The following is a 57,671-nucleotide window of genomic DNA, read 5'->3' on the forward strand; positions in this document are numbered from 1 at the left end:
CGCCCGTGGCGATGGCGAATTGCCCGGCATGGCCGAAACGACCCCACAGGTTGAAGCCATAGGGCGCGAACAGGATGTGCAGGCCGATGATCTGTTCGAGGAAATAGACCGAGAACGCCATGCGCCCGACCGTCTTGAACGGTGCCAGCACCCGCGCACCCGTGGCGGACTTCATCGCCAGGTTGACCAGCGCGACATGGCCAATGCTGACCGCGATCCGCGCCGCTTCCTCGGTGATCCAGATCGTCTTGGCCGTCGGCAGGAAGGGCAGCACCTCCGCCACCCCGACGGCGCGGGCGGTGATGCCGAACCCATAGGCGGCAAGGGTCAGCCCCAGATAGAAGCGCGCCGTGCGGCCGCCCTGAATGACCCGCCATTTCCACAGCGCGATGCCGATCAGCATCATGCAGAACGCCTCGACGACCGCGATCGCGATAAAGCCCTTGCCGACCATGAACGTCATCCAGCCATTCCAGCCGAAGCTGGCATAGGGCAGCCAGCCGCCGGCATGCGCCTTGCGCTCCTTGACCAGATCCTTCGCCATCTTCGCGTTCGGCTGGCGCTTGGCGAGTTTCTGGTTCCATTCGGCCAGCGCCTTGGCGTCGTCCTTCGCGACCGGACGGCCGGCGGCCTGCGCCGCCTCGGCACGCTCGACCTTTGCCTGCATCGCCAGCCGGGGAATATATTCTATGGTGCCGCCGACCGCCGTGAACATCGCGAACAGGCTGCCAATGGCGACCAGCGCCTTCGGTCCCAGCAGGCGGAACGGGAACAGGAACAGCGACGCCAGCGCATAGATGGTCAGGATGTCGCCGACCCACAGCACGACGAACACGTTGACCAGTCCGAAGAACAACAACCACAAGGTCCGGCGATAGAAGAGATCGGCGACCGCGACCGGCCCGTCGGGACGCATCGCCCGCGCGGTCAGCACCATGGAGCCCGCACCGAACAACAATTCGAGCGTGCCGCGCTGCGTCCCTTCGAGGAAGATGAAGACGAAACTCCACGCGAACTTGTCGATCGGCGTCCAGCCGATCCAGCGCAGATCGGCAAACAGCTTGGTGATCGGCGACGCCTGCGACGCGATGTTCATGTAATAGATGGCGAGGATGGCCAGTCCGCGCAGCACGTCCAGCACGTCGATCCGCGCCCGCCCGGTGACCGGCGCGATCCCGATGACAGCTTCCCCCATCGTCCGACTCCCCCAAGTCCTCGGCCGTCAGGCTAGGCTTGGGGAAAGTCGGGCGTCAATACTTCGTTCAGAGGTTACTTCTCGACGACTTGCCGGTCGAGGAAATCGAGGATCGTCTTCCACAGATGTTCGCTGATGCCGGGACCGCCGACCCGGTGCGTCTGCCCCGGATACAGCATCAGTTCGAACGGCGTCGCCGATTTCTGCATCGCCGCCATCATCGCGGTCGAATGTTCGAGCACGACGTTATCGTCGGCCATGCCGTGGATCAGCAGCAGCGGATCCCTGATCTTCGCTGCATCGGGCACCGCCGCCGACGCGGTATAGGCATCGCCCACGACGCGCGGATCGCCCATATAGCGCTCGGTATAATGGGTATCGTACAGCTCCCAGCGCGATACCGGCGCGCCCGACACGCCCGCGGCGAACACCCCCGGCGCCTTTTCGAGCATCTTCAGCGTCATATAGCCGCCATAGGACCAGCCATAGGTCGCGATCTTGTCCGGCGCGACGAACGGCAGCGTCTTCAGATAGTTCGCCCCGGCGATCTGGTCGTCGACCTCGACCGTCCCCATCGCCTGATGAATCTGATCCTCGAACACCTTGCCGCGCTCGGGCGATCCGCGATTGTCGATCTCGAACCATATCCAGCCGCGGTCGACCAGATATTGCCGCAGCGCCCCGCCCCAGGCGCGCTTCACCACCTGGCTTCCCGGGCCACCGTAATGCGAGAAGAACACGGGGTAGCGCTTGCCCGGCTCCAGCTTCGGCGTGATCATGTTCCAGTAGAGCGTCGAACCGTCCGCCGCGTTGATCGTGCCGAACTCGGTCGGGCGGTGGCTGGCGACATAGGGCGCATACGGATGATCGCCGGTCAGCGCATTCTCATTGATCCACGCGATCCGCTTGGCGGCGGTATCGGCCAGATAGGTCTGCGCCGGCTGGTCGGGGTTGGAACGCGACACGATCAGCCGCGACGCCTTCCCATCCATCGATGCGCTGTACGACCAGCCGCGTTCGGTCAGCCGGGTGATGGCATTGGGCCGGTTCAGATCGACGCGGTACAGCTGCCGCTCCAGCACATCGTCCTTGTTGGCGAGGAAATAAATGCGCCCCTTCGCCTCATCGACCCCGGCCAGATCGGACACCATCCATTTGCCGCTGGTCAGCTGCGTCCATTTGCCGCCCTTCCAGCGGTAGAGATGCGCATAGCCGTCACGCTCCGACGACCAGATCAGGCTACCGTCCTTCATCGCGTGATAGGCGTTGGACAGGTTGACCCAGCTTTTCGGCCCGCTCTCCTCGCTGAACAACAGTGTCGCCGCGCCCGTCGCCGGATCGACGCGCAGCATGTCGAGCTTCGTCTGCGACCGGTTCTGCCGCTGGACCAGCAGCGCCTTGCCATCGGGCGTCCAGTCGACCCGCGCCAGATAGATATCGGGATCTGGGCCGAGATCGACCTTCACTTTGCCCGACCCATCGGGCTTCATGACATATAGTTCGACCAGCACGTTGGCCGTCCCAGCTTTCGGGTAGCGCTGCTGATAGATGCTGGTTCCCTCGGCCCCGATCGCCGATCGGGTGACGATGCCGACCGGAGCCTCGTCGAAGCGTTCGACCGCGATCAGTCGGTCGTCGGGCGACCACCAATAGCCGGTGCGCCGGTCCATTTCCTCCTGCGCGACGAACTCCGCCTCGCCGAAATGGACCGTGTCCTTGCCCTCGGTCGTGACCGGCGTCTCCTGGTCCGTCTTGAGGTCGAGCGTCACCAGATTCTGGTCGCGCACGAAGCTGACATAGCGCCCCTCGGGGCTGACCACCGGGTTCAGCTCACCGCTCTCGCTGTTGGTCAGCCGCCGGACATTGCCGTCGATCGACGCCAGATACAGGTCGCCGTCCAACGGCACGAGGATCGACTTGCCATCGGGCGCCCAGTCATAGGCGAGGATGCCGCGTTTGCCGGTCAGCGACCGGTCGCGCTCGCGCTGCATCTTCTCCGCCTCGGACAGCGCGGCGCCGGTGCCGACCTTCTTCGAATCGACCAGCATCCGCCATTCGCGGCTGGTCGTGTCCATCGCCCACAGGTCGAACCGCTCGCGTTCGTCGGCACGGTTGCGCAGCAGCGTCACATATTTGCCGTCGGGCGACAGCCGCAGATTCTGCGGCGCGGCACCGTTCAGATCGGGGCTGGCAAAGACGCGTTCGAGCGTCAGATCCCCTGCCTTCGCCGCCTCGCTCACCGCCGCCGGCGCTGCCGGTTCACTCGCCATGCCAGCCTGCCCCAATGCCAGCAACGCCGCACCCATCAACCATTTGACCATATTGCCCCATATGTCCTGCGGTGAAACCGCGCCGATCGTAACAACGGTTATCGCTTCACAGGGGGCGTAGGTAAATGGCCCAATTGGGACCTCGGTCTTCGTGCCGGGCACCGAAGACGTCGCCCCAGCGAAGGCTGGGGCCTCAGGCGGCTCTTGTAGCCCGCTATCAGCGGGATATCCCAGCCTACGCTGGAATGACGTATTTCTCGGCGGGGCGAAAACCTACATGGTCTCGCCCGGATCGACGCCCCACAGCCGCGCCTGTTCGACATAGCCACCGCGCCCGCGCACGTCGAAGAAGCACCACGCGCCGTTGCACCGCGACAGCCGCCCGACCACGCCCGGCGCCGCGCGCCACACCACCGCCGCGCCCGATTGCGGCGACGCGCGCAGTTCGATCACCTCGCGCCCGACGAACGCGGTGCGCCGGTCGCTCAGCAACCCGACCTGCAACCATCCGCGCGTGCCGTCGGGGTCCTCGACCCGGCGCCAGTCCTGATAGATGTCGACGACCTTGATCGGCAGGTCGGCGCGGCGATACACCCATTGCGTCGGATAATTCTTGCCGGGGCCACTGCGCATCCGCGCCTCGCCCGCCGCGATCGACGCATAATAAGGCGGCTTGCGGCGCTGCGCCTCCGCCGATCCGGTCGCCAGCACCACCAGCATCGACGCGACCGCGATCGATTGCCTTGCGAAGCGCATGTTATCGTCCCCTTTTGTCCGAACCCCGCCTGTATCGGCAACGACACCATGCCCGCAAGCCGTTGACGCAGGTTCGCCCAAGCGCCAATCCGGTAACCATGAACGGTACCGCGCCCCCGCCCCGCCATCCGCGAGTCCAGGTGACGCGACGCCTGCCGGCTGCGACCGAGGGGCGGATGGCGACGCTGTTCGACACGGTGTTCAGCCCCGACGACCATGCCTTTACCCGCGACGAACTCGCCGCCGCCATGGCCGATTGCGACGTGCTGGTCCCCGCCGTCACCGACGTCATCGACGCCGCGCTGATCGACGCCGCGCCCGACCGCCTGCGCCTGATCGCCAATTACGGCGCGGGGGTGAACCATATCGACCTGAAGGCCGCCCGCGCCCGCCGGATCATCGTCACCAACACCCCCGGCGTGCTCACCGAAGATACCGCCGACATGGTCATGGCGCTGATCCTCACCGTGCCGCGCCGGCTGGCTGAGGGCGAAAAGCTGGTCCGATCGGGCGAGTGGAAGGGGTGGAGCCCCGGCGGGATGCTAGGCCACCGCATCGGCGGCAAGGCGCTGGGCATCATCGGCATGGGCCGTATCGGTCAAGCCGTCGCCCGCCGCGCCCGCGCCTTCGGCCTGTCGATCCATTACCATAACCGCCACCGCCTGCCCGAGGTGGTCGAGGCCGAACTCGGCGCGACGTGGCATGCCGATCTCGACGCAATGCTGGGGCAGATCGACCTGCTGACCATCCACACGCCGCGCAATGCCGACAGCGAGAACCTGCTCGACGCCCGCCGCATCGCCCGCCTGCGCCGCCACGTCTATCTCATCAACGCCTCGCGCGGCGGCATCGTCGACGAAGAGGCGCTGGTCGACGCGCTGGAGGGCGGGCGGCTGGCCGGTGCCGGCTTGGACGTCTGGGCACACGAACCGGCGATCGACCCCCGCCTGCTGGCGCTGCCCAATGTCGTGATGACCCCGCATATGGGATCGGCAACGCTGGAGGGCCGCGTGGCGATGGGGGAGAAGGTGATCACCAACATCCGCGTCTGGGCGGACGGGCATCGGCCGCCGGATCAGGTGTTGGAGGGGTTGCGGTAGGGCAAAGGGTTAAAGGATTGCGTTCGGCCGCGCGCAGAAATTTGCGGTTACACCGACTATTAGACTGGCCCCATAAAGGTTTCGTCGTTACTCATTCCCATATGAATCAGTCTCAGGTGGCCCAACGATTCCAACCGTACCTATTTAACGGCGAACGGGTCGTCTGGACCGGCCAGCCAAAACAAGGGGTTACTTTAAGCGGGAAAGATACCTTCCTCATTCCCTTTAGCCTCATGTGGTGCGGTTTTGTAATATTCTGGAATATAGGTGTATGGGGAGGCTTCGGAGGCGAATCGGCGGCACCGTTATTCTTTCGCTTATGGGGCATACCGTTTCTGCTTATAGGACTATACTTCGTTGTTGGCCGCTTCCTCCACGATGCTTACATCCGTAAAAATACATGCTATGCAGTGACTGATAAGCGTATTTTCGTGCTACGTGGAAGTAAGATTACCTCGCTCGATATTAGTCGGCTGCCACGACTTGAGTTGGCAGAGTACCGCGATCAGACTGGCACCTTGACCTTCGAAGCTGCTTCCATTGGGCCATGGGGCGGAATGAACGCACTGAATTGGTGGCTTCCGTCGCTTCAAAGCACAGCCCAGTTTTTCCGCATTGACGGCGCGCGGCGCGTTTACGAGCTGATCCAGAACCAAGTGCGAGTGTAGATTTGACGCCGCCCGGCGTCGGCTGGGTCACGAGAACGAGTTATTCCAAACTTTCCTACACCCCCCATGCCTGCCAACATCACCGCCATTCCCTGCCAGCCCCCCCGTTCTTCGACACCACCGCCCCACACAACGCGCGAACACGCCGCAAGTGTGAACTTAGTGAACTTTGGCCAAAAACCTCAATTCTTCAAACCACTTAGCCACTCGCCAATCATCGCCTGCCCCGCGCGCACCGCCGCCGGTCCCAGCGTCCGGTACTCCTCGGTCAGTTCGCCGCGATGGTTCGGGCAATCGAGATAATCGAGCCAAGCCTCGAACCGCGCATCCTCGCCCATCTCGGCATGGAATTGCAGCGCCAGCAGGTTGCTCCCCCGCCGAAACCCCTGCCGATAGCGCGCGGTGGTCGCCAGCAACTCGGTCCCTTCGGGCAGGTCGAACGTGTCGCCATGCCAATGCAGCACCGGCACCCCCGCGACATGGCGCAGCGGCGACTGTTCATCGGCAAGATCGATCGGCGCAAACCCGATCTCGCACCCGCCGCCGCCCTTGTAGACCTCAGCCCCCAGCGCCGCCGCCATCATCTGCGCGCCCAGACAGATGCCCAGCGTCGGCCGGTCCGCTGCCAGCCGTCGCGACAGCGCCGCGATCTCGCCCGGGATCCACGGGTGGTCGGCGACGTCATACACTCCCATCGGCCCGCCCATCACGATCAACAGGTCGGGCGCGGTCAGGTCGGCGGTGGCGAAGGCGGGATCGGTCACGTCGATCCGGTCGATGACGTAGCCCGCCGCCTCCACCGGCGCACGATATCCGGCACAGCCTTCATAGGGAACGTGGCGAACGATCAACGCGGACTTCATGGGCGCAGTCTATCGCGACGCAGGTTAATGGCACCTGTAATGTTTCTTTGTGTTGCAATGGGACGGGTTTGGAACCCCGGCGGGGCAAAACCATTGGCGGCCCTGTGTGTACAACAGGAGTAACCCCATGAAAAAGATCGCGACTATCGTCCTCGCCCTCGCCGCCGGCAGCACGCTGGCCGCCTGTTCGACGCTGCGCGGCGGCGCGATCGGCGCGGCGGGCGGTGCCGGTATTGCCGCCGCGACCGGCGGCAATGTCGAAAAGGGCGCGGCCGTGGGTGGCGTCGGCGGTGCGGTGGTCGGCACCGTCGCCGACGACTGATCGGGATCGACCCGGGCGGCACGCGCTGTCCCGGTCAGTTCTCCAGCAACCGGACCCGTTGCAGGTCTTTGGGCCGCCCGAACGCCGTCAGCATCGTCATCAGTTCAGCGCGGTCCGGGGTCGGCACGGCAAGACCGCCGACCTCGACGAATACCTGCGATCGCGGCCAGACCGGCTGCCAGCCCGCCGCACCGCATAGTTCGAAACCGGCCATGAACTCGACATCGATCCCGCCGACCGGCAGCGAGGCGTAGAAGGCCGAGCGGAACAGCGCATTGCCCGCCCCGCCCTTGCGCACTAGACCGGGCACGTCCGCGACCAACGGCACGTCACACATCGCCAGCAGCACGTCGACATCGTCGACTGCGACCGGCTCGGCCGCATGCAGCGCTACTGCGGCGCCCGCAATCACCCACCACGGTTCCTGCGCCCGACGCAACAGGCGATCGACCACGGCCAGCGCCGCGACGTGATCGCCCGACAGCCGCATCAATCGCCGGTCAGGATCCGATCGACCAGCTGTTTCACGCTCGGCACGAACCCGTTGGAATAGAAGGGATCGCGCTTGAAGTTGTACGCGGCATGCCCTGCGAACATCAGATTCTGGTCGGTCGGCCCGCCATGCGCGATGTCCTGCAACGTCTTCTGGATGCAGAAGCTGCGCGGATCGGCCAGCCGTCCGGTCGAATTGGTCTCGCTATCGGCCCAGCTCGAAAAGCTGCACTGCGACAGGCAGCCCATGCAGTCGGCCTGATCCTTGCGGATGATGCCCTTCTCTTCGGGCGTCACGAACACCAGCGTATTGTCGGGCGTCTTCAACGCATCGGTAAAGCCCAGCCCGAACCATTCGCGGGCGCGCAGCAGGTCGCCCTGCGTCACCCAGAAATTCTTGCCCTTCACCCCGACGTCGAGCTGGAACACATGATCGCCCGCTTCCTGCGTCGAGAAGGCGATCTGCCGCTCCGACCGCGCTTCGAGCTGGCGGAGGAACGGGTTGCGGACGGCGGACGAATAGAAGCCGGTCGGGCTGAACCGGTGCAGCAGCACCTCGCCCTCCTCGATCTCCATCAGCTTCGCCTTCCACTCCTCGGGGATCGGGCTTTCCTGCGTCAGCAGCGGGCGGGTGCCGAACTGGAACGCGATCTTGCCGAGCTCGGGATTGTCGATCCAGTCGTTCCAGTCGCGCAGATACCAGACGCCACCGGCCATCACGATCGGCACGTCGTCGGAAATGCCGCCCTCGCGCATCGTCGCGCGCAGGTCGCGGACACGCGGATAGGGGTCCTGCGGCTCCAGCGGATTCTCGGCATTCGACAGGCCGTTATGCCCGCCCGCCAGCCACGGGTCCTCATAGACCACCGCCGCCAGCCATTCCGCCGCCTTCGAATAGGCACGCTTCCACAATGCACGGAACGCCCGGCCCGACGACACAATCGGCAGATAGCTGACGCCATAGGAGGCAGTAATCTCGGACAGCTTGTACGGCATGCCCGCGCCGCAGGTCACGCCGGAGACGAGTCCCCGCGTCCGCTCGAGCACGCCGTGCAGGATGCGCTGCGCCCCGCCCATTTCCCACAGGACGTTGATGTTGATCGCGCCCTTGCCGCCGGCGATCTCCCACGCGCGCCGCACCTGCTGCACCGCGCCCTCGATCGCATATTCGATCAGTTCCTCATGGCGCTCGCGGCGGGTCAGCGCCTTGTACACCTGCGGGATGATCTTGCCCTCGGCATCATAGCTGTCGGCATTGACCGCCGAGACGGTGCCGATCCCGCCCGCCGCCGCCCAGGCACCGGCCGAGGCGTGGTTCGTCGCGGCAACGCCCTTGCCCCCTTCGATCAGCGGCCAGACTTCACGGCCGTTATAGACGATGGGCGACAGACCTTTGAACAACATGACCTCCAGCGGGAACTTCGGTGCGGGGCGGACTGAACCGACGATCGCATCGAAGCGTCATTAATCGCAGCCGACGCCGAACGCGAGCAAATTGCGAGGCCTGCGCGGTGCCGGACCCGCGGGTCGGCATGGAGCGCGGCGATCCTGCCGTTACCCCAGCGCCCCTGGCCGCCCGATCGCGCGTTCGTACAGCGCCTTGTAACTGGCGATCATCGTCGCTTCGTCGAACTCGGCATAGGCCTTGGCACGGTTGCTTTCGCCGACATAATGGCGCGCCGCCGGATCGACCGCCAGCATCTGCAGCCGGTCGCGCAGATGCACTTCCATCCGGTCGATGCCCATATAGGGCCGGTTCGGCTCGGACACCATCCTGCCGATATCGCCGAGCGGCGGGGCGACGACCGGCAGCCCTGCCGCCATCGCCTCCATCACCGAAATCGGCTGCTGCTCGCTCTTCGACGACAGCGCGAAGATGTCGAACAGCCCCATGTACCGCCACGCTTCGGGCAGGAAGCCGGGCAGGTGGACGCGGTCGTCGATGCCCATCGCCTCGGCGGCGTCGAGGATATTCTGCCGCTCCGGCCCCTCGCCGACGATCACCAGCCGCACCTTGACCGAAATGCCGCCGACCGAACGCACCAGCAGCGGCAGGTCCTTCACCTCGCGCAGCCCGGCGACGCAGCCGATCACGACCTCGCCCGGCTTGCGGCGGAAACCGGGGATCGCCTCGGGGGCGCACCCTTGCGCGAAGCGCGCGACCGGTACGCCGTTGCCGATCAGGTGCAGCCGGCTATCGGGCTGCTTCCACACCGACCGCGCCACGTCCAGCAGCCGCTCCGACGGCACGACCAGCGCCTCGGCCGCGCCCAGCGCGAAGCGGCGATACAGGTTGCGTACCGGGTTCAGCCGGGTGGCCTCGTCCTCGTTGAAGCCGTCCTCGTGATGGACAATCGGCGGCGCGCCCTTGGCGAACACCCGCCGCGCCATCACCCCGTCGATCGCGCCCCAATTATAGGTCAGCACCAGATCGAAGCGGCGCATATATTTCGCGATCGCCTCGAACCGCGCGACCGATGGCTTGCCGGTCAGCGGCGGCGGGTTCTGGGCGATCTCGTAGCGGATATGCTTGCCGATCGCCGCCTGCGCCTCGGTCCGTTCGGGCACGCCCGACACGATCGTGTGGACGGCGTTCGATCCCCATGCGTGCATCAGCCGGATCGCCCGCGCCTCCTTGCCGCCATAGGCGAAGGAGGAATGGAGGTGCAGGATGCGGACCGGCGCGCTCACGCCCCCGCCACCCGCGCCAGCAACCGGTCGATCCCCCCCGCCGCCTGCGGTTCGGTCAGGGTCGGGGCATGGCCGACCTGATCGACCGTCGTCAACTCGGCCGTATCGATACGCGCCGCCATCGCCGCCGCGACCTGCGCGGGCAGGATATCGGACAGTTCGCCGCGAACGATCGCCACCGGCTTGCCGGCCAGTGCTTCATAGGCGCGCCACATGTCCGGTCCCGCCTCGTTCCCCGGCACGCGGAACGGCTCGGCGATCTTCATGTCATAGTCGAGGATGATCCGCCCCGCCGAATTCAGCCGGTGCAGCCGCTTGGCCATGTGCAGCCAGTCCTGCACCTCGTACCCCGGATAGACGTCGCCATTCGCTTCGGCGACAGCACGCGCCGCGTGCATCCAGGTTGGGTGGCTGACCTGCTTGCCGACATAGCCCCGAATGCGCCCCAACCCGACCGGATCGAGTTCCGGCCCGACATCGTTGAGCATCGCCGCCGCGATCCGGTCGCGATCGGTCGCTGCCAGCAACATGGTCAGGATGCCGCCCAGCGACGTGCCGAACGCGACGACCTGCGGCAATTCCAGCTGGTTCAGCAGCGCCTCGACATCCTGCAGATAGACCAGCGGGACATAGGTCATCGGATCGCGGGCATAGCCGCTTTCCCCGCGCCCGCGCATCTCGGGAACGATCAGCCGCCATTGTCCGGCAAGCCGGTCGGCGACATCCTCCCAATCGCGCGCATTGCGGGTCAGCCCGTGCAGGCACAGGATCGCCGGCCGGTCGTCCCGCCCCGCATAGTCGCGATAATGCAACCGGAGGCCGTCGTTCGACCACCAATAGCCATCGGTGAAGCGTTGCTTGTCGGATAGCGCCATCGCCCCCCATATCGCCGCATGGCCGAAAACCCGCAACCCGCTCGCTATCGCCCCCGCACCGATATTCTGGCGCTGGGCGAACCATTCTACGATGCCGTGACGCCGGCGGCCTTTCCCGAACACATCCTGCGGTTCAGGAACGATCGGGCGGCGGCGGAGATCGGGATCGTTCATAGTGAGACGTTACTGGCCGCCCAGACGTCAGCCGCTCCCCAAACGTCAGCCGCTGCCCAAACGTCATCCGGTCCACAAACGTCACCCCAGCGCAGGCTGGGGTCTCTTTCGGTTGAAGCGGTGCGGCCTCCGCGGGGAGAACCCAGCCTGCGCTGGGGCGACGCAAGTGGCGAGGACGCCGCGTATCGAGCGGCCGCTTGTGACACCCTGTCGCTTACCGATCCGCAATGGATCGACCATTTCGGCCGCTTCACGCCCCTGCCCGGCAGCATCCCACAACCGCTCGCGCTGCGCTATCACGGCCATCAGTTCCAGTCCTACAACCCCGATATCGGCGACGGCCGCGGCTTCCTGTTCGCGCAGGCGACCGACCAGCGCGACCGCCTGCTCGATCTCGGAACCAAGGGGTCGGGACAGACCCCGTACAGCCGTTTCGGCGACGGTCGCCTGACGCTGAAGGGCGGCGTGCGCGAAGTGTTGGCGACCGAGATGCTCGAAGCGCTGAACGTCCCCACCTCGCGCAGCTTCTCGCTGATCGAGACCGGTGAGGAACTGGTGCGCGGCGACGAACCCTCGCCGACCCGCTCGGCGGTGCTGGTCCGGCTGAACCACAGCCATGTCCGCATCGGCACCTTCCAGCGGCTCGCCTATGAACGTGACGCGGATGCCATGCACCGGCTGGTCGACTATGTGCTGACCCGCCTGCACGGCCGCACGCCGGGCAGCACCGCCGCGATCGAACTGTTCGACGAGGTTGTCGGCCGCGTCGCGACGCTCGCCGCACGCTTCATGGCGGCGGGCTTCGTCCATGGCGTGCTCAACACCGACAACATCAATGTAACCGGCGAAAGTTTCGATTACGGCCCGTGGCGGTTCGCCCCGACCTGGGACGCGGGCTTCACCGCCGCCTATTTCGACCATCAGGGCCTCTACGCCTTCGGCCGCCAGCCCGACGCGATGCACTGGAACGTCATGCAACTGGCGGTCGCGCTGCGCACCATTGTCGAGGCACCGCCGCTGATCGAGGTGCTGGAGACCTTCCCCGAACGCTATGCGGCGGCGGCGGCGGAAGCGATGCTGTGGCGGCTCGGCGTTGCCCCGCGCGATCCGGCCACCGATCGCGCGCTGGCAGACGCCGTCACCGCCGCGCTTGCGGCGTCGCAAATGCCGATCGACATTTTCTTCTTCGAAGCATTTGGCGGCTGGCTGCCCGAGGGCGACGACTGGACCGCATTCGAATCCGTCCGCGCGCTGCTGTCCGAGTATCGCCCGCGCAGCGACCGCAGCCATGCTTACTGGTCCGATGCGGCACCCTGTTCGATGCTGATCGGCGAAGTCGAGCAAATCTGGGCCGCCATCGCCGAACGCGACGATTGGACGCCGTTCCATGACAAGGTCGCCGCCATCCGCCGCATGGGACAGGCCCTTGCCTGACCTCGACCGATCGTAGCAGACAACTGGCATCGTCGCGCGATCTGGTCCAAGGATGCGCGCACATCAGGAGGCGGATACGACTACGCATGGCCGAACTTGTCTCGACCGAACCCGCAACCGGCGCGACCCTCTGGCGTGCCCCTGTCGGCGATGCTGATACCGAAGTCGCCGCCGCCCGCGCCGGCTGGGCCGGCTGGGCCTCCCGCTCGCTCGCCTACCGGATCGAGGCGATGCGCCGCTTCGCCAATGTCGTGCGCAGCCGTGCCGAAGCCTTTGCCGACGTCATCGCCCGCGAAACCGGCAAGCCGTTGTGGGAAGCGCGGACCGAGGTCGAAACCGTCATCGCCAAGGTCGAAATCTCGATCACTTCCTATGGCGAACGGACCAGCCAGCGCCGGCTGGAATCACAGGCAAGCTCGCGCATGGCGCTCCGCCACAAACCGCATGGCGTGCTCGCGGTGCTCGGCCCCTATAATTTTCCGGCGCATCTGCCCAACGGCCACATCGTCCCGGCGCTGATCGCGGGCAATGCGGTGGTATTCAAACCCTCCGAAAAGACACCGGCCAGCGGCGCGTTCCTGGTCGATTGCTACCGCGCCGGCGGCGTGCCCGACGATTGCGTAAGGCTGTTGATCGGTGGGCCCGAACAGGGCCGGGCGCTCGCCGGCCATCCCGATATCGACGGCCTGCTCTTCACCGGATCCGCGCGCACCGGCATCGCGCTCAACCGCCAGTTCGCCGAGACGCCCGAAAAGATCCTCGCGCTGGAAATGGGTGGCAACAACCCGATCATCGTCTGGAGCGCGCCCGACCTCTATGCCGCCGCCGTGCTGGTGGTACAGTCGGCCTTCACCTCGGCCGGGCAGCGCTGCACCGCCGCGCGCCGGCTGATCGTCGAACGACGGCTGGCCGAACCCCTGCTCGCCGAAATCAACCGGCTATGCGAACGGCTGATTATTGCCGAACCCCACGCCGATCCCGCACCCTTCATGGGCCCGGTCATCGACAACGAGGCCGCCGACCAGCTGACCGAAAGCTTCCTGTCGCTGACCTCGCGCGGCGGGCGTCCGCTGCGCTTCCTGCAGCGGCTGGTCGAAGGGCGTCCGTTCCTGACCCCCGGCATCATCGACATGTCGGACACCGCCGAGCGCAGCGACATCGAACTGTTCGGACCCGTGCTGCAAATATTCCGCGTCGACAGTTTCGAAGACGCCATCGCCGAGGCGAACAACACCCGCTACGGCCTGTCTGCGTCGCTGATCTCGTCCGATCCACAACTGTACGACGGCTTCTGGGCGAATATTCGCGCGGGTATCGTTAACTGGAACCGCCCGACCAACGGCGCATCCTCGGCCGCGCCGTTCGGCGGCATCGGCTGGTCGGGCAATCATCGCCCCTCCGCCTATTACGCCGCCGACTATTGCGCCTATCCGGTCGTGTCGGCCGAAGCGGAGCAGGCGCGCGCGTCGATCGGCATCGGGTTGCGCAACCAATAGCCTGCTAAACAATCCCTTCCCGTCCCCCAAGCAAGCGTCGGTTGCCTGGGGGCGGCCGCGGTCGCATCTACGGCTGCATGGCAACGCTACTCGATCCGACCGCGCGCGGGCGCGTCATCCTTGTCGGGGCAGGCCCGGGTGATCCCGGCCTGCTGACCGTGCGCGCGGTGGAAGCGCTCAGGACCGCCGATGTCGTCGTGCATGACGGGCTGATCGACCCGCGCGTCCTCGACCTCGCGCCCGCGACCGCGCAACGCATTTCGGTCGCCAAGCAGCGCGCGCGTCACACCCTGCCGCAGGAATCGATCAACGCGCTGATCGTCGCGCACGTGAAGACCGGCGCGATCGTCATCCGGCTGAAGGGCGGCGACCCGTTCATCTTCGGTCGCGGCGGCGAAGAGGTCGAGGCGGTGCGCGCCGCCGGTCTGCCGGTCGAGGTCATTCCCGGTGTTTCGGCCGCGCTCGGCTGTGCGGCAGGCGCCATGTTGCCACTGACGCACCGCGACTGGTCGTCGGCGGTCAGCTTCGTGGCAGGTCAATGCAAGGGCCTGTCCGAACAGGACTGGTCGGGCCTTGCCGGACAGGGCCGCACGCTGGTGATCTATATGGGCGTCGCGACGGCGGAGGCGATCGCCGACAAGCTGATGGCCGATGGCGTCGCCCCCGACATGCCGGTCGCGGTGCTGGAGCGCGGCACCTATGCCGACGCCCGCGCGCTGCGCACCCTGCTCGCCGATCTCGGCCCGATGGTCGCGCGCGAGGATGTGAAGAGCCCGGCGGTGATCGTCGTCGGCGAAGTCGTGCAACTGGCCGATGCCGAGGACAAGCTCGGCGCATGGGCGAAAGCTGCGGAGACGCTGGCATGAAGCTGCTGACCGGAAACGATCTCGCCAGCGGCGACGTGACGTGGTGGACCGGCAACGACTGGTCGCGCCATGTCGAGGATGCCGCCGACGTCGGCGAGGATGGCGAACGCATCGCCCAGGTCGAGGAAGCGGCGCGGCGGGTCAACGTGCCGTACGTGATCGACGCGGTGGCGACCCCCGAAGGTCCCCGTCCCGCCCATATCAAGGACCGCATCCGCGCACTCGGTCCCACGGTGCGCACCGACCTGACGCTCAAGCCCGCCGATCCGCAAGCCGGGGCGTGGGTCATATAATCAAGCTCCTCCCCGCTCCGCGGGGAGGGGGACCAGCCGCAGGCTGGTGGAGGGGGATGTCCCCAAGCGGAGCATCGGTGGAGAACCCCCTCCACCATGCTGCGCATGGTCCCCCTCCCCATGCTGGGGAGGAATTTGCAAGTGTACCAATACGACACCTACGACCAGTCGATCGTCGATGCCCGCGTCGCGGAGTTCCGCGACCAGGTCGAACGCCGCCTGTCGGGCCATTTGACCGAGGATCAGTTCAAGCCGCTGCGGCTGATGAACGGCCTGTATCTCCAGCTCCATGCCTATATGCTGCGTGTCGCCATCCCTTATGGCACGCTGTCGTCGACGCAGATGCGGGTGCTGGGCGACATCGCCCGCGCCTATGACCGGGGGTACGGCCATTTCACCACGCGCCAGAACCTCCAGTTCAACTGGATCAAGCTGGCCGACACGCCCGACATTCTGGAGAAGCTGGCCAAGGTCGAGATGCACGCCATCCAGACCAGCGGCAACTGCATCCGCAACATCAGTTCCGACCAGTTCGCCGGCGCCGCCGCCGACGAGCGGACCGACCCGCGCCCTTGGGCGGAGCTGCTGCGTCAGTGGAGCACCTTCCACCCCGAATTCAGCTACCTGCCGCGCAAGTTCAAGATCGCGGTGATCGCCGCCGATGAAGATCGCGCGGCGATGCGCCTCCACGATATCGGCCTGCGCATCACCCAGCAGGACGGCGTCGCCGGCGCGCAGGTCTATGTCGGGGGCGGCATGGGCCGCACGCCGATGATCGCGCCGCTCGTCAACGACTTCGTGCCGCTGTCGGACCTGATGAGCTATCTGGAGGCCTGCCTGCGCGTCTACAATCGCTACGGTCGCCGCGACAATATGTACAAGGCGCGGATCAAGATCCTGATCCACGAGATCGGCGTCGACAAATATCGCGCCGAAGTCGCCGAGGAATTCGCCCATATCAAGACGCTGGGCATCGATCCGCCCCAGGCCGAATTCGACCGCATCGCCGCCTTCTTCGCTGATCCCGCCTTCGCCGACACCACCGCCGATGCCCCGGTCGATCGCAGTGACGCGGGCTTCGCCGCGTGGCTCGACCAGAACACGCACGCCCATAAGCGCGCCGGCTATACCATCGTCACCATCAGCCTGAAGCCGACCGGCGGCATCCCCGGCGACGCGTCGGCCGATCAGATCGACGCGATGGCCGATCTGGCGGAGGCGTACAGCTTTGCCGAACTGCGCGTCACCCATGCGCAGAACATCGTCCTGCCGCATGTCCGTTCGGCCGACCTTCGCGCAGTCTATGACCGGCTGGTGGCGATCGGGCTGGCCGAGGCCAATCTCGACCTGATCACCGATATCATCGCCTGCCCCGGCCTCGATTATTGCAGCCTCGCCAATGCGCGTTCGATCCCGCTCGCGCAGAAGATCGCCGATCGCTTCGCCGATCCGGTGCGGCAGCGCGATCTGGGCGAACTGAAGCTCAAGATCAGCGGCTGCATCAACGCCTGCGGCCACCATCATGCCGGGCACATCGGCATTCTCGGGGTCGACCGGAAGGGCACCGAGAATTACCAGCTCCTCCTCGGCGGATCGGGTGCGGAAGATGTGTCGCTCGGCAAGATCACCGGCCCCGGCTTTTCCGAAGACGGCGTGGTCGACGCGATCGAGCGCGTCACCGACCGCTATCTCGCCGAACGCACCGACGGGGAGCGCTTCGTCGACACCTATCGCCGGATCGGCATGGAACCGTTCAAGGAGGCTATCTATGGTTGAGGCCCTGCGCCTGCGCGACGATGCCGCGCATGACGAACCCGCCGTCACCCTCGACGCGTTCCTCGGCCAGTCGAACGCGACCGCCGTGCGGATAGAGGCCGGCGACGATGCCCGCCTGCTGCTGCCGCATCTCGACCGGCTGGCATTGATCGAGGTCAGCTTCCCCAAATTCCGCGACGGGCGGGGCTATTCGGCCGGGCGGATCCTGCGCGAGGCGGGCTATACCGGCGAACTGCGCGCCGAGGGCGACGTGCTGGTCGATCAAATTCCGCTGATGCGCCGCTGCGGCTTCGATAGTTTCGCGCCCGCCGCGCCGGTCGATCCCGCCGCGCTCGAACGCGCGCTGGAACGCTACGACCATGTCTATCAGGCGGCGGCCGACGGGCAGGTGCCGGTGTGGAAATTGCGTCATGGCTGATGCCGACCCCGATATTCGCGTGCGCGACCGGTTGGACCTTGCCCCGCGTTTCACCGCCGCCGATGCGCAGGCGCTGAACGACCGCTTTCGCGATGCCTCGACGCACGAGATGCTGACCGTCGCCCTGCGCGAGCGGCTGCTCGGCAAGGTCGCGGCAGTGTCGTCGTTCGGCGCGGAATCGGCGGTGCTGCTCCACCTGATCGCGTCGGTCGACCGCTCGGTCCCGGTACTGTTCCTTGAAACCGGAAAGCATTTTCCCGAAACGCTCGCCTATCGCGACCTGCTGGTCGATCGGCTGGGCCTGACCGATTTCCGCAACCTCCGCCCCGATCCGGCGCTGCTGGCGGCGAAGGACGCCACCGAGTTGCGCTGGTCCTACGACCCCGATGGCTGCTGCGAAATCCGCAAGGTCGAACCGCTCGCGCGGGGCCTTGCCGGCTTCGATGCCAGCTTCACCGGCCGCAAGGCGTTCCAGTCGGCGACCCGCACCGCCCTGCCCCGCTTCGAACTCGACACGTCGGACAGCGTCGGCCGGTTGAAGATCAATCCGCTCATCACCTGGACCCCGGCGGATATCGACGCCTATTTCGCGCAGCACGACCTGCCGCGTCACCCGCTCGTCGAACAGGGTTTTCCCTCGATCGGCTGCCAACCCTGCACCAACCGGGTAAAACCCGGCGAAGACCCACGCTCGGGTCGCTGGGCCGGCTGGGAAAAGGTCGAATGCGGCATCCACAAGCCGCTGCTCGACGGCGATCCGAACCTGCCGAGCTTCTGAGCCGCGCTTGCCCCGCCTCGGTTTCGGGCGCAAAGGGCGGCGATGCAGCAATCGGCAGTCGCCTATTTCACCAACGGCCGGATCATTATCGCACCCGTGTCGCGCACCCTGTCCGCCGACACGATCGCGACCGATCCCCAATGGTTCGGCAAGTCGGTGAAGAAGGCGGTCGTTGCGCAGGCGATCGCCGATGCCCTGTCGGCCTCGCAAACCGGCCTGACCGATCCGACCCCCGAACAATGGAAGCGCCAGTTCATCCCCTTCCAGGACGCGGCGGCGGTCAAGAACTTCAAGACCTTCATGCGCGAAGCCAAGCGCGTCGACATCGACCGGACGGGCGACACGATCGTGCTTACGCCGTCCGACAATCTCGGTGTGAACAACGGCTTCGAACCGCGCCCGGACGATGCGAAAACCGTCACGGCTGGTGATGGCGAGGCGGCGGCAAGCGCGCTGCTGATCCTCCTCGGGTTGCGGCCGGACCCGGCCTTCACTTCCACCAAAGCCTGACCCAAACGTCACCCCAGCGAAGGCTGGGGTGACGATCTCAGCCTTCGACCGGCCTATAGCGTGATGACAAGCGGTAGAACCGTTCGTGCTGCGTAGGGGCTGAGCAAAGTCGAAGACCCGTATCGAAGCACCCGCCGCAGCCGGTACTTCGATACGCCATTTCGACAAGCTCAATGGCTACTCAGGACGAACGGGTCAGGTTCATGCCATCCGACTCTACGCCCAAGGCTTGGTCCGCATCGCATGGTCGGCCGCGCGGGCGGTCAGCGCCATGAAGGTCAGCGACGGGTTGACGCACGATACCGACGCCATCTGCGCGCCATCGGTGACGTAGAGGTTCGACGCATCATGCGCCTGGCTCCACCCGTTCAGCACCGACTTGCGCGGATCGGCGCCCATGCGTGCGCCACCCATTTCATGGATCGCGTCGCCCGGGATATGCGCGCCTTCATAGCTGCGGACGTTGGTCAGGCCCGCCGCCTTCAGCATCTTCTCGCCTTCGATCCGGGCGTCGGCCATCATCTTCAGTTCGTTGTCGCGGAACTTCACGTCGAACTTCATCAGCGGCACGCCGAACCGGTCGACCTTGTTCGCATGCAGCGACACGCGGTTGTCGGCATAGGGCAGGCATTCGCCGAACGCACCCATGCCGAACTTCCACGGGCCATATTGCCGCATGCCGTGCTTCATGTCCTTGCCGAAGCCGACCGGCGCCATCGGTTCGCGCCGTGCGCTGCCCTGATAGCCATAGCCGCGACGGAAGCCGACGCCTTCCTCGCCCTTCAGGTTGCGGAAGCGCGGGACATAGACCCCGCCCGGCCGCCGGCCATATTCGATCAGGTCGGTCATGCCGGGGATCTCGCCCTCGGCGCCGACGCGGAAGATATGGTCCATGACATAGCGGCCCAGCGTGCCGCTGGTATCGAAATGGCTGCGACCGCCGCCGCCCATCCGCGAATTCATCAGGATCTGCGTCGATGCCATCGCCGACGCGCACAGGAAGACGAGGTTCGCCTGCACCGTCTCCGCCTGCCCCGTCTTGGCATCGACGAAGCGCACGCCGGTCACCTTCTTGCGCGCGGCATCATATTCGAGGTTGGTGACGACCGCGTCCGAGCGCAGCGTCAGCCGCCCGGTCGCCCGCGCCGCCGGCAACGTCACCGCCTGGGTCGAGAAATAGGCGCCGAACGAACAGCCATTGCCGCACTGGTTGCGGAACTGGCACTTGCTGCGGTTCTGGTCCGGCTTGTCCTCGGTCATGTTCGACAGGCGGGTGTGGATCAGCTTGCGGCCCGGAAACTGGGTCTCCAACCGTTCCTTCAGCCACTTCTCCGCGACGTTCATCGGCATCGGCGGCTGGAATTCGCTGTCGGGCAGGTACGGCAGGTTCTCGCGCGAACCCGATACGCCGATATATTTCTCGACATAGCTGTACCATGGCGCGACGTCGTCATAGCCGATCGGCCATGCGCCATCGATGCCCTCGCGCTTGTTCGCCTCGAAATCGTCGGCGCTCCACCGGAACGTCCAGCGACCCCAGATCAGCGACTTGCCGCCAACCGCACCCGGGCGGATCCAGTAGAATTTCTCCCCTTCGTCATAGGCATAGGGGTTCAGCCGGTCGTCATTGTAGAAGGACCGGTTGCTGGGCGAGACATAGCCATATTTCGCGATGAAATAGTCGCTGTCCATCAACGGCTTGGGCATCTGGTTGCGCGCCGGGACCTCATATGCGGGCTTGCCGTCATACGGATAGCCCTCGACGTGCTCGACCATGCGGCCACGGTCGAGCATCAGGACGCGCAGGCCCTTTTCGGTCAATTCCTTCGCGGCGAACCCGCCGCTGACGCCCGATCCGATGACGATCGCGTCGAACCTGTTGGTGACTGCCATAATTCCCCTCCAAGGGTATCTGTTTTAGTAACGCAGCGCCTTGAGCGTCCGGAAACTGGTGGTGATATCGGGTAGATAGGGCGCGGGCGCCTGATCGTTCTCGACGTAGAAATGGCGGACGCCGGCACTGCCGCGGCGAGCGAACAGTGCGGCGAAATCGGTCTTGCCGGCACCGACCGCGGTCATGCTGCCATCGGCGCGCGCGTCCTTGACGTGATAGGCGTAGAGGCGCGGCCCCAGCCGATCGATCCACCCGCCGACATCCTCGCCGGCATGGCCGACCCAGTAGAGGTCGAGCTCGATCTTCACCAATGCCGGATCGGTCGCCTTCAGCAACCGCTCGTACAGGCTGACCCCGCCCGGCTTCACCGTGAATTCGAAATCATGGTTGTGATAGGCGAAGCCCAGCCCCGCCTTGCGCAGATCGGTTGCGAAGCGGTTGAAGTTCGGCAGCGCCGCGTTCCAGCCCGCCTCGTTGCGATGCTGGTCGACCATGTACGGCAGGACCACCGTGTCGGCGCCCAGCGTCTTGGCCATCTCGACCTGCTTGTCGAACGCCCCCAGCAGCGCTTCATACGGCACATGGATCGACGGCGCCTTCAGCCCCAGCCGATCCATCGTCCGGCGGAGGAGCTTATGGTCCATGGCGTCGTAGCCGCCACCGCCATATTCGACTTCCTTGTACCCGATGCGGGCGATGTCGCCGAGCGTCTTGACCGGGTCCTTCTGGAACAGGTCGCGCACGGTGTAGAGCTGGATGCCGACGGCCTTGATCTGCGCCGCCTGCGCGATGCCCGTTACGCCGAGCGCGGCGATGCCGCCCGCACCGGCAAGGACGTGCCTGCGATTGACGATCATGCGCTATACACCTTGTTGACCTGCGAATAGGGAAAGGCGCCGTTATATTCGCCGGGCACCGGCAGATATTCGCGCTCCTGCGTCATGCCGATCTCCGACGTGTAATAGCCGGCGATGACCAGCTGGCGGAACGCTTCGAAGAAGGTCTTGCCGCCCGGAATCTGGTCGTTCATCGCCAGCGTGAGCAGCGCGTCCTGCTGCGCGGGCGTCGCCTTGGCACCCGCAACCTTGTAATCGGTCATGCTGCGCTTCTCGATCGCGTCGAGGCCGGCGACGATCGGCACCCGCTCGGCCGGATAGGACCAATCGGCCAACAGCTTCTCGATATAGGCCGGAACGCCCGCGGCGATCGCGCCCGGCGTATCGGTGGTCGGGATCACCCGTTCGCTCAGCGCCGTCATCAGCGCGCGTTGCGGCGCGGTGAATACCGCGGCGCTCGGCGGGCCGTCGCTGATCGCCGGCACCCCGACCGGACCCTCTGCACCCACGGCGCGGGCGAGCGGGGCATAGAGCGCGGTGCCGAACATCGCCGCGACACCGGCAAGCGCCGTCCTGCGATCGATCATTTGCTGTTCTCCTTCAGGTCCTGCGCGATCGCGCTCTCGGGCAGCGGCCGTACCCAGATGTTGCGGAACGACACCGGCGAATCATGATCCTGCAACTGGATCGGCGCGGCATCGCCATGTGCCTCGTACTTCGCGACCTGCCGCCAGATGGTCGTGCCCAGCATCGCCTGATGGTTCTGCACCACCACCCCGTTGAGGAGCGCGGTGACATAGGCCGGGCGCACCAGCGAACCGTCGGCGGCGAAGCGCGGCCGTTCGAATATGATGTCGTAGGTCTGCCATTCGCCGGGCTTGCGCGACGCGTTCACCAGCGGCGGCTTCCAGCCATAGACCGCACCGACCGTGCCGTCGGCATAGGTCGGGTTCTGATCGCCGTCGAGGATCTGCACCTCATAGCGCTGCATGAACCAGATGCCGCTATTGCCGCGGTCCTGCGAGGTCTTGGTCGGCGGGTTAGGGCTGCGGAATTCGAGGTGCAGTTGCACGTCGCCGAAGCTCTGCTTCGACACCAGATCGCCGCCGCCCTTGCCGTCCGGCCCACGCGACGGGACGGTCAGCACGCCGTCCTTGACCGGCCATGGCGTGCCCTTGGGAGACCAAGCGTCGACCGATCGCCCGTCGAACAACACGACCGCATCAGACGGCACCCCACCGGGCTGTGCAGCAGGCGTCACTACCGTCGGCGTCGGCCGGTCGGCATCGTGCACCCGCCACTGACCACCGGGCAGCACCGGCGTATCCTTGAACCCCGGCCTGTCCTGCGCGCCGGCGGAACCCGCCAACGCTGTCAGAACGGAACCGAGCGCCGCTATGTCACGCAGCCTCATCATCCCCTCCTTCTTATACCTGATCGATCCCGCGATAAGCGGCGACCAGCGCCTCTTCTCCCGGCCGACCCTTTATCGAATTGCCATGTTCCATGCCGATCACCCCGGCATAGCGCTTGCCCCTCAGCCATTTGACGATGGAGGCATAGTTGATCTCGCCGGTTCCGGGCTCGTTGCGGCCCGGATTGTCGCCGAACTGGATATAGCCGATCTCGTCCCAGCAGGTGTCGAGCGTCGGGATCAGATTTCCCGACTGAATCTGCTCATGATACAGGTCGGCAAGGATCTTGACCCCCGGACTGTTCGCACCCCGCGCGACCGCATAGCCCTGGGCGATCGACTGCATATAGACGCCCGGATGGTTGGTCCGCGTGTTCAGCGGCTCCATGACCATCGCGATGTTGTGGGGCGCGACGATATCGCCCGCACGCCGCATGATATCGATCACCCGCGCGGTCTGGATATCCTGCGGCACCTTCGGATCCATGAAGCCGGTCACGACCGTCATCCGGGTCGCCGACAGCCGCTTGGCGACGTCGATCGAGGCGCGGATGTCGTTCAGGAAGCCTTCGCGCTCCGCCCCGTCATTCGCGCCCAGCAGCGGCCGCGACTGCGACCATTTCGGCATGCTGGCGACGAACACGCCCATCGTCATGCCGCGCTGTTGCAACGCCTTCGCCATCGCCGTCTGTTCGGCAATGCTGCGCCCGGCCGCTTCGTTATCCTCCCACGCCGTAAATCCGTGATCGGCGGCATAGGCGATCTGTTCGATCCGGTCGCCGCGGCTGGCGAAGCTGCCCTCGTGCGGCGCGAATTTCAGCGAGAAGCGCGCGGCATTGCTGCCGCCGCCCTCGCGCCGTTGCGACGCCCCGACACCGGCGGCCAGGGTCGCGGCTGCGGCCCCCGCCATGACCGTACGCCGCGACACGGAGCTCACTTGGCCGACGTCAGGTAAGCGATGATCGCCGCGCGCTTGGCCGGATCGGGCGTAGCGATCGGCATGCGCGTACCCGGCACCTTCTTGGCCGGTCCCGCCAGATATTCGTCGAGCGTCTTCGCATCCCAGCGCAGCTTCGACGCCTTCATCGCCGGCGAATAGTTGAAGCCCGGCACCGATGCCGCCGGCCGTCCGACCACCCCGAACAGATTGGGGCCAATACCGTTGCGGCCACCCTTGTTCACCGTGTGACACGCCTTGCACGCATTGAACGCGGGCGGTGCCGCAGTCTGGGCGGTGCTCGGCGTCGCGGTCGCCAGCAGCGCGGTCGCACCCGCCGCTCCGACAATCGCCATACCCGTCAGCAGTTTCATCTTCACTCTCCCGCTTCCACTGGGGTCCATTTCCGGTCGGAGGCCGCATTCGCGATCACCGCCTCGATAAAGTTCATCGTGCGCAGCCCGTCGGTCAGCCCGGGGACGAAGCGTTCGTCCTGCCCGCGAATCGCTGCTGCAAACCCTTGATACAGATTGGCGAATGCCTCGATATAGCCTTCGGGATGCCCCGACGGCGTGCGCAGCAGCGCCTGCGTCGACGCGGCAAGCCCCGGTCCGCCTGCGCGCACCACCTCCGCCGGCCGGTCGAGCCAGCGCAGCGTCAGCGTGTTCGGCTCCATCTGCGCCCATTCGAGCGTGCCGTGTTCGCCCGACACGCGAAGCTTCAGGCCGTTCTCCTCGCCCGCTGCGACCTGCGTCGCCTTGAGCGTACCGCGTGCACCGCCCTCGAAGCGCAGCAGCGCGCTGACATCGTCGTCGAGCCGCCGCCCGGCGACATGCACCGTCAGGTCCGCCGACACCTCGCTCACCGCCACACCCGAGACATGTTCGGCCAGATGGAAGGCATGGGTGCCGATATCGCCCAGACAGCCGCCAAGGCCAGCCTTGGCTGGATCGGTGCGCCATTCCGCCTGTTTGTTGCCTTCGCCATCGATCGGCAAGCTTAGCCAACCCTGCAAATACTCAACCTGAACGAGCCGGATCTTGCCCAGATCGCCGCGCGCGACGCGGGTGCGCGCCTCTTCGACAAGGGGATAACCGCTATAGGTGAAGGCCAGCGCGAACTTCGCGCCGCTCTGGCGCGCCGCTGCGGCGATCGCGCGGGCCTCGTCGCTGCTCATCGCCATCGGCTTTTCGCAGAAGACGTGGATGCCCGCCTCCAGCGCCGCGATCGCCATCGGGGCATGGAGGTGGTTGGGGGTGACGATCGCCAGCGCGTCGATCCGCTCACCCAAGGGTAAGGCAGTTTCGGCGGCGATCAGCGCGTTCAGGTCGCCATAGACACGCTGCGGATCGAGCCCGAGCGCGGCACCGCTGCGCTCGTTGCGCGCGGCATCGCTGCTGAACGCGCCGGCTACCAGTTGCCAGTCGCCGTCCAGTGCCGCCGCCTTGCGGTGGATCGCGCCGATGAACGCGCCCTCGCCACCGCCGGCCATGCCCAGTTTCAACGCCTTCGCACTCATTCCGCAGACAATCCCATCAGCTTGCGGATCGCGGCTCGATCGACGCCGCTCTTGGCGAAATCGTCGAAGGCGTGATCGGTCAGGCGGATCATATGCGCGTCGATGAACGGAGCGCCTTCGCGTGCGCCATCCGCCGAGTTCTTGAGCGCGCATTCCCATTCGAGCACCGCCCAGCCGTCATAGCCATATTGCGCCATGCGGCTGAACACGCCCGAGAAATCGACCTGCCCGTCGCCCAGCGAGCGGAACCGCCCGGGACGATCGACCCAGTCCTGATAGCCGCCATACACGCCCGAGCGCCCGGTCGGATTATATTCGGCATCCTTGACGTGGAAGCACGAAATACGGTCGTGATAGCGGTCGATGAAGTCGAGATAGTCGAGCTGTTGCAGCACGTAATGCGACGGATCGAACAGCAGTCGCGCGGCATTGTGCCCCTTCACCGCGTCGAGAAAACGCTCCCACGTCGCGCCGTCGTGCAGGTCCTCCCCGGCATGAACCTCGAACGCGCAGTGGACGCCATTTTCCTCGAACACGTCGAGGATCGGGGTCCAGCGCCGCGCCAGTTCGGCAAACGCTTCCTCGACCAGTCCGGCCGGGCGCTGCGGCCACGGATAGACATAGGGCCATGCCAGCGCACCGGAGAAGGTCGCATGCGCCTTCAGCCCCAGATTGGCGCTGGCCTTCGCCGCCATCTTGACCTGCTCGACCGCCCAGACCTGCCGTTCGGCGGGCTTGCCATGGACTTCCGGGGGCGCGAAGCCGTCGAACAGCGTGTCGTACGCCGGATGGACCGCGACCAGCTGCCCCTGCAGATGCGTCGACAGCTCGGTCGGCTCGATGCCATGCTTGGCCAGCTTGCCGCGCAGGTCGTCGCAGTAATCCTTGCTCTCCGACGCGGTCTTCAGGTCGATCAGCCGCGTGTCGCAGGGAATCTGCACGCCGACATAGCCGAGCCCGGCGGCCCATTCGGCCATGTTCTCCAACGTGTCGAACGGCGCCTGATCGCCCATGAACTGCGCCAGGAAAATGCCAGGCCCCTTCATCCCCGTCATGCCAGCGTCTCCTTGCGACGATCGTCGCGGAAGGTGAATTGGAACAGCAGCGCGATCGCCGCGGCGGCAACCGCCGGATAGACCCACATGCCCTGCCAGTCGGCGATGGTCGGCGCGGCCGGCAACTGCGCATAGATCAGCGCGCCGATCTGCGACCCCAGCAACATGCCGACGCCATAGGTGAACAGCGTCAACATGCCTTGCGCCTGCGCATTGACGCCCTTCGGCGTGGCGATGGTGCCGACATAGATTGCGCCTGCCACGAAGAAGAAGTCGTAGCACACGCCGTGCAGCGCGACGCCGAGGTAGATCGCCCACAGCCCCGATCCGCCGTCACCGATCGCGAACAGCGCATAGCGCAGCGCCCATGCCGCCATGCCGACCAGCAACAGCGGCTTCACCCCGAAGCGGCGATAGAGCCACGGCATCGAGAACATGAAGACCAGTTCGGACATCTGCCCGATCGCCAGCGTCCCGCTGACATTCTCGATCCCCGCCGCGCCGACATAGGGCGAGGCATAGGCGTAATACATGGCCAGCGGCACCGAGATCAGCGTAGCGCAGACGATGAAGGTCAGGAACGACTTCTGCCGCATCAGGCCGAACGCCTCGACGCAGAACACCTGCGCGAGCACGCTGCCGCCCTGCGGCTTGTCGGCCTCGACCGCCGGCAGGGTGAAGCTGTACAGCCCCAGCGCGACCGAAACGACCGCCGCCACCCAGAATATCTTCGGGCTGGCCGACAGCCCCGCCCAGCCGATGATGAGACCCGCCGCGATCCAGCCGATGGTGCCAAAGGCGCGGACGAACGGGAAATTATCGGTCCGCTCGCCGAAGCTCTTGAGCGCGATCGTGTTCGCAAGGCCGACGGTCGGCATGTACAGGATCATGTAGCCGAGCAGCAGCCATACGAACGTGCCGCCATTTTCGGGCGTCAGCAACGTCGGCAGCAGGTACAGCAGCACGCCACCGACGAGATGCAGGATCACCATCAGCATCCGCGGCGCGACATAGCGCACCGCGACCATGCCGAGCAGCAGCGACCCGACGATCGACGCGATCGGTCCCATCGAAAACGCATTGCCGATCAGGTTCCCGATCCCGACCGTCTGCATCACCAGGCCGAGCGTGACCTGCCACGCCCCCCAGATGAAGAACTGCATGAACATCAACGCGCTCATCCGCGCGGTCAGGCTTCCGCCGACCGAACGCTCGGTCACGGGCCCGACACCCTCCGCTATGGCCATCAGCCACCCCTCCGCAGTTTTGTCTGCTAATTTGTGGGCAACGCTAGGTAGGTCGACGCGCGGTGTAAAGACGCGATATCATCGACTTCCGCAAACCGGCCATTTACAGGCTGTTACATCCGGCGCGTGGGTGCCGGACGGTAAGGCAGGCTTTTCGATATGACGCGCAGTTTTCAGCCGATCCGCGAATGGCACGATGTCGATCGCCAACGGTTCGAGGCGGACATCGTCCCGCTGCGCCAGCCAGCGGTACTGCGCGGCATCGCCGCGTCGTGGCCGGCGGTGGAGGCAGCGCGGCAGTCGGACGCGGCGCTCAGCGACTATATCGAGGCGACCGACCTCGGCAAACCGGTGCCCGCCTTTCTGGGGCCGCCGCAGATCAACGGGCGATTCTGGTACAGCAACGACCTGCGCGGATTGAACTATCAACAGCGCATCGCGCCGATCGCCGAATTGCTCCACGTGCTGATGCGCGCGCGAGACGAGGAACAGCCGCCGGCCTTCTACGCCGGCGCAGTGCCGATCGCCGAAAACTGTCCCGATTTCGCACGCGACAATGTGCTCGGCATCACCGGCCCGGGCGCGGTCGCGCGGCTGTGGATCGGCAACCGGGTGACGGTGTCGACCCATTTCGACATGTCGGAAAATATCGCGGTGGTCGTCGGCGGGCGGCGGCGCTTCACCCTGTTTCCGCCCGAACAGGTCCGCAACCTCTATGTCGGGCCGTTCGACTTCACCTTTGCCGGGCCGCCGGTCAGCATGGTCGATCTTCGCAACCCCGATCTCGACCGCTATCCGCGCTATGCCGATGCGCTGGAAACCGCGCTCGAGGCCGAACTGGAACCCGGTGACGCGATCTACATCCCCTATATGTGGTGGCACCAGGTGGAGGGACTGTCGCCGGTCAACGTGCTCACCAACTATTGGTGGGACCTGTCGCCGCGCCATTGGCAGGGCTCCCCGTTCCGCACATTGATGCATGCGGTGATGAGCATCCGCGACCTGCCCGAGCGCGAGCGCGACGTATGGCGGACGTGGTTCGACCATTATGTCTTCGGCGCCGGCCATGACGCCGTCACCCACCTGCCCCCCGCCGGTCGCGGGGCACTGGGCGAGATGACGCCCGACATGGCGCAGCGGGTGAAGCATTATCTGATCGACGACTTGCGTCGGTAAATGCCGGCACGCCCGGACTGCAACGCGCGTCATCCCAGCGCGGGCTGGGATCTTCCGGTGATGGCGCGGGGCAAGAGCCGCACGAGGCCCCAGCCTTCGCTGGGGCGACGTTTCCGCTTGGCTGGATCAGACGCTAGGACGGACTGCGACAAAACCGGTCGATGAACGCCATATGGTCGGGCATCGCCCGCACCCCGGCATCCATCGCCCCGGCAATATGGGTCATGCGCCGGTCGAGCTCCTCCTCGGACAATATGTCTGCGATCGGGTGATGCCGCTTCGGGTGGATATTCTGCCCGTGCAGCACCGCCAGCCAGCTCGTCTCGCTGAACAATTCATTGTCGTGGCGATAGAGCCGCGCATTCTCCCGGAAGATCGCGATGCGTTCCTCCAGCGACGCCGGGATCGCCATGTCGCGACAGCGGCGCCAGAACGGGCTGTCGTCGCGCGCCGTCGCCTTGTAATGCAGGATCAGAAAGTCGCGGACCTGTTCATATTCCAGCCGCGTCCGCCGGTTGTAATAATCGATATCGGGCTGGTTGAACGAACGGTCGGGGAAGTTGGTCAGCAGCCGGGCGATGCCGGTCTGGATCAGGTGTATCGAGGTCGATTCGAGCGGTTCGAGAAACCCCGCCGCCAGTCCCAGCGCCACGACATTCCGGTCCCACGCCTTGCGCCGCACCCCCGCCGTGAAGCGCAGGAAGTTCGGCCCGGCCAGCGGCGCACCGTCCAGTCCTTCGTCGAGCATGGCGAGCGCGGTGTGGTCATCGACATAGTCCGAACAATAGACATGCCCGTTGCCGGTGCGCGACTGGAGCGGAATGCGCCAGCGCCACCCGACGCTGGTCGCGGTCGCGCGCGTGTACGGTGTCGGATCGCCCACCCGCGCGCACGGCCGCGCCACCGCGCGGTCACACGACAACCATTCGCGCCAGTCGTCGTAACCGGCGTTCAGCGCCCCCTCGATCAACAGTCCGCGAAAGCCCGAGCAGTCGATGAACAGGTCGCCCGCGACGTTGCTACCATCGTCGAGTACGACATGATCGACATGGCCGTTCGCGCCGTTCAGCGCGACGTCGACGATTCGCCCTTCGGTCCGCACCACGCCCGCCGCTTCGGCACGTTCGCGGAGATATTTGGCGTAGAGCGCGGCGTCGAACTGGAACGCATAGCTGATGCCGGCCAGCGGCGATCCGCGCCGCGACGGGTCGGGCCGCATGAACTTGCCCGCCCGCGCCGCGCCCACGCCGATGCTGTATCGATCCAGCGGCAACGCGCGCCCGGCCTGGGCATGGCGGTACCAGAAATGGTGGAAATGGATGCCCTCCATCTCCTGCCCATAGGTGCCGAAGGGATGGATATAGCGCTCGCCGATCCGGCCCCAGTCGACGAATTCGATGCCCAGCTTGAACGTCGCGCAGGTCCGGCGGACAAAGTCGTCCTCGTCGATCCCTAGCAGCCGGTTGAAATACTGGATATGCGGGATCGTCGCCTCGCCGACGCCGACCGTGCCGATCGCTTCGGATTTGACGACGCGGATCGTCATGCCGCTGCCCGCCAGCATGTGCGAAAGCGCCGCCGCCGCCATCCACCCCGCCGTGCCGCCGCCGACGATGACGATGCTGCGAATGTTCGCCTCGCTCATGCCGCCATCGCCTGTGCCGGGCAGTAGCGGGCAAGGAAGTCGCTATGGGTCGGCATCCGCGCCACCGCCGCCGCCATCGCCTCGCGCATCGACGTCAGGCTTCGCGCGACATCCGCTTCGGGCAGCGTCGCGACGATCGGATCGGACGATTTCGGCACGACCCCCTGCCCCAGCATCACCGCGACCCAGCTCGGCCGGGTGAACAGTTCGTCATTGTAGCGGAACACCCGCCCGGTTTCGCGGAACAGTTCGATCTTGTGGAGCAGCGTATCGGGCAGGGTCATGGTCCGGCAATGGTTCCAGAATGGCGTGTCGTCGCGCGCGGTCGCTGCGTAATGCAGGATGATGAAGTCGCGCACCTGTTCGAATTCGGTGCGCATGTGGCGATTATATTCGGTGCGCAGAATGTCGGGCATGTCGCCGCGCGGGAAGAGCGAGATGAACCGGCTGATCCCTTCCTGGATCAGATAGATCGACGTCGATTCTAGCGGCTCCAGAAACCCGGCCGCCAGCCCGATCGCGATGCAGTTGCCCGACCAGAAACGCTCCCGACACCCCGCCCTGAACCGGATACGGCGCGGTTCGGCGAGCGCGGGCGCATCGAGATTGGCAAGCAGCGTCGCGCTTGCCGCTTCCTCGGTCGTGAACGCGCTCGAAAAAATATGACCGTTGCCGACCCGGCGCTGCGTCGGAATGCGCCATTGCCAGCCGGCATCGCGCGCGGTCGCGCGGGTATAGGGTGTCGGCGGCCCGGCATGTTCGCTCGGCACCGCCAGCGCGGTGTCGCACGGCAGCCAGTGGTTCCAGTCGACGAAGCCACTGCCCAGCGTTTCCCCGGCAAGCAGCGACCGGAAGCCGGTGCAGTCGAAGAAGAAATCCCCCTCGACCACCCGCCCGTCGCCCAATGTCAGCCCGGTGATCGCGCCATCGCCACCCTGCCCGACCACACCGACAATGCCCTCGACCCGGACCACGCCGCGCTTCTCGGCATAGCGCCGCAGGAACCGCGCATAGAGCGTCGCGTCGAAATGATAGGCATAGCGGATATGCGACAGCACCGAGCGCGGATCGGGATCGGGCAGGACGAACTTGCCCGCCCGCGCCGCCACCGCGCACAGGCTATAGTCCTCGATCGGTTGCGGCGCGCCATGTTCGCGGGCGCGCAGCCAATATTGATGGAAATCGATGCCCTGCATGTCGACGCCATGCTGGCCGAACGGATGGACGTAACGTTCGCCCTTCGCGCCCCAATCGACGAACTCGATGCCCAGCTTGAACGTCGCCTGCGTCGCGGCCATGAACTCGGCCTCGTCCACGCCGAGCATCCGGTTGAAGTTCAGTATGTCGGGGATCGTCGCCTCGCCCACCCCGACCGTGCCGATCGCATCCGATTCGACCAGGGTGATCGCGACGTCCTTCGGATCAAGCAGGCTCGACAGCGCGGCGGCGGTCATCCACCCCGCCGACCCGCCGCCGACGATCACGATCCGGCGCAACAGCGGCGCGCTCATACCATTCCCCGCTTGAGATATTGTTCGAGTTGCGCACGATAGATCCGCGCCGGCGGCAGCTTCGCGACCGCCGCTTCGATATCGCCTGCCATCTTCATCAGGAACTGCCGCACCCGCGCCGGATCGGCACGATCGGCCAGCCGGTCGTGGCGCGCCGGTCGCAGCCCCATTCCCATGTGCAGGATCGTCCAGTCCTCCGGATGGAAGGGTTCGAGGTCATAGGCGACCAGCACCCCGCGTTCGGCGAACATGCCCAGCTTGCGCGCCAGCTTTTCGGGAACCGCCCGTGCCTTCGCCGCCTGCCAATAGGGGCCGTCGGGCAGGCCGTCGGCAGTGAAGAAGGCGCGCTGGAACAGATCGACATGGTCATGATCGTCGGCAAAGCGCCGGTCATATTCGCACGCCTCTACGCCCATGTCGTGCCGCACAGGGATCAGCGTCAGCAGCCGTTCGATATCGCGTTCCAGCAGCATCATCGGTGCCGGCGTCAACGGCTCGACCATCGCCACCGCCTGTCCGATACCGACGCAATTGCCGACCCAGCCCCGCGACCGGCGACCGGTCGTGGCTTCCACCGCCCCTGCCGTCGAAACCCGGATATGCCGCACGCGCCCTTTCAACGGCGTCTCGCTCTGCCACCCCTCGGGCGAGACACGCACGGTGCGTAAAGGAGCTTCGTCGGCGCTGGCCCGATCCTCGACGGTGATGCCGATCCGGCGATCGCCCTGCCAGTCGGATGCCAATGCCGACAGCAGCAATGCCGCCGGACCGCTGCAATCGACATAGAGGTCCGCGCGCACCAGACCGCCATCGTCCAGCCGCACGCCCGCGATCACGCCCTCCGCGACGTCGACACCGACAACCGACCCCGCAACCCGCTCGACCCGCCCCGCCGGAACCGCCGCCGCGAACAGCGCCGCATAGTCGGCGGGATCGAACTGATAGCCATATTCGGCGCGCGCCAGCGGATGCTGGCCATCGCCCTCGCGCGGCGGATGGACGAACACGCCGCGCCGCGCCGCCTGCACGCCGGCGACATAGGGCGCGATCCCGTCCGCCGCGACGAGCGTCAGATACTGGTGCAACTGTACGCCGTCGATCACCGGAAACGGCAGCGCAAACCCCTGCATCCACCCGCGCCCGCCCCAATCGGCATAGCGCGTCCCCCACGAAAAGCTCGTATCGCTGTCTAGGATCAGCCGGCGTTCATCGACCCCGACCGACAGGTTGAAGGCATAGGCCGACGGCGCGGTGACGCTGCCATAGAACAGGTCGCTGCCCCGCTGATCGCCGGCATCGACGCGCAGGATCGCGACGTGGGGCGGCAAATGCGCCGCCAGCGCCGCGACCGTCATCTCGGCCGCCAGACCGCTGCCGCCCACCAATATGCGTCCGACCGGTGCGGACGTTTCGAACCCCTGCATCATCGTCCTTCAAGCCGCCAGACCGGCCGCGGCCGGCGATCGGCGGATATAGTCGGCATGGTCGGGGGTCGCCTGCACCGCCTGCGCCACCGCCCCGCGCAGCGCCGCCGCGCGCGCCGCGATCGTCGCATCGTCCTGCGCGAGCACGCGCGGATCATATCCCTTCGGCATCAGCCTCTGCCCGAGCATCACCGCAACCCAGCTGGGCGGCAGGAACAACCCGAACTGATAGGGTACGACATAGCCGCGCGTCAGCCACGCATCGATCTTCGCCTGCAAACTGTCGGGCAGGGTCAGCGCGCGGAAATGGCGCCACATCTCGCTATCCTCCCGCTCGGTCGCGACATAGTGCAGCAGCAGGAAGTCGCGCACCCGTTCGAAGTGCAGCGCCATCCGCCGATTATACTCGTCGATATCGCCCGGATCGAAGTGACGCGTCGGGAACAGCGCCAGCAACTCGGTGATGCCGTCCTGAATCAGGTGGATCGACGTCGATTCGAGCGGCTCCAGAAACCCGCTGGCCAGCCCGATCGCGACGACGTTGCGTTTCCAGAAATCGCGGCGGCGTCCGGTCGTGAAGCGCAGCCGCCGCGGCTCGGCCTGCATCGGCGCGTCGAGATTGGCGACCAGTTGCGCCTGCGCATCGTCGTCGGAGATGAAGCTGCTGCAATAGACATGCCCGTTGCCGACCCGGTGCTGCAACGGAATCCGCCATTGCCACCCCGCCGTCCGCGCCGTCGCGCGCGTATAGGGGCCGAGTGGTCCGCGACTGTCGGTCGGCACGGCGACCGCGCGGTTGCACGGCAGCCAGTTGCTCCAGTCGTCATAGCCCGACTGCAACGCCCCTTCGATCAACAGCCCGCGAAAGCCCGAACAGTCGACGAACAGGTCGGCCTGTACCACCCGTCCGTCGGCCAGCGTCACGTCGCGGACATGTCCACGCTCCCCGTCGAGCGCGACGTCGACCACCTTGCCCTCGACCCGCTCAACGCCACGCGCTTCGGCATAACGCCGCAGGAAGCGGGCATAGAGCGAGGCGTCGAACTGATAGGCATAGCCGAAGCTCGATTCGACGTTACGCACATCGCTGCCGGGATGGCGGAAGCGGTTGTTCTCAGCGGCGATGACCGGAAAGGAATATTCGTCGAGCCGGGTCGTATCCCCCTGTTCGCGCAGCCGCAGCCATTGATGATAAAAGGGGATGCCGTCGTCGGTCGGCCCGTAATTGCCGAACGGGTGAATATAGCGGTCGCCGATTCGACCCCAGTCGCAAAATTCGATGCCCAGTTTGTACGTGGCTTCGGTCGCGCGCATTAGATCCGATTCGGCGATACCCAGCGTCGTATTGAACGCGCGGATATGCGGCAGCGTCGCTTCACCGACCCCAACCGTCCCAATTTCGTCCGATTCGATCAGCTGCACCCGGACGCCCAGACCGTGCAGCCTGTTCGCAAGCGCAGCAGCGGTCATCCAGCCGGCGGTACCGCCGCCGACGATGCAGACCCGTTCGATCTCGGCGATGGCAGTCATGCCGTTTTCAGCCCGTCATCGGCGTGTTTAGTCATGGAAACGCCCTTCTCCGACAACATCGTTCGCACTGCACAAGCATTTCCGCAACCACATCGTTAACGCGTTGCAATGCAGCAATAATTACGTACGTAATGTTACTTGATCTACCATCAAAACGCCCGGCCCGGACAATTGTCAACGATGTCGGCTAAATATGTTACCGCTATCTTGTAGGGGTAAATCAGATCAGTTATGCACCCGATTGTTGCCGCACCATTGCCAGCCGTATCGTATCGAAAAACGAGAAACGAGCAGCAAGGATCGCGCACACATAACGCCGGGCGGCGCGAACAGACGTCGCTACAGGGAGGGGATAGATTGATGAAGATGCACGTACTCGCGTATCCGTCGCGCTCGGCCAAGCGGTTGCTGATGGCGACGTCGGCGTTGACCTTGGCATTGTCGCCGGCAGCCGCCTTTGCCCAGACCGCCATCACGCCGCCGGATGAAAAGGTGCCGACGCCGCTGGCCGATGCGCAGGACGCGACGCCCGAAGGTGAAATCGTCGTTACCGGCATCCGCGCCGCGCTTGAATCGGCAAAGGAGATCAAGCGCCGGTCGTCGACCTTCGTCGATTCGATCACCGCGTCGGACATTGCGACGCTGCCCGATCTGTCGGTCGCCGAAGCGATCGGTCGTATTCCGGGCGTCACCATCTCGCGCTTCCCGACCAACGGCGGCAGCCCCGACTTCCCCTCGCCTGAAGGTCGCGGCAACCTTGTGCGCGGTCTCGGTTTCGTCCGCTCCGAATTCAACGGCCGCGACGCCTTCTCGGCGAATGGCGGTCGTGCGCTCGACTTCTCCAGCATTCCGCCCGAACTGGTCGGCGGCGTTGACGTCTACAAGAACCAGAGCGCCGACCTGATCGAAGGCGGTATCGGCGGCACGATCAACCTGCGCACGCTCGAACCGTTCGACAGCAAGAAGGACCTGTTCGTCATCTCGGTCGACGGTACCTATTCCGACTTGCGCGAGAAGTGGTCGCCGCAGGCGAGCATCACCGCCGGCAAGCGCTGGAACACGGGCATCGGCGAATTCGGCATTCTCGGCTCCTATTCGCGGTCGCGGCTCGACTCGCGGATCAACGGCTGGCAGCAGAGCCCGCCGATCCCGCGTGTGCTCGATGCCAACGGCAACGTGCCAGAAACCGGCAACTTCAACGACGATAACCGGTTGAACGAGTTCAACGGTGCCGATCCGTCGCGCATCGTCGGCATCACGCCCGGCTTCCAGTTCCGCAACACCGAATTCGATCGCGACCGTATCAGCTATTACGGCGCGTTGCAGTGGCGTAACGACGGTCTGCAGGCGACGTTCAAGTACATTCGCGTCGAAAGCAAGATCAACAGCATCGAAGACACGCTGGAATGGTTCCCCGATCATAATGGCGGCGTGCAGATCGGCGTGCAGAACATGCAGTTGGATAAGAACTGGGGTTCGAACGGACTGCCATTGTGCAGTGGTCCGGGCGGGCGTCCGGTCGCCCCCGGCGATTGCGAAAACCTGTATCCGGTCCGCGGCGGCTTGATGGAATCAGGCTTGGTCACCAGCAACAATGATTCGTGGACCGGTGCGCGCGGTCGTGACATCGGCATGCTCGGCGTGGGCAAGCAGGAAGAGGCGACCACCGAAGACTTCAGCCTTAACCTGAAATGGAACGCCTCCGAACGGCTGTTCATCACGGTCGACGGACAGTATACTAAGGCTGACGCGCGGCAGCGCCAGATTTGGGGTGGCATGAACAGCTACTTCAATTATTCAGTGAAGCCGGACCTTGACCATCCACGGGTCGAATTCTTCATTGACCCCGCGCACCGCTTCAATCCTAGCAACACTCGGTTTACTGGTGATCGTGACCCAATCACCAATTCCAACGGGTTCATCAACGCGCCCGGCGTCTACATCCCGTCGCCGACGAACTCGGCCGACTTCAATGGCGCCAATTTCCAGTATGCCGCCGATCAGTTCCAGAACGGCGAAGGCGACCTCTATTCGCTGCGTGGCGACGTCAGCTACGACGTGTCGGGTGGCGACGGGCTTGCCGGCTGGTTCGACAGCGTGAAGTTCGGCGCACGTTTCGCCGAACGCAGCCAGGTCAATTCGGAAATGGCGCTCAACTGGGGCGCGATCGCTCCGGCATGGGCGGGCGGCTATGGTATCGCCGGCACGTTCCAGAACCCGAACAAGGGCTTCGAAGCGGTCGAGTTCAAGAACTTCTTCCGTGGCGACGGCGTCATTCCGGGTAGCAACACGGCATTCGTGTTCGTGAATAGCGATATTCTCAACGACTATTCCGCCTATCGCAAATATCTCGCCAGCGAACCTCAGTTGGCGACGCTGGGCAGCTGGGTCCCGCGCGGGATCGATGACGGCACGCGTTTCGGTCAGGGCGTCTATCGTCCCGAGGATACGTCCGACATCACCGAGCGGACGAAGAACGCCTATGTCCGCATCGATTTCAAACATGACTTCGACGGCGGCATGTCGATCGACGGCAATGTCGGTGTGCGCTACGTCCGCACCGAACTGCAATCGTCGGGCTTCCAGGCATTCCGCCCGTTCAACCCCGACCTGCCGTCCTGTAATCCGGCCGGCGGCGCGGGACAGACGGGCTGCCAATACACGTTCGATCCGACGACCGGCCGCCGGCTGCGTACCGACGATGCCGAAAGCCGCGACGATATCCGCGACTTCGCACCGCAGGCGGTCGCATATTCGGAACAGGCCGCGATCCCGACCACGCTCAACCTGGTCGACGAAAAGTGGCTGCCGTCCTTCAACATGAAGTTCAATCTCAACCGCGAGATGCTGTTCCGCTTCGGCTACAGCAAGGGGCTGAGCCGGCCGAACGTACAGGATCTGCGCGCTTCGCAGGAATATGTCGTCACGACTACCAGCACCCGGTATCAGCAGATTACCGACCAGAACGACCCGTTGTTCGGCGTGGATCGTGGTGCGGTGGATATTTCCGCCAGCGAAATCCGCGTCAGCCGCGGCAACCCGTTCCTGAAGCCGACCACCGCCGACAATTTCGACCTGTCGTACGAATGGTATTTCAAGGGCGGTTATCTGTCGGTCGCCGGCTTCTACAAAAAGCTGTCGAACATCATCACCAACGGCGACCTGTCGCTGGGGACGACGACGCTCGACGGCAAGACGCTGAACATCATCTATAACGGCCCGGTCAATCAGGCGAAGGCGACGGTGAAGGGCGTCGAGGTCGGCTATCAGCAGTTCTTCGACTTCCTGCCGGGACCGCTCAAGCATCTGGGCGTACAGGCCAACTACACCTTCATCGATGCCAACACGACGCCGCCTGGCAACGGTGCCGATGCCAATGGCGACGGCGTACCGGACGACGTGACGCAGGTGTTCCGCTGGGGTGTCAGCGATCTGCTCGGCCAGTCCAAGCATATCGCCAACGCGGTCGCGATCTATCAGGACAAGGTGGTCGAAGCGCGTCTCGCCTATAACTGGCGCTCGTCCTACCTGCTGACCTATCGCGACTATGTGACCGGCAACCCGATCTTCGCCGAAGACGCGGGCTTCCTCGACGCATCGCTGAAGTTCAACATCGGCAACCTTCAGCTGCGCGGGTCGATCGCCAACATCCTCGATACGAAGAGCAAGGCGTACGGCATCATCGACGGTGATGGTCAGCGCTACGACCGGTTCAGCTTCCTGAACGATCGCCGTATCGTGATCGGCGCGCTGTTCCGCATCTGATACGGGGACACCGCAAACAAATCGGGGGAGGTGCCACCGGCGCCTCCCCCCTTTTTTTGCCGGCCAGGACCGACCGGCTATTCGTCCAGCCCGCTGAACCCGCCGCCGGCATAGTCGCTGAACTTGGTGATCTGCGGCTCGAACTTCAGCGTCACCTTGCCGGTCGCACCATGCCGCTGCTTAGCGATGATGAGCTCGGCGAGGCCGTAGACACGTTCCATATCCATCGCCCATTTGGCATGGTCCTCGAACACCTTCGCATCGTCGCCGTCGCGCGGGCGTTTCGGCTCCTTGGCCGCGACATAATAGTCTTCGCGATACACGAACCAGACCATGTCGGCGTCCTGTTCGATCGACCCCGATTCGCGAAGGTCGGACAGCTGCGGCCGTTTGTCCTCGCGCTGCTCGACGGCACGCGACAACTGCGACAGCGCCATCACCGGCACGCCGATATCTTTGGCCAGTGTCTTCAATCCGCGCGAAATCTCGGAGATTTCCTGCACGCGGTTGTCGCTGCCTTTGCCCGATCCCTGCAGGAGCTGCAGATAGTCAACCACGACCAAGCCGAGCTCACCGTCCAGCTTGCGCTGCAATCGGCGGACGCGGGTGTGCAGGCCCGAAATCGACAGGCCGGCGGTATCGTCGATATAGAGCGGCAGCTGTTCCAGATCGGCGGCGGCATTGGCGAGGCGGGTAAAGTCCTCCTTGCGGATCTTGCCCATGCGCAAGGCTTCGGAACTGATTTCCGCCTGCTCGGCCATGATGCGCGTCGCGAGCTGATCGGCGGACATTTCGAGCGAAAAGAACGCGACCTTCGCGCCGACCGACTTGCCCTTTTCCATGCCGGCGCGCTGGTCGTCCATATAACGTTGCGCGGCGTTGAAGGCGATGTTGGTCGCCAGCGACGTCTTCCCCATGCCGGGGCGGCCGGCAAGGATGATGAGATCGCTGTGATGCATGCCGCCGATCCGGCCGTTGACCGATGCGAGGCCGGTCGTGACGCCCGACAGGCCGCCACCCGAGTTCATCGCGCGTTCGGCCATGCGCACCGCCATCGTCGTCGCCTGCGCGAACGATTTGACGGCGTTGGTCGTGTTCCCCTCCGCCGCGACCTTGAACAGCGCTTCCTCGGCCGCCTCGATCTGCTTCTTGGGGTCGACCTCGGTCGAGGTATCGGTGGCGTTTTCGACCAGCGTGCGGCCCACGGTGATCAGCGCGCGCAACTGAGCAAGATCGTAGATTTGCTGCGCGAACTGCCGCGCACCGATCAGGCTGGCGTTGCTGCCGGTGATCTCGACCAGATACTGGGTGCCGCCGCGCGCCGCCAGCAATTCGTCATTGTCGAACATCGGCCGCAGCGTCACCGGACTGGCGATCATGCCGGTGCGGCGGACGTCCCTGATCCGTTCGAAGATGCGCGCATGGGCGGGATCGTAGAAATGCTCGATATCCAGCCGTTCGACCATGTCGTCGGCCAGGCCGTTGTCGATCAGCATCGCGCCCAGCAGCGCCGCCTCCGCATCGACATTGTGGGGCACGCGCGGTGGTTGCGGGGGAGTACCCCCGCCGATGCTGTGAACAGTAGCCATCGCCCCTTGTCCCAGACCTCGGCCTTACGCTCAACCGCTTGACAGCGCATTTTGCGGTGGACGCCACGACATGAAGCGGCGACAGGAGGCCATGGCCGATCCACGGATCATCGACGTGACCCTCGACGAGCGCACCATTTTGTGGCGCAGCGCCGATATCGAGCAGGAACGGCGGATCGCGATCTTCGACCTGCTGGAGGCGAATCACTTCGCCCCCGCCCGAGTGCCTGCCGATCATTATGCCGGTCCGTACCGCATCGCGCTGTCGGTGCCCGAGGGGCGGCTCGCCATCGATATCGCGCGCGAGGACGGCAGCCTGATCGAGACGCTGGTGCTGGGCATGGCGCGGTTGCGTCGCCCGATCCGCGATTATTTCGCGATCTGCGACAGCTATTACAAAGCCATACGACAGGCGACGCCGCACGAGATCGAGACGATCGACATGGCCAGGCGGGGCATCCACAACGAAGCGGCCGAGGCATTGCGCGAACGATTGGACGGCAAGGTCGAGATCGATTTCGACACCGCACGCCGCCTCTTCACCCTGATCTGCGTGCTGCATATCAAGGCGTGATGCGGTTCAGATTGATTCCCGGCGCGCTGGCGGTGCTGGCGCTGGTTGCGTTGTTTCTGTGGCAATGGTCGTTCGGCTGGACGCCCGATCGCGCCCGGTTCCCGGTCCAGGGCCTGACGGTATCGGCCGGTGACGGGCCGATCGACTGGCCGACCGTCCGCGCGCGCGGCGCCGATTTCGCCTATGTCACGGCGTCGCGCGGAACGCAGCGCGATGCCGCGTTCGAAACGAACTGGAACGGCGCGCATGCCATCGGGATGCGCCACGGCGCGCTCCACGCATTTTCGCTGTGCGAGCCGACCGCCGATCAGGTCACGACCTATCTGACCACGGTACCGCGCGCGACCGATGCCCTGCCCGCCACGCTGTCGCTCGACTTTTCGCCCGACTGCACCGCACGGCCGACCCGCGCGCAGGTGATGGCCGCGATCCGCGGGTTTCTGGGCCCGGCCGAATATCATGACGGCCGGGCGATGATGCTGCGCATCTCGCCCGCGTTCGAAGCAGAATATCGGGTCAGCGCCGCGATCGTCCGGCCGCTCTGGGCGCAACGGCGCTTCTTCGAACCCGATTATCTGGCGCGGCCGTGGCGGATGTGGCAGGCGAACCCGGCGCGGCGCATCGACGGCGTCGCCCGTCCCGTCGCGTGGAGTGTAGCCGCCCAATGACCGATCCCGCCGCCCTGATCGACGCCGCGCGCGCCGCCGCCGCGCATGCCCACGCGCCCTATTCGCGCTTCGCGGTCGGCGCGGCGTTGCTGATGGAAGACGGATCGATCGTCACCGGGGCCAATTTCGAAAATGCCAGCTACGGTCTGTCGCTGTGCGCGGAGACGGTGGCGACCGCCACGGCCAACGCCGCCGGGCGACTGCGCGAGATCGTCGCGGTCGGCATCGTCGGCGGACGGATGGGCGAAGCCGACGCGGACCCGATCCGCCCGTGCGGCCGGTGTCGGCAGATACTGAACGAAGCGGCGCAGATGGGCGGACGCGATCTGGCGGTCTATTGTTCCGGGCTCGGCGGCGGCACCATCGAAACGCATCGCCTGTCCGACCTGTTGCCGCATGCATTTGGCCCGGGCGATCTGGGTATTGGGGGAAAGCAATGACGATCCTGTCGGATCACTGGATTCGCGAACAGGCGCTGGCGACGGGGATGATCGAACCCTTTGTCGAATCGCAGCGGCGCGAGGGGTGCATCAGCTACGGCCTGTCGTCTTATGGCTATGACGCGCGGGTGTCGGACGAATTCAAGATCTTCACCAACGTCGATTCCGCCGTCGTCGACCCGAAGGATTTCGCCCAGAACAGCTTCGTCGATCGCAAGACCGACGTCTGCATCATTCCGCCCAACAGCTTCGCGCTGGCCCGCACCGTCGAATATTTCCGCGTGCCGCGCGACGTGCTGGTGATCTGCCTCGGCAAGTCGACCTATGCACGCTGCGGGATCATCGTCAACGTGACGCCGCTGGAGCCGGAATGGGAGGGGCATGTCACGCTGGAATTCTCCAACACGACGCCGCTTCCGGCCAAGATCTACGCCAATGAAGGCGCTTGCCAGTTCCTGTTCCTGAAGGGCGACCAGCCCTGCGGCACCAGCTATGCCGATCGCGCCGGCAAATATATGGGCCAGCGCGGCGTCACCCTGCCGCGGCTCTGACGACGATGATCGGACGCAACTGGACCGGGCGCAGTGCGGTGGTGCGCCTGTCGGCACTCCTGCCGGTTCTGGCGCTGTTCGCCCCGAAGCTGCCGCTGCCGCTCGCCTTCGGCACCGGCGGCGCGCTGATCCTGTGGATGGCGTTCGTCTGCGCGCGGGTCGCGATCAACGATCATCGGGCGGCGTCGGAAATCGTTCCCTTCCGCCCCACGCGCCGGTCGCGATAGGGCGGACGCGGCGGCGCGACCGTCTGCGGCACCTCCCACGGATGCCGTCCCCCCTGCCGCACGGTCGTCACCCGCCCGTTCGCCAGCGATATCGCGACGCCGCCGGTCCGCGCCAGCATCGTCCGGTCGAGCTTCAGCCAGCGCGGCGTACAGCCATCGGGCAGGCGACGGTCGCTGACGACGATATCGGCACGGCGACAGGCGGCGATCAGTTCGGCCCATGGCAGCGCATAACCGCTACGCGTCGCAACGATCGTCCAGCGCCGACCGCCCGTCTCGCGCGTGGCGATGCACAGGTCGGCGCTGCACTTCACGCCGGGCTGTTCGGACAGCGGCGGCAACGCGCCCTCGACTCCCCCACCCTCGCCCAGCGTCGATCGGACATAGTCGCCCGCCCGGTCGCGCAGGATCGCCATGCCGCCATCGGGCGTCGCCAACGCCATATGCCGCCCGTCCCCCGTTACCAGCAGATCGGGTGCCGGCGTCGCCAGCGCCCACACAGCGCCGACCGCGAACGGCAATATTCCCCAGCGCCGCAGCGCCGTCCGCCACAACGCAATCCACAGTCCGCCGACGACCATCAGCGCGAATGCCCCGTCGGGCATCGCCGGCAGCGAAGCGACCGATCCCGGCGCCGCCGCGACCGTCCGCGCGATCCACAGCAGCAACGCCAGCGACCGCTCGACCGCCCACCATGCCGGCGCCCCCAGCCCGATCAGATCGAGCGCCAATGCCAGCGCCTCCAGTGGCATGGTGACGAAGGTCGTGAGCGGGATGGCGACGATATTGGCCAGCGCACCGTACAGCCCGGCCTTGTGGAAATGATACAGGCCGATCGGCATCAACGCCGCCTCGACCACCAGCCCGGTGAGCAGCAACGACGCCAGATTGCGCCCCAACCGCCGCCACGGCGCTTCATCGCGCTTCAGGAACCAGCGCCGGACGCGGGGATGTTCGTGCAACGCGACGATCGCGGTGACGGCGGCGAAACTCAACTGGAAACTCGGACCCGCCAGCGACTCCGGCAACGCGAGCAGCACCAGCAACGCCCCCGTCGCGATCAACCGCAACGTGATCGCCTCGCGCCCGATCGACAGCGCCGCCAGCACCAGCAGCGCGGCGATGCACGACCGCACCGTCGGCACGTCGGCGCCTGACAACCACGTATAGGCCAAGGCCGCCGTTGCCCCCGCCCCGGCCGCGACGACCGGCAACCGCACCCGGATTGCCAGCGGCGGAAACAGCGCCAGCAGCTTCAGCACCAGCGTCATCGTACCGACCACCACCGCGGTGACGTGCAGGCCGCTGATCGACAGCAGATGGGCGAGGCCCGACCGGCGCATCGCCTCCGCATCGGCGGCCTCGATCGCGCCGCGATCACCGGTCACGAACGCGGCAGCGATCCCGCCTTCGCTGCCATCGACACGGGATACGATATGGTCGGTCAGCGTCGAGCGGAGCGCGGCATCCCCCGGATCGCCCGGCGCGACGACCCGGATCGGCGCAAAGCCGCGCCCGGTCGCGCCGATCCCCTGAAACCACGCGGTCCGGGCGAAATCATAGGCGCCCGGCAATGCGGCGGAGGGCGGCGGCATCAGCCGGGCACGCAGCGCCAGGCGGCTGTCCGGCACCACTCCGGCGGGCAGATCGCCTTGAGCGATGTTGACCCGCACCAGCGGCGGCAAACGGGCGGCAGCATCCGGCCGCAGCGTCAGGCGAACCAGTTCGCGTGCCGGCAACGGCTCGACCCGCTCGACCCGCGCCTCGAACGCCGCGACGACCGGCCGGGCCAGCACCGGTGCCGCGACACGCTCCGCCCGCCACCAGATCAGCGCGCAGCCAAGCATGACCAGCAGGCCCGCGATCGTGATCGCCCGCGCCGTCCGCGTGCCCCATGGCAGCATCAGTCCGGCCAGCGCCACCGCCAGCCCGACCAACAGTACCGCACCCCATGCCGCCGGTCCTGGCAGCACGAACCACGCCGTAATCCCCACCCCCAATGCGACCGGCATCCACAGCGGCAACTGCCCCCGCTCCGCCTCCGCCAGACGTTCCGACATAGCGAGGAACCCTCCCCCACCGCGCTTGGTTTGAAGCGTGCGGGGTGCCATGCTAGGGGCGGTCGCGGCTGAACTGGCCATATCTGTTCCACCCGATTTCTGGGAGCATCCGCGCTTGGGCGCAACCACTTCCGCGACGCCTGTCGTCACCCGTTTCGCGCCGTCGCCGACCGGCTTTCTCCACATCGGCGGTGCGCGCACCGCGCTGTTCAACTGGCTCTATGCCCGTCGCCATGGCGGTCGCTTTCTGCTGCGGATCGAGGATACCGATCGCGCGCGCTCGACCCAGCCGGCGATCGATGCGATCCTCGACGGCATGCGCTGGCTCGGCCTCGACTGGGACGGCGACGCCGTGTTCCAGTTCGCGCGGGCCGACCGCCACGCCGCCGTCGCCCGTCAGCTGCTCGACGCCGGCCATGCCTATCGCTGCTATGCGACCCCGGAAGAACTTACCGCGCTGCGCGAGGAACAGCGCGCCGCCGGCAAGCCGATCCGCTATGACGGACGCTGGCGCGACCGCGCGCCCGAGGATGCGCCCGAAGGCGCACCGTTCGTCGTCCGGCTGAAGGCGCCGAAGGAAGGCGCCGTGACGATTTCGGACCAGGTGCAGGGCGAGGTGACCGTCGCCAATGCCGAACTCGACGATTTCGTGCTGCTACGATCGGACGGTACGCCGACCTATATGCTCGCGGTCGTGGTCGACGATCACGACATGGGGGTGACCCATGTCATTCGCGGCGACGACCACCTCAACAACGCCTTTCGCCAGCTCGCCCTGATCCGCGCGATGGACGCGGTCGAAGGCGGCTGGCCCGATCCGGTCTATGCCCATGTGCCGCTGATCCACGGCGCGGACGGCGCCAAGCTGTCGAAGCGCCACGGTGCACTTGGCGTAGAGGCATATCGCGACGAACTGGGCGTGCTGCCCGAAGCGCTCAACAACTATCTGCTGCGGCTCGGCTGGGGCCATGGCGACGAGGAGATCATCAGCCGCGAGCGCGCGACCGAGGTCTTCGACCTGTCGGGTGTGGGCCGTTCGCCGTCCCGTTTCGATACGAAGAAGCTGCTGAACCTCAACGGCCATTATATCCGCGAGGCCGATGATGCGCGCCTGACCGCGTTGGTCGCCGAACGCCTGCCCGACGGGATCGACCGTGACCTGCTGCAGCGCGCCATGCCGGTACTGAAGGTGCGCGCCGCCGATCTCAACGAACTCGCCGCCAATGCCGCCTTCTTCTTCAAGTCGCGCCCGCTGCCGATGGACGACGGCGCTACCGCGCTGCTGACACCCGAGGCACGTGCGATTCTGTCGCAGTTGCACGCCAAGCTTGACGCACTCGCAGCATGGGATACGGAGACGATCGAAGCTGCGGTACGCGAAGTGGCGGAGGCGGCGGGGTTGAAGCTGGGTGCCGCCGCGCAACCGCTTCGCGCCGCGCTGACGGGTTCGCGCACCTCACCGGGGATTTTCGACGTGCTCGCCCTGCTGGGCCGCGCCGAAAGCCTTGGCCGCATCGAAGATCAGATGGCCAAACCGGCCGCATAACCAACAGGAGACGCCAGATGGCCGATAACGCTAAACTGCAGGTTGCGGGCAAGGACGTCGAATTTCCGGTTCGATCGGGAACGATCGGTCCCGACGTCGTCGACATCCGCAAACTCTATGCACAGACCGGCGCCTTCACCTACGATCCGGGCTTCACCTCGACCGCCAGCTGCGATTCGGCGCTGACCTATATCGATGGTGACGAAGGCGTGCTGCTGCATCGCGGCTATCCGATCGGTCAGCTGGCCGAGGAATCGTCGTTCATGGAGGTCGCCTATCTGCTGCTGAACGGCGAACTGCCGTCGGGCGAGGAACTGGGCAACTTCACCACCACGATCAGCCGCCACACGATGCTGCACGAACAGCTCGCGACCTTCTATCGCGGTTTCCGCCGCGACGCGCACCCGATGGCGATCATGTGCGGCGTCGTCGGCGCGCTGTCGGCCTTCTACCATGATTCGACCGACATTACCGATCCGACCCAGCGGACGATCGCGTCGCACCGGCTGATCGCCAAGATGCCGACGATCGCGGCGATGGCGTACAAGTACAGCGTCGGCCAGCCGTTCCAGTATCCGGACAATTCGCTCAGCTACACCGGCAATTTCCTGAAGATGACCTTCGGCGTGCCGGCCGAGCCCTATGAAGTGAACCCGGTCGTCGAAAAGGCGCTGGACCGCATCTTCATCCTGCACGCCGATCACGAACAGAATGCGTCGACCTCGACCGTGCGTCTCGCCGGCTCGTCGGGTGCGAACCCGTTCGCCTGCATGGCCGCCGGCATCGCCTGCCTCTGGGGTCCGGCGCATGGCGGCGCGAACGAAGCCGCGCTCAACATGCTGCGCGAGATCGGCACGCCTGAGCGCATCCCGGAATATATCGCCCGCGCCAAGAACAAGGACGATCCGTTCCGCCTGATGGGCTTCGGTCACCGCGTCTACAAGAACTACGATCCGCGTGCGACCGTCATGCAGAAGACGGTGCGCGAAGTGTTCGAATCGCTGGGCGTCAATGATCCGGTGTTCGAAACCGCCTTGCGGCTCGAGGAACTGGCGCTGTCGGACGACTATTTCATCGAAAAGAAGCTGTTCCCGAACGTCGACTTCTATTCGGGCGTCATCCTGTCGGCGATCGGCTTCCCGACCACGATGTTCACCGCGCTGTTCGCGCTCGCCCGCACCGTCGGCTGGGTCGCGCAGTGGAACGAGATGATCTCGGACCCCGAACAGAAGATCGGTCGTCCGCGTCAGCTCTATACCGGCCCCGCACAGCGCGATTACGTGCCCGTGGGCCAGCGCTGAGATGCGCATCGTCCGGCGGGCGCTGACGATCGTCGGTGCGATCCTCGCGTTCGTCGGACTGTTCTGGCTGGGTCAGGGGATGGGGATCATCCGCTGGCCCGCCAGTTCCTTCATGATCGACCAGTATCTCTGGGTCGTCACCGGATCGGTCGTAGCAGCAGCCGGGCTGCTCCTGATTCTCATCGCGCGGCGCCTGCCCCGCCGCTGATCCCGCGACTCGCGACGCGGCAATCGAATTTCCGCCGATAATATTTCGGTCTTCAGCATTTTCTACCAGATCGGTGCAATCAGCTACTCGTCGGCGTATACCGTCAGGTTGCGCAAATTACTGTTTTCGTTGGAAACAGAATGAATGGTGCGCTTTCGTGCATTAACCATCCGGTAACTATACTGCTTCTGTTTCCGCCTCGTACTTAAATCGATCTTAATCCCGAACTGCGAAGAAGCTCGCAGTTCTTTTGGGGGCAAGATCACATGAGTACTGCTTTCTGCCTGCCATCAAATCTATCGATGGCGAACATCGCCGCCATCGTCGACGATTTGCGCGCATTGCCGTCCGGTGGCGACCTGGTCCTTGATGCGACCGATCTCAAGGCACCCGACCTCAGCGTCCTGCAACTGATCGAAAGCCTGCGCGCACAGGCGCGGCTGCACGACGCGTCGGTCAGCCTTGCCGCCCCGGCAGACGAACCCCTTACCGCCCTGCTGCATCGTGCCGGTTTCGTCGCCGCGATGACGCCCGACGACAACGCCTTCTGGTTCCACGGAGTGCCCTTGCAATGACCGCTTCCATTCTTGCCGTCGACGATTCCGCCAGCCTGCGCATGGCGATCCGCATCGCGCTGACCGGTGCGGGCTATACCGTGACCGAGGCCGGCGACGGCGTCGAAGGGCTGACCAAGGCGACGTCAACCAAGTTCGACATGATCGTCACCGATCTGAACATGCCGAACATGGACGGGCTGTCGATGATCCGCGAACTGCGCAAGCAGCCGGCACAGGCGGGCGTCCCGATCATCTTCCTGACCACCGAATCCGATCCGGAAATGAAGAACCAAGCCAAGGCCGCCGGCGCCACCGGCTGGCTGGTCAAGCCGTTCGTGCCCGACCAGCTCGTGAAGGTCGCGCGCAAGGTGCTGGGCCGGTGATCGCCGACGATCCGATCGCCGCCTTCCGCGTGGAGGCGGGCGAGGTGCTCGATCAGGTCGAGCAGGCGCTGCTCGACCTCGGCCACCGGCTCGACGATGCCGATCTCGTCAACGCGGTCTTCCGGGGTTTGCATACCCTGAAGGGCTCGGGCGCGATGTTCGGCTTCGACGCGCTGGCCGGCTTCACCCATCACTGCGAAACCGCGTTCGATCGCGTCCGCAAGGGGCAGGTCCCCGCTACCGCCGGGCTGGTGTCGGTCATCCTGTCCGCGCAGGATCACATGCGCGCGCTGGTCGAGGGCGACGCCCCCGCAGCCGACGGCGATGCGATCCTCGCGCGGTTGCAGGCGGCGATCGACGAAGCGTCGGGCACCACGCCGGCCGCGGCCAGCGCACCCGCCGCTACCGGTTGGCAGATCGCCTTCCGGCTGCCCGCCGATGCGATGGCCAATGGCACCAACCCGCTGATGCTGCTCGACGAGCTGCGCGAACTGGGCGACTGCACCGTCGTCGCGCGGACCGACAAGGTCCCGCCGCTCGCCGATCTCGTCCCGACCGAATGCCATATCGGCTGGGACGTGACGCTGCTCGGCGACGTGAAGCGCGACGATATCGAGGATGTGTTCATCTTCGTGATGGACGACATGGAATTGTCGATCGAACCGCTCGGCCTCGCCGATGCGGATGCGGCGGCCGACGCCGCTGGGACCGACGAAGCACCGGTCCTCGCCGAAGCCGCCGCACCGGTCGCGACCGCAGCGACCGCCGACAGCCCCGCCGCCCGTTCGACCGCCAAGGCCGAAGAAAGCGTGCGCGTCCCTGCCGGACGGCTCGACGCGCTGATGGACCGGGTCGGCGAACTGGTCATCGCCCAGAGCCGCCTGTCGCAATGCGCCGATCGGGGCCAGGACCTTGTCCTGCGCTCGGTCTCCGAGGAAATCGAGCGGCTGGCCGGCGAATTGCGCGACACGATGATGGTGCTGCGCATGGTGCCGGTCGGCTCGCTCTTCTCGCGCTTCCGCCGTCTGATCCACGACCTGGCGCGCGACACCGGCAAGACGATCGAGTTCGAAACCGAAGGCGAGGCGACCGAGGTCGACAAGACCGTGATCGAACGCCTGTTCGACCCGATGGTCCACCTGATCCGCAACAGCTGCGACCATGGTCTCGAAACGCCCGAGGACCGCATCGCCGCCGGCAAGCCCGCCGCCGGTTCGGTCCGGCTTGCCGCGCACCAGGCGGGGGGCGAGGTCGTCATCACCATCCGCGACGACGGCCGCGGCATCAACCGCGCCCGCGTCCGTGCCAAGGCGGAGGCGAACGGCCTGATCCAGCCCGACCAGGCGCTGAACGACCACGAACTGCTGCAGATGATCTTCGCGCCCGGTTTCTCGACCGCCGCGACCGTCACCAACCTGTCGGGCCGCGGCGTCGGCATGGACGTGGTGAAGCGCACGATCGAGGGGTTGCGCGGATCGATCGACGTCCAGTCGACCGAGGGCGAGGGATCGCTGATCGCGCTGCGCATTCCGCTGACGCTGGCGATCATCGACGGCCTGCTCGTTCGGGCCGGCAGCGGCCGCTACGTCATTCCGCTGACCGCGGTCGAGGAATGCATCGAACTCTCGCTCGAGGACGATATGCGCCATCGCGGGCGCAGCCTCATCACGCTGCGCGAAAAGCTGGTGCCGTTCCTGCGGCTGCGCGAAATCTTCGCCACCGACACCCGGCCCGATCCGTTCCAGAAGATCGTGGTCGTGTCGACGCCGCAGGGCCGGGTCGGGCTGGTCGTCGACCAGATCATCGGCAACCACCAGACGGTCATCAAGCCGATGTCGGCGCTCCACCGCGACGCCGCCACCTTTGCCGGCGCGACGATCCTCGGCGATGGCGAGGTCGCACTGATCCTCGACATCGCCCAGCTCATCGCGCTCGGCCAGCCTCGTGAGGAGACGCTGCGTGCAGCCGGATGAACATTGCCAGGCGACCGGCCTGGTCCCTCGGAACAGCGACCGACAGCTCGAAGTGCTGGTTTTCGACCTGGGGGGGCAAAGCTTTGCGCTCGAGGCGGTGCTGGTCCGCGAAATCCTCGACATGATGCCCGAAACGCGGGTGCCCGGCGCGCCTGCGCTGGTCGGTCACGTCATCAACTTTCGCGGGCGGATCATTCCGCTGGCCGACCTGCACCTCGCCTTTGGCATGACGGTACCGGCACCGACCAAGGACAGCCGCATCGTCGTGATCGAACTCGATCTGGGCGGTGATGCGACGATCATCGGCCTGCGCACCGACAAGGTGCATGAGGTCGCGACCTTCTCGGCCGCGACCAGCGAGGACGCGCCGGTCGTCGGCCTGCGCTGGAAGCGCGAACATGTCCGCTCGCTGGTCCGGCACGGCAATGACGACATCGTCGTGCTGCCCGACCTCGAAGCCATTTTCCAGACGATCACGCACGGCGCCGCCGCTGCATCCATCCACTGATTCCCGTTTTTTTTGGGGGGGGTCCACCAATGCGCGCTACGATAAAGATGAAACTCGCCGTAACATTCGGCGTAGTAATTGCGATGTTGATGGCGGTCATCGTCATCGGCGTCACCAAGATGTCGGCGATGAACGCCGGTATCGTCGAGGTCATCGAAGGTCCGGCGGCGCGGCAGGCGCGTTCGCTGAACGTTCAGGTCGGCACGAATGAACTGCTGCGACTCGAAAAGAACATGGCGTTGACGACCGACGAGGCCCTGACCCGCGATTTTGACCAGCAATCCACTGGCAAGCTAGCGAAGGTAGACGAGCTGATTCGTCTTGGCGTGGCGAACGCTACTTCCAACGCCAAAGCGGACTGGGACAACGTCGCCGCGAAATGGAACGAATACAAGCCGGTAAACCGCCAGATCCGCGACCTGGCTCTGGCGAACAAGAACGTCGAGGCTGGGCGGATTTCGATTAGCCGTTCACGGGCGCTGATGGGCGAGCTATCGAAATCGCTCGACGCCATCGTCGCCAGCAACGCCGATCGCATGGCCGAAGCAAGGGCCGAAACGGAAGCCAGCTACGAGAATGCCCGCACCATCCTGATCGTCGTCGCGATCGCGGCGGTACTGGTTGCCCTGGTGGGCGCGCTGTGGATCAGCTTGATCGTTTCGCGCGGCCTGAAGCGGGTCAGCGTCGCCCTCGATGCGGTGGCGATCGGCGACCTCGACAATGAGGTGACCGTGACCACCAATGACGAGATCAAGGATCTGGTCGACACCGTCAACCGCATGACCGTTGCGCTCCGCAAGTCGGCGGCGCTGGCCGACACGATCGCACAGGGCGACCTGACCGTCGACCACACGCCGCTGTCGGACAAGGACCAGCTCGGCCAGGCACTCGTCTCGATGGTCGACCGCCTGCGCAATGTCGTGGGTGACGCATCGGGCGCGGCCGACAATGTCGCCGCCGGCAGCCAGCAGCTCTCCGCCTCGTCCGAACAGGTCTCGCAGGGCGCGACCGAACAGGCGGCGGCTGCCGAGGAAGCATCGGCGTCGATGGAACAGATGGCTGCCAACATCAAGCAGAACGCCGATAACGCGGCACAGACCGAGAAGATCGCGCGCCAGTCGTCGAAGGACGCCGAAGCGAGCGGCGTCGCCGTCGACCGCGCGGCGAAGGCGATGCGGACGATCGCCGAAAAGATCGGCATCGTGCAGGAAATCGCCCGCCAGACCGATCTGCTGGCGCTGAATGCGGCGGTGGAAGCGGCCCGCGCTGGCGAACATGGTCGCGGCTTCGCGGTGGTCGCGTCGGAAGTCCGCAAGCTGGCCGAACGCAGCCAGACCGCTGCGGCCGAGATCAGCGCGGTGTCGAGCGACACGGTGCAGGCGGCGGCACAGGCCGGCGAAATGCTGACCAAGCTGGTGCCCGACATCCGCCGGACCGCCGAACTGGTATCCGAGATCAGCGCCGCATGCCGCGAACAGGATATCGGCGCGTCGCAGATCAACCAGGCGCTGCAACAGCTCGATCAGGTGACGCAGCAGAACGCGTCGGCTTCGGAACAGATCACCTCGACCTCCGAGGAACTGGCCGGACAGGCGGAGGAACTGCAACAGAGCATCGCCTTCTTCCGCGTCGATACCGGCTCGGGCGCAACGGCCAAGCGTCCCGCCGCCGCGCGCAAGCCCGCCAAGACCAAGGCGCCCGCCGCGTCCAAGGCCAAGCCGAATTCGGTCGCCGACCAGCAGGCCCGTGCCCGCGGCTTCGCGCTCGACCTGATGCAGGGCGGGCCGGACGGTGACGACGCAGCCTTCGGACGTGCGGCATGAGCGCCGCCGGCCCGGTGCAGGTCGTCACCTTCGGCCTGGGGGATGAGGTGTTCGCGGTTCCGGTGACCATGGTCCGCGAAATTCTCGACTATACGCCCGCATTCCGCGTGCCCGGCGGACCGGCCTGGATGCTCGGCCTGACCGACGTGCGCGGTCAGGGCGTGCCGATGGTCGATCTGCGCACCCGGCTGGGCCTGTCGGCGGTCGATCCGACGCTCGCGACGCGGGTGCTGATCGTCGACGTCGCCTTGCCCGACCGGACGCTCGCGCTCGGCCTCGTCGTCGACCGGGTGATCGCGGTCGCGACCTTCGAACGCGACCGGCTCGAATCGGCCCCCGATGTCGGCATGCGCTGGCGCTCCGACTATATCGAGGGGGTGGTGCGGGAGGCCGACGGCTTCGTCGTCATCATCAACGTGGCGCACATCTTCGCCACCGACGAGGCGGCCGACATCGCCGCGCTGGCGCACGCCGCCTGAACCATACGGGGTCGTGGCGATCGTCACGACCCCGCCCCCTTCCCGCCCCGCCGATCAGGACGTGATCGGGCCATCAGAGAGGTAGAATATGTCTGTACTTCTTCAGTTCAAACGCTCCTCGCGCCCCGAAACGGCGATCGCGGAAATTCGCGCGCTGACGCAGACGCTGGCCGATGGCGACCTGTCGCGCCGCTTGCGCGAGGATCACGCCACCGGTGAGGCGCGCGAAATGCTGATCGCGGTCAACGCGCTGCTCGACGCCGCGCTTGGTCCGGTGGTGCGGATCAACGAAGCGGTGGCGCAGGTGCGTGCCGAGCACGATCGCGGCGATATCGACGTCATGCTGGTGCCCGATGCCTATCGCGGCGACCTGCGTATCATGGCGGAACGCGTCAACGCGCTGGTCCGCGCGCATATCGACGTCAAGAAGGCGGCGATGGCCTGTATCGGCGAACTGGCCACCGGCAATTTCAACGTGCCGTTCGAAAAACTGCCGGGCAAGAAGGCGTTCATCAACGACGCCATCGAAACGCTGCGCGGCAACCTCAAGACGCTCATCGCCGAAATGAATCATATGTCGGCCGAACATGATCGCGGGGACATCGACGTGCGGGTAGCTGCGCAGCAATTCCCCGGCGATTTCGGCGTCATGGCGCGTGGCATCAACGACATGGTCGAAGGCCATATTGCGGTGAAGAAAAAGGCGATGGCCTGTATCAAGGCGTTCGGCGAGGGTGATTTCGAAGCGACGCTGGAGCAGTTCCCGGGCAAGAAGGCGTTCATCAACGACACGGTCGAAACGCTGCGCACCAATTTCAAGGATATCATCGGCGAGATCCAGCGGCTGATCGCGGCATCGACCGCCGGCCGGTTGAGCGAACGTGGCGATACCGCGCGGTTCCGGGGTGATTTCGCGAAGATGGTCGACGGGATCAACGGCATGCTCGACGCCATCCTGCTGCCGATCGGCGAAGGGAACCGCGTGCTCCGGCTCGTGAGCGTCGGTGACCTGACCCAGCATGTCGAGATCGACTGCGACGGCGATCATCAGCGGATGAAGGACGCGATCAACACGCTGATCGACAATCTGACCCGCTTCGCCAACGACGTTTCGGGCGCGTCCGATCAGGTCGCGGGCGGCAGCCAGGAACTGTCGGCTGCGTCGGAACAGGTCTCGCGCGGCGCGACCGAACAGGCGGCGGCCACCGAAGAAGCGTCGGCTTCGATGGAGCAGATGGCGTCGAACATCAAACAGAATGCCGACAACGCCGCCCAGACCGAGAAGATCGCGCGGCAGTCGTCCAAGGATGCCGAAGCCAACGGCGTTGCGGTCGAACGGGCCGTCGGCGCGATGCGCACCATCGCCGAAAAGATCGGCATCGTGCAGGAAATCGCGCGGCAGACCGATCTACTGGCGTTGAATGCGGCGGTAGAGGCGGCGCGGGCCGGCGAACATGGTCGCGGTTTCGCGGTCGTCGCTGCCGAAGTCCGCAAGCTGGCCGAGCGCAGTCAGAGTGCGGCCGCCGAAATCAACGCGGTGTCGTCCGATACGATGCAGGCAGCGGGCCAGGCAGGCGATATGCTGACCAGGCTGGTCCCGGACATCCGCCGTACCGCCGATCTGGTGTCCGAAATCAGCGCCGCGTGCCGCGAACAGGATATCGGCGCGTCGCAGATCAATCAGGCACTGCAGCAATTGGATCAGGTGACGCAGCAGAATGCCGGCGCCGCGGACGAGATCTCTTCCACCGCCGAGCAACTGTCGAGCCAGGCCGCCGAGCTGCAATCGAGTATTGCCTTTTTCCAGGTTGGTGCCGGTACAGCCGCCGCACCGCGCCGTCCTGCGGCGAAGCAGCCGGCCCGTTCGAGGGCGCCTGCCGCCACGGCCAAACCCAAGGGCAGGACGAAGCCGAATTCGATCGAAGACCAGCAGTCCCGCGCGCGCGGCTTCGCGCTCGGTCTGACGCAAGGCGGCCCCGATGGCGACGATGTTGACTTCGGACGCGCCGCCTGAACCCGCGCGGGGGCGGTGACCGCCGTCCCCGCCCTTCCCTGTCGCCTCAATCAGAAAGTACCGCCGCATGTCCGCCGCCTTGGCTCAGACCACACCCCCCGGCGACCGCCTCAGCCCGCACAAATTCGCGAGGCTTGCCACGCTGATCTACGATCAGACGGGGATCAAGATGCCGCGGACCAAGGCGACGATGCTGGAGGGCCGGTTGCAGCGGCGGCTGCGCGACACCGGCATGGCGACGTTCGATCAATATTGCGATCACCTGTTCGACGGGCGCGCCGCGCCGGGCGAACTGGTCCACCTCATCAATGCGGTGACCACCAACAAGACCGATTTCTTCCGTGAACCCGTTCATTTCGACTATCTGGCCCAGACCGTGCTGCCGACGATCGCCGCGACCGGGCAACGTCGCATCCGCGCGTGGAGCGCCGCCTGCTCGACCGGCGCGGAGCCGTACACCATGGCGATGATCCTCGACCAGTTCGCGCAAGGCGGCGGTCCCGATTACGGCATCCTCGCCACCGATATCGACACGACGGTGCTGGAAACCGCCCGGCGCGGCATCTACCCGGCCGAACTGGTCCAGCCGGTGCCGGCGGCGTTGCGGCAGCGCTATGTCGCGACGCCGGTCGACCGCACGTCGCGCGACGTGCGCATCGTGCCGTCGCTGCGTTCGGCGATCGGGTTCGCGCGGCTGAACCTGATGGACGCCAGCTATCCGGTGGGCGAACCGATGGACATCATCTTCTGCCGCAACGTGCTGATCTATTTCGACAAGGATACGCAGGAAAAGGTGGTGCGCCGGCTGTGCGACTGCCTGCGGCCCGGCGGCTATCTGTTCCTTGGCCATTCGGAATCGATCGCCGGCATGGACCTGCCGGTCTCGACCGTTTCCTACACCGTTTTCATGAAGGACTGAGCATGGCCAAGATTCGCGTCCTTGTGATCGACGACAGCGCCAGCGTGCGCCAGGCGATGACCGGCATTCTCAACGAAGACCCCGAAATCGAGGTGATCGCCGCCGCCGCCGATCCCTTCGCCGCCGCGCGCTACATCCAGGAAGAGATTCCCGATGTCATTACCCTCGACGTAGAAATGCCCCGCATGGACGGCGTCACCTTCCTGCGCAAGCTGATGAGCCAGCGGCCGATTCCCGTGGTGATGTGCTCCTCGCTGGTCGAGGAGGGATCGGAAACGCTCCTCCACGCGCTGGAGGCGGGCGCGGTCGACGTGATCCTGAAGCCGCGCCTCGGCGTCGCCGACCATCTGAACGATTCCAAGATGCGGATTCGCGACACGGTGAAGGGCGCCGCCCGTGCCCGGTTGCGCACGCGCACCCCGTCGAGTCGCATCAATTCCCCGCCTGCGAAGCTGACCGCCGACGCCGTCCTGCCGCCGCCCACCGGCCGCGCGATGAGCCGCACCACCGAAATGGTGGTGTGCATCGGCGCGTCGACCGGCGGAACCGAGGCGCTGCGCGAATTGCTGGAGGAATTGCCCGCCAACTCGCCCGGCATCGTCATCGTCCAGCATATGCCCGAAAGCTTCACCCGCGCCTTCGCCAAGCGGCTGAACGGCCTGTGCCAGGTCGATGTGAAGGAGGCCGAGGACGGCGACACGGTTATGCGCGGCCATGTGCTGATCGCGCCCGGCGGCCTGCGCCACACGCTGCTCGAACGGCAGGGGGCACGCTATGTCGTGGCGGTGCGCGAAGGGCCGCTGGTCTCGCGCCATCGCCCGTCGGTCGACGTGCTGTTCCGATCGGCCGCGCGCAATGCCGGGTCGAACGCGGTCGGCATCATCATGACCGGCATGGGCGACGACGGCGCACGCGGCCTGC

General features: G+C 65.7%; 53 protein-coding genes (2 of these 53 cut by a window edge). 30 read left to right on the top strand and 23 right to left on the bottom strand.

All coding sequences use genetic code 11. The annotated features are described in order from the left end of the window. The 3 genes from MF607_RS05485 to MF607_RS05495 form a co-directional block, all read right to left on the bottom strand. Positions 1-1,195: the 5' portion of a DUF418 domain-containing protein gene (locus MF607_RS05485; protein WP_242116566.1), read on the bottom strand. The gene continues 164 nt to the left of window position 1, outside the view; only the first 1,195 of its 1,359 coding nucleotides appear in the window; its start codon is at positions 1,193-1,195; its stop codon lies off the left edge, out of view. A 74-nt stretch (positions 1,196-1,269) separates the two neighbouring features. After that, on the bottom strand, positions 1,270-3,465 hold the full coding sequence (locus MF607_RS05490) for a S9 family peptidase (RefSeq protein ID WP_242116803.1): 2,196 nt from the start codon (positions 3,463-3,465) through the stop codon (positions 1,270-1,272). 273 nt (positions 3,466-3,738) lie between these two features. Then, positions 3,739-4,221, bottom strand: a complete 483-nt coding sequence (locus MF607_RS05495) for an SH3 domain-containing protein (RefSeq protein WP_242116567.1) — start codon at positions 4,219-4,221, stop codon at positions 3,739-3,741. Positions 4,222-4,319: 98 nt separating this feature from the next. Here MF607_RS05495 and MF607_RS05500 point away from each other — a divergent pair, with 98 nt between their 5' ends. Together MF607_RS05500 and MF607_RS05505 are read left to right on the top strand one after the other, a co-directional pair. Next, the gene (locus MF607_RS05500) at positions 4,320-5,321 is read left to right on the top strand and encodes a 2-hydroxyacid dehydrogenase (protein ID WP_242116568.1); all 1,002 of its coding nucleotides are present in this window, start codon (positions 4,320-4,322) and stop codon (positions 5,319-5,321) included. Positions 5,322-5,422: 101 nt separating this feature from the next. Next, the gene (locus tag MF607_RS05505; protein WP_242116569.1) at positions 5,423-5,989 is read left to right on the top strand and encodes a hypothetical protein; all 567 of its coding nucleotides are present in this window, start codon (positions 5,423-5,425) and stop codon (positions 5,987-5,989) included. A gap of 182 nt (positions 5,990-6,171) precedes the next feature. Here MF607_RS05505 and MF607_RS05510 read toward each other — a convergent pair whose 3' ends face one another. Next, entirely contained in the window at positions 6,172-6,852 is a 681-nt protein-coding gene (locus tag MF607_RS05510) for a glutamine amidotransferase (RefSeq protein ID WP_242116570.1), read from the bottom strand. Positions 6,853-6,979: 127 nt separating this feature from the next. Here MF607_RS05510 and MF607_RS22665 point away from each other — a divergent pair, with 127 nt between their 5' ends. Further along, positions 6,980-7,174 carry a YMGG-like glycine zipper-containing protein gene (locus MF607_RS22665; RefSeq protein WP_277925742.1) on the top strand — a complete coding sequence of 65 codons (195 nt, stop codon included), beginning with the start codon at positions 6,980-6,982 and terminating at the stop codon, positions 7,172-7,174. A gap of 34 nt (positions 7,175-7,208) precedes the next feature. Here MF607_RS22665 and MF607_RS05520 read toward each other — a convergent pair whose 3' ends face one another. From MF607_RS05520 to MF607_RS05535, 4 genes are all read right to left on the bottom strand, one after another. Further along, a complete protein-coding gene (locus tag MF607_RS05520; RefSeq protein WP_242116571.1) occupies positions 7,209-7,664 on the bottom strand; it encodes a hypothetical protein in 456 nt (151 codons plus the stop codon). Beyond that, entirely contained in the window at positions 7,664-9,067 is a 1,404-nt protein-coding gene (locus tag MF607_RS05525; protein WP_242116804.1) for an NAD(P)H-dependent flavin oxidoreductase, read from the bottom strand. Before MF607_RS05525 ends, MF607_RS05520 begins: the two co-directional genes overlap by 1 nt. A gap of 153 nt (positions 9,068-9,220) precedes the next feature. Continuing rightward, a complete protein-coding gene (locus tag MF607_RS05530; RefSeq protein ID WP_242116572.1) occupies positions 9,221-10,357 on the bottom strand; it encodes a glycosyltransferase in 1,137 nt (378 codons plus the stop codon). Further along, positions 10,354-11,232, bottom strand: coding sequence for an alpha/beta fold hydrolase (locus MF607_RS05535; protein ID WP_242116805.1), 879 nt, complete (start codon positions 11,230-11,232; stop codon positions 10,354-10,356). Before MF607_RS05535 ends, MF607_RS05530 begins: the two co-directional genes overlap by 4 nt. A gap of 18 nt (positions 11,233-11,250) precedes the next feature. On the opposite strand from MF607_RS05535, the gene MF607_RS05540 reads away from it, so the two are divergent. From MF607_RS05540 to MF607_RS05575, 8 genes are all read left to right on the top strand, one after another. After that, positions 11,251-12,840, top strand: coding sequence for a protein adenylyltransferase SelO family protein (locus MF607_RS05540; protein WP_431311899.1), 1,590 nt, complete (start codon positions 11,251-11,253; stop codon positions 12,838-12,840). Between the two features lie 86 nt (positions 12,841-12,926). Next, positions 12,927-14,336: a succinylglutamate-semialdehyde dehydrogenase gene (astD, locus tag MF607_RS05545; protein WP_242116574.1), complete on the top strand. Its 1,410-nt coding sequence runs from the start codon at positions 12,927-12,929 to the stop codon at positions 14,334-14,336. Between the two features lie 77 nt (positions 14,337-14,413). Further along, the gene (cobA, locus tag MF607_RS05550) at positions 14,414-15,202 is read left to right on the top strand and encodes a uroporphyrinogen-III C-methyltransferase (protein ID WP_242116575.1); all 789 of its coding nucleotides are present in this window, start codon (positions 14,414-14,416) and stop codon (positions 15,200-15,202) included. Next, positions 15,199-15,495 (top strand): DUF2849 domain-containing protein, encoded by a 297-nt coding sequence (locus MF607_RS05555; protein ID WP_242116576.1) that lies wholly within the window; start codon positions 15,199-15,201, stop codon positions 15,493-15,495. Before cobA ends, MF607_RS05555 begins: the two co-directional genes overlap by 4 nt. 141 nt (positions 15,496-15,636) lie before the next feature. Continuing rightward, positions 15,637-17,271 carry a nitrite/sulfite reductase gene (locus MF607_RS05560; protein WP_242116577.1) on the top strand — a complete coding sequence of 545 codons (1,635 nt, stop codon included), beginning with the start codon at positions 15,637-15,639 and terminating at the stop codon, positions 17,269-17,271. Continuing rightward, on the top strand, positions 17,264-17,689 hold the full coding sequence (locus MF607_RS05565; protein ID WP_242116578.1) for a DUF934 domain-containing protein: 426 nt from the start codon (positions 17,264-17,266) through the stop codon (positions 17,687-17,689). Before MF607_RS05560 ends, MF607_RS05565 begins: the two co-directional genes overlap by 8 nt. Beyond that, entirely contained in the window at positions 17,682-18,467 is a 786-nt protein-coding gene (locus MF607_RS05570) for a phosphoadenylyl-sulfate reductase (protein ID WP_242116579.1), read from the top strand. The genes MF607_RS05565 and MF607_RS05570 overlap by 8 nt, the downstream gene beginning before the upstream one ends. 42 nt (positions 18,468-18,509) lie before the next feature. Further along, complete coding sequence (locus MF607_RS05575; protein ID WP_242116580.1) at positions 18,510-18,977, top strand: hypothetical protein; 468 nt, start codon at positions 18,510-18,512, stop codon at positions 18,975-18,977. Between the two features lie 216 nt (positions 18,978-19,193). Here the strand turns inward: MF607_RS05575 and MF607_RS05580 are convergent, their stop codons facing one another. From MF607_RS05580 to MF607_RS05620, 9 genes are read right to left on the bottom strand one after another with little or no spacing between them, the layout of a single operon-like run. After that, positions 19,194-20,870, bottom strand: a complete 1,677-nt coding sequence (locus MF607_RS05580) for a GMC family oxidoreductase (protein ID WP_242116581.1) — start codon at positions 20,868-20,870, stop codon at positions 19,194-19,196. 24 nt (positions 20,871-20,894) lie between these two features. Further along, the gene (locus tag MF607_RS05585) at positions 20,895-21,728 is read right to left on the bottom strand and encodes a sugar phosphate isomerase/epimerase family protein (RefSeq protein ID WP_242116582.1); all 834 of its coding nucleotides are present in this window, start codon (positions 21,726-21,728) and stop codon (positions 20,895-20,897) included. After that, positions 21,725-22,294, bottom strand: coding sequence for a gluconate 2-dehydrogenase subunit 3 family protein (locus tag MF607_RS05590; RefSeq protein ID WP_242116583.1), 570 nt, complete (start codon positions 22,292-22,294; stop codon positions 21,725-21,727). The genes MF607_RS05585 and MF607_RS05590 overlap by 4 nt, the downstream gene beginning before the upstream one ends. Continuing rightward, positions 22,291-23,121 carry a 3-keto-disaccharide hydrolase gene (locus MF607_RS05595; protein ID WP_242116584.1) on the bottom strand — a complete coding sequence of 277 codons (831 nt, stop codon included), beginning with the start codon at positions 23,119-23,121 and terminating at the stop codon, positions 22,291-22,293. The genes MF607_RS05590 and MF607_RS05595 overlap by 4 nt, the downstream gene beginning before the upstream one ends. Before the next feature lie 13 nt (positions 23,122-23,134). Further along, positions 23,135-24,049 carry a hydroxypyruvate isomerase family protein gene (locus MF607_RS05600; protein WP_242116585.1) on the bottom strand — a complete coding sequence of 305 codons (915 nt, stop codon included), beginning with the start codon at positions 24,047-24,049 and terminating at the stop codon, positions 23,135-23,137. A 5-nt stretch (positions 24,050-24,054) separates the two neighbouring features. Next, positions 24,055-24,432, bottom strand: a complete 378-nt coding sequence (locus MF607_RS05605; RefSeq protein ID WP_242116586.1) for a c-type cytochrome — start codon at positions 24,430-24,432, stop codon at positions 24,055-24,057. Positions 24,433-24,434: 2 nt separating this feature from the next. Further along, positions 24,435-25,577 carry a Gfo/Idh/MocA family protein gene (locus MF607_RS05610; RefSeq protein ID WP_242116587.1) on the bottom strand — a complete coding sequence of 381 codons (1,143 nt, stop codon included), beginning with the start codon at positions 25,575-25,577 and terminating at the stop codon, positions 24,435-24,437. Next, on the bottom strand, positions 25,574-26,632 hold the full coding sequence (locus MF607_RS05615; RefSeq protein WP_242116588.1) for a sugar phosphate isomerase/epimerase family protein: 1,059 nt from the start codon (positions 26,630-26,632) through the stop codon (positions 25,574-25,576). The genes MF607_RS05610 and MF607_RS05615 overlap by 4 nt, the downstream gene beginning before the upstream one ends. Further along, positions 26,629-27,852, bottom strand: coding sequence for an MFS transporter (locus MF607_RS05620; RefSeq protein WP_242116589.1), 1,224 nt, complete (start codon positions 27,850-27,852; stop codon positions 26,629-26,631). Before MF607_RS05620 ends, MF607_RS05615 begins: the two co-directional genes overlap by 4 nt. A gap of 186 nt (positions 27,853-28,038) precedes the next feature. Here MF607_RS05620 and MF607_RS05625 point away from each other — a divergent pair, with 186 nt between their 5' ends. Next, on the top strand, positions 28,039-29,055 hold the full coding sequence (locus MF607_RS05625; protein WP_242116590.1) for a cupin-like domain-containing protein: 1,017 nt from the start codon (positions 28,039-28,041) through the stop codon (positions 29,053-29,055). Between the two features lie 133 nt (positions 29,056-29,188). Here the strand turns inward: MF607_RS05625 and MF607_RS05630 are convergent, their stop codons facing one another. Genes MF607_RS05630 through MF607_RS05645 form a run of 4 tightly spaced genes read right to left on the bottom strand, consistent with a single transcriptional unit; the run spans position 29,189 to position 35,165 of the window. Next, positions 29,189-30,700, bottom strand: a complete 1,512-nt coding sequence (locus MF607_RS05630) for a tryptophan halogenase family protein (RefSeq protein ID WP_242116591.1) — start codon at positions 30,698-30,700, stop codon at positions 29,189-29,191. Then, positions 30,697-32,211: a tryptophan halogenase family protein gene (locus MF607_RS05635; protein ID WP_242116592.1), complete on the bottom strand. Its 1,515-nt coding sequence runs from the start codon at positions 32,209-32,211 to the stop codon at positions 30,697-30,699. Before MF607_RS05635 ends, MF607_RS05630 begins: the two co-directional genes overlap by 4 nt. Continuing rightward, on the bottom strand, positions 32,208-33,638 hold the full coding sequence (locus MF607_RS05640; RefSeq protein ID WP_242116593.1) for a tryptophan 7-halogenase: 1,431 nt from the start codon (positions 33,636-33,638) through the stop codon (positions 32,208-32,210). The genes MF607_RS05635 and MF607_RS05640 overlap by 4 nt, the downstream gene beginning before the upstream one ends. Positions 33,639-33,644: 6 nt before the next feature. After that, on the bottom strand, positions 33,645-35,165 hold the full coding sequence (locus MF607_RS05645; protein ID WP_242116594.1) for a tryptophan halogenase family protein: 1,521 nt from the start codon (positions 35,163-35,165) through the stop codon (positions 33,645-33,647). Positions 35,166-35,525: 360 nt separating this feature from the next. Between MF607_RS05645 and MF607_RS05650 the strand changes: the two genes are divergently transcribed. Then, complete coding sequence (locus tag MF607_RS05650; protein ID WP_242116595.1) at positions 35,526-38,930, top strand: TonB-dependent receptor; 3,405 nt, start codon at positions 35,526-35,528, stop codon at positions 38,928-38,930. A gap of 77 nt (positions 38,931-39,007) precedes the next feature. Here MF607_RS05650 and MF607_RS05655 read toward each other — a convergent pair whose 3' ends face one another. Further along, complete coding sequence (locus MF607_RS05655) at positions 39,008-40,519, bottom strand: replicative DNA helicase (RefSeq protein WP_242116596.1); 1,512 nt, start codon at positions 40,517-40,519, stop codon at positions 39,008-39,010. Positions 40,520-40,610: 91 nt separating this feature from the next. On the opposite strand from MF607_RS05655, the gene MF607_RS05660 reads away from it, so the two are divergent. Genes MF607_RS05660 through MF607_RS05680 form a run of 5 tightly spaced genes read left to right on the top strand, consistent with a single transcriptional unit; the run spans position 40,611 to position 42,979 of the window. Then, positions 40,611-41,093, top strand: a complete 483-nt coding sequence (locus tag MF607_RS05660; RefSeq protein ID WP_242116597.1) for a UPF0262 family protein — start codon at positions 40,611-40,613, stop codon at positions 41,091-41,093. After that, positions 41,093-41,761: a GH25 family lysozyme gene (locus MF607_RS05665; RefSeq protein ID WP_242116598.1), complete on the top strand. Its 669-nt coding sequence runs from the start codon at positions 41,093-41,095 to the stop codon at positions 41,759-41,761. The genes MF607_RS05660 and MF607_RS05665 overlap by 1 nt, the downstream gene beginning before the upstream one ends. Then, positions 41,758-42,201 (top strand): cytidine deaminase, encoded by a 444-nt coding sequence (locus MF607_RS05670; RefSeq protein WP_242116599.1) that lies wholly within the window; start codon positions 41,758-41,760, stop codon positions 42,199-42,201. The genes MF607_RS05665 and MF607_RS05670 overlap by 4 nt, the downstream gene beginning before the upstream one ends. Continuing rightward, positions 42,198-42,752 carry a dCTP deaminase gene (gene dcd, locus MF607_RS05675; protein WP_056450640.1) on the top strand — a complete coding sequence of 185 codons (555 nt, stop codon included), beginning with the start codon at positions 42,198-42,200 and terminating at the stop codon, positions 42,750-42,752. Before MF607_RS05670 ends, dcd begins: the two co-directional genes overlap by 4 nt. Positions 42,753-42,757: 5 nt before the next feature. Then, complete coding sequence (locus MF607_RS05680; RefSeq protein ID WP_242116600.1) at positions 42,758-42,979, top strand: hypothetical protein; 222 nt, start codon at positions 42,758-42,760, stop codon at positions 42,977-42,979. Here MF607_RS05680 and MF607_RS05685 read toward each other — a convergent pair. Continuing rightward, positions 42,925-45,039, bottom strand: a complete 2,115-nt coding sequence (locus MF607_RS05685) for a ComEC/Rec2 family competence protein (RefSeq protein ID WP_242116601.1) — start codon at positions 45,037-45,039, stop codon at positions 42,925-42,927. The genes MF607_RS05680 and MF607_RS05685 overlap by 55 nt on opposite strands. 115 nt (positions 45,040-45,154) lie before the next feature. On the opposite strand from MF607_RS05685, the gene gltX reads away from it, so the two are divergent. The 12 genes from gltX to MF607_RS05745 all read left to right on the top strand — a co-directional run. After that, complete coding sequence (gltX, locus tag MF607_RS05690) at positions 45,155-46,585, top strand: glutamate--tRNA ligase (protein ID WP_242116602.1); 1,431 nt, start codon at positions 45,155-45,157, stop codon at positions 46,583-46,585. Positions 46,586-46,602: 17 nt separating this feature from the next. Beyond that, a complete protein-coding gene (locus MF607_RS05695; protein ID WP_242116603.1) occupies positions 46,603-47,886 on the top strand; it encodes a citrate synthase in 1,284 nt (427 codons plus the stop codon). A gap of 1 nt (position 47,887) precedes the next feature. Then, the gene (locus tag MF607_RS05700) at positions 47,888-48,094 is read left to right on the top strand and encodes a hypothetical protein (protein ID WP_110154250.1); all 207 of its coding nucleotides are present in this window, start codon (positions 47,888-47,890) and stop codon (positions 48,092-48,094) included. 302 nt (positions 48,095-48,396) lie between these two features. Further along, positions 48,397-48,669: an STAS domain-containing protein gene (locus MF607_RS05705; protein WP_242116604.1), complete on the top strand. Its 273-nt coding sequence runs from the start codon at positions 48,397-48,399 to the stop codon at positions 48,667-48,669. Further along, complete coding sequence (locus MF607_RS05710) at positions 48,666-49,034, top strand: response regulator (RefSeq protein WP_242116605.1); 369 nt, start codon at positions 48,666-48,668, stop codon at positions 49,032-49,034. Before MF607_RS05705 ends, MF607_RS05710 begins: the two co-directional genes overlap by 4 nt. Continuing rightward, positions 49,031-51,007 carry a chemotaxis protein CheA gene (locus tag MF607_RS05715; RefSeq protein ID WP_242116606.1) on the top strand — a complete coding sequence of 659 codons (1,977 nt, stop codon included), beginning with the start codon at positions 49,031-49,033 and terminating at the stop codon, positions 51,005-51,007. The genes MF607_RS05710 and MF607_RS05715 overlap by 4 nt, the downstream gene beginning before the upstream one ends. Beyond that, a complete protein-coding gene (locus MF607_RS05720; protein WP_242116607.1) occupies positions 50,994-51,515 on the top strand; it encodes a chemotaxis protein CheW in 522 nt (173 codons plus the stop codon). Before MF607_RS05715 ends, MF607_RS05720 begins: the two co-directional genes overlap by 14 nt. Positions 51,516-51,562: 47 nt before the next feature. Then, complete coding sequence (locus tag MF607_RS05725) at positions 51,563-53,338, top strand: methyl-accepting chemotaxis protein (RefSeq protein WP_431311900.1); 1,776 nt, start codon at positions 51,563-51,565, stop codon at positions 53,336-53,338. Then, positions 53,335-53,817, top strand: coding sequence for a chemotaxis protein CheW (locus MF607_RS05730; RefSeq protein WP_242116609.1), 483 nt, complete (start codon positions 53,335-53,337; stop codon positions 53,815-53,817). The genes MF607_RS05725 and MF607_RS05730 overlap by 4 nt, the downstream gene beginning before the upstream one ends. Positions 53,818-53,905: 88 nt before the next feature. Next, complete coding sequence (locus MF607_RS05735; protein ID WP_242116610.1) at positions 53,906-55,831, top strand: methyl-accepting chemotaxis protein; 1,926 nt, start codon at positions 53,906-53,908, stop codon at positions 55,829-55,831. Positions 55,832-55,898: 67 nt separating this feature from the next. Then, positions 55,899-56,750: a CheR family methyltransferase gene (locus MF607_RS05740; RefSeq protein WP_242116611.1), complete on the top strand. Its 852-nt coding sequence runs from the start codon at positions 55,899-55,901 to the stop codon at positions 56,748-56,750. A 2-nt stretch (positions 56,751-56,752) separates the two neighbouring features. Beyond that, positions 56,753-57,671, top strand: the 5' portion of a protein-coding gene (locus tag MF607_RS05745; RefSeq protein WP_242116612.1) for a protein-glutamate methylesterase/protein-glutamine glutaminase. 158 nt of this gene lie beyond the right edge of the window; the window shows 919 of its 1,077 coding nt (coding positions 1-919); its start codon is at positions 56,753-56,755; the stop codon falls past the right edge of the window.

Origin of the sequence: Sphingomonas lacusdianchii, assembly GCF_022664395.1 — a bacterium.
GTDB lineage: Bacteria > Pseudomonadota > Alphaproteobacteria > Sphingomonadales > Sphingomonadaceae > Sphingomonas > Sphingomonas lacusdianchii.

What these genes read in the sequence shown, in the direction of transcription:
- MF607_RS05490 (WP_242116803.1), bottom strand. Translation starts at nt 3,465, where the DNA reads ATGGCGAGTGAACCGGCAGCGCCGGCGGCGGTGAGCGAGGCGGCGAAG.
- MF607_RS05495 (WP_242116567.1), bottom strand. Translation starts at nt 4,221, where the DNA reads ATGCGCTTCGCAAGGCAATCGATCGCGGTCGCGTCGATGCTGGTGGTG.
- MF607_RS05500 (WP_242116568.1), top strand. Translation starts at nt 4,320, where the DNA reads ATGAACGGTACCGCGCCCCCGCCCCGCCATCCGCGAGTCCAGGTGACG.
- MF607_RS05505 (WP_242116569.1), top strand. Translation starts at nt 5,423, where the DNA reads ATGAATCAGTCTCAGGTGGCCCAACGATTCCAACCGTACCTATTTAAC.
- MF607_RS05510 (WP_242116570.1), bottom strand. Translation starts at nt 6,852, where the DNA reads ATGAAGTCCGCGTTGATCGTTCGCCACGTTCCCTATGAAGGCTGTGCC.
- MF607_RS22665 (WP_277925742.1), top strand. Translation starts at nt 6,980, where the DNA reads ATGAAAAAGATCGCGACTATCGTCCTCGCCCTCGCCGCCGGCAGCACG.
- MF607_RS05520 (WP_242116571.1), bottom strand. Translation starts at nt 7,664, where the DNA reads ATGCGGCTGTCGGGCGATCACGTCGCGGCGCTGGCCGTGGTCGATCGC.
- MF607_RS05535 (WP_242116805.1), bottom strand. Translation starts at nt 11,232, where the DNA reads ATGGCGCTATCCGACAAGCAACGCTTCACCGATGGCTATTGGTGGTCG.
- MF607_RS05540 (WP_431311899.1), top strand. Translation starts at nt 11,251, where the DNA reads ATGGCCGAAAACCCGCAACCCGCTCGCTATCGCCCCCGCACCGATATT.
- astD (WP_242116574.1), top strand. Translation starts at nt 12,927, where the DNA reads ATGGCCGAACTTGTCTCGACCGAACCCGCAACCGGCGCGACCCTCTGG.
- cobA (WP_242116575.1), top strand. Translation starts at nt 14,414, where the DNA reads ATGGCAACGCTACTCGATCCGACCGCGCGCGGGCGCGTCATCCTTGTC.
- MF607_RS05555 (WP_242116576.1), top strand. Translation starts at nt 15,199, where the DNA reads ATGAAGCTGCTGACCGGAAACGATCTCGCCAGCGGCGACGTGACGTGG.
- MF607_RS05565 (WP_242116578.1), top strand. Translation starts at nt 17,264, where the DNA reads ATGGTTGAGGCCCTGCGCCTGCGCGACGATGCCGCGCATGACGAACCC.
- MF607_RS05570 (WP_242116579.1), top strand. Translation starts at nt 17,682, where the DNA reads ATGGCTGATGCCGACCCCGATATTCGCGTGCGCGACCGGTTGGACCTT.
- MF607_RS05575 (WP_242116580.1), top strand. Translation starts at nt 18,510, where the DNA reads ATGCAGCAATCGGCAGTCGCCTATTTCACCAACGGCCGGATCATTATC.
- MF607_RS05580 (WP_242116581.1), bottom strand. Translation starts at nt 20,870, where the DNA reads ATGGCAGTCACCAACAGGTTCGACGCGATCGTCATCGGATCGGGCGTC.
- MF607_RS05585 (WP_242116582.1), bottom strand. Translation starts at nt 21,728, where the DNA reads ATGATCGTCAATCGCAGGCACGTCCTTGCCGGTGCGGGCGGCATCGCC.
- MF607_RS05590 (WP_242116583.1), bottom strand. Translation starts at nt 22,294, where the DNA reads ATGATCGATCGCAGGACGGCGCTTGCCGGTGTCGCGGCGATGTTCGGC.
- MF607_RS05595 (WP_242116584.1), bottom strand. Translation starts at nt 23,121, where the DNA reads ATGAGGCTGCGTGACATAGCGGCGCTCGGTTCCGTTCTGACAGCGTTG.
- MF607_RS05605 (WP_242116586.1), bottom strand. Translation starts at nt 24,432, where the DNA reads ATGAAACTGCTGACGGGTATGGCGATTGTCGGAGCGGCGGGTGCGACC.
- MF607_RS05610 (WP_242116587.1), bottom strand. Translation starts at nt 25,577, where the DNA reads ATGAGTGCGAAGGCGTTGAAACTGGGCATGGCCGGCGGTGGCGAGGGC.
- MF607_RS05615 (WP_242116588.1), bottom strand. Translation starts at nt 26,632, where the DNA reads ATGACGGGGATGAAGGGGCCTGGCATTTTCCTGGCGCAGTTCATGGGC.
- MF607_RS05625 (WP_242116590.1), top strand. Translation starts at nt 28,039, where the DNA reads ATGACGCGCAGTTTTCAGCCGATCCGCGAATGGCACGATGTCGATCGC.
- MF607_RS05630 (WP_242116591.1), bottom strand. Translation starts at nt 30,700, where the DNA reads ATGAGCGAGGCGAACATTCGCAGCATCGTCATCGTCGGCGGCGGCACG.
- MF607_RS05635 (WP_242116592.1), bottom strand. Translation starts at nt 32,211, where the DNA reads ATGAGCGCGCCGCTGTTGCGCCGGATCGTGATCGTCGGCGGCGGGTCG.
- MF607_RS05640 (WP_242116593.1), bottom strand. Translation starts at nt 33,638, where the DNA reads ATGATGCAGGGGTTCGAAACGTCCGCACCGGTCGGACGCATATTGGTG.
- MF607_RS05645 (WP_242116594.1), bottom strand. Translation starts at nt 35,165, where the DNA reads ATGACTGCCATCGCCGAGATCGAACGGGTCTGCATCGTCGGCGGCGGT.
- MF607_RS05650 (WP_242116595.1), top strand. Translation starts at nt 35,526, where the DNA reads ATGAAGATGCACGTACTCGCGTATCCGTCGCGCTCGGCCAAGCGGTTG.
- MF607_RS05655 (WP_242116596.1), bottom strand. Translation starts at nt 40,519, where the DNA reads ATGGCTACTGTTCACAGCATCGGCGGGGGTACTCCCCCGCAACCACCG.
- MF607_RS05660 (WP_242116597.1), top strand. Translation starts at nt 40,611, where the DNA reads ATGGCCGATCCACGGATCATCGACGTGACCCTCGACGAGCGCACCATT.
- MF607_RS05665 (WP_242116598.1), top strand. Translation starts at nt 41,093, where the DNA reads ATGCGGTTCAGATTGATTCCCGGCGCGCTGGCGGTGCTGGCGCTGGTT.
- MF607_RS05670 (WP_242116599.1), top strand. Translation starts at nt 41,758, where the DNA reads ATGACCGATCCCGCCGCCCTGATCGACGCCGCGCGCGCCGCCGCCGCG.
- dcd (WP_056450640.1), top strand. Translation starts at nt 42,198, where the DNA reads ATGACGATCCTGTCGGATCACTGGATTCGCGAACAGGCGCTGGCGACG.
- MF607_RS05680 (WP_242116600.1), top strand. Translation starts at nt 42,758, where the DNA reads ATGATCGGACGCAACTGGACCGGGCGCAGTGCGGTGGTGCGCCTGTCG.
- MF607_RS05685 (WP_242116601.1), bottom strand. Translation starts at nt 45,039, where the DNA reads ATGTCGGAACGTCTGGCGGAGGCGGAGCGGGGGCAGTTGCCGCTGTGG.
- MF607_RS05695 (WP_242116603.1), top strand. Translation starts at nt 46,603, where the DNA reads ATGGCCGATAACGCTAAACTGCAGGTTGCGGGCAAGGACGTCGAATTT.
- MF607_RS05700 (WP_110154250.1), top strand. Translation starts at nt 47,888, where the DNA reads ATGCGCATCGTCCGGCGGGCGCTGACGATCGTCGGTGCGATCCTCGCG.
- MF607_RS05705 (WP_242116604.1), top strand. Translation starts at nt 48,397, where the DNA reads ATGGCGAACATCGCCGCCATCGTCGACGATTTGCGCGCATTGCCGTCC.
- MF607_RS05710 (WP_242116605.1), top strand. Translation starts at nt 48,666, where the DNA reads ATGACCGCTTCCATTCTTGCCGTCGACGATTCCGCCAGCCTGCGCATG.
- MF607_RS05725 (WP_431311900.1), top strand. Translation starts at nt 51,563, where the DNA reads ATGAAACTCGCCGTAACATTCGGCGTAGTAATTGCGATGTTGATGGCG.
- MF607_RS05730 (WP_242116609.1), top strand. Translation starts at nt 53,335, where the DNA reads ATGAGCGCCGCCGGCCCGGTGCAGGTCGTCACCTTCGGCCTGGGGGAT.
- MF607_RS05735 (WP_242116610.1), top strand. Translation starts at nt 53,906, where the DNA reads ATGTCTGTACTTCTTCAGTTCAAACGCTCCTCGCGCCCCGAAACGGCG.
- MF607_RS05740 (WP_242116611.1), top strand. Translation starts at nt 55,899, where the DNA reads ATGTCCGCCGCCTTGGCTCAGACCACACCCCCCGGCGACCGCCTCAGC.